This is a genomic window from Pseudomonas tohonis, assembly GCF_012767755.2.
GTDB classification, from domain to species: Bacteria; Pseudomonadota; Gammaproteobacteria; order Pseudomonadales; family Pseudomonadaceae; genus Metapseudomonas; species Metapseudomonas tohonis.
Genome location: NZ_AP023189.1, coordinates 1,919,865 through 1,975,568 on the forward strand (window position 1 = coordinate 1,919,865; position 55,704 = coordinate 1,975,568).

Here is a 55,704-nt window from a genome sequence, read left to right on the forward strand (position 1 = left end):
TCGACCCGGAGAAGGCCCAGGCCCGCCTGCTGGACGCCCTGGCGGCCATCCCGCAGGCGCTGGGGGTCGACCCGGCAAACGTCGTGGTCAAGCGTCGCGAGCGCCAGACCGGCACCCGCCAGTACGAGCGCCAGGGCGCACAGGGGCAGTTCCTCGAAGTGGCCGAGGGAGGCGTCAAGCTGCTGGTCAATCTCACCGACTACCTGGATACCGGCCTGTTCCTCGACCACCGTGCCATGCGCCTGCGCATCCAGCGCGAGGCCGCCGGCAAGCGCTTCCTCAACCTGTTCTGCTACACCGCCACCGCCAGCGTGCATGCCGCCAAGGGTGGTGCGCGCAGCACCACCAGCGTCGACCTGTCGAAGACCTACCTGGATTGGGCGCGGCGCAACCTGTCCCTCAACGGCTTCTCCGACAAGCAGAAGCTGGAGCAGGGCGACGTGATGGCGTGGCTGGCAGAGGGCCGCGGCGAGTACGAGCTGATCTTCATCGACCCGCCGACCTTCTCCAACTCCAAGCGCATGGAAGGCGTGTTCGATGTGCAGCGCGACCACGTGCAGCTGCTGGACCTGGCCATGGCCCGCCTGGCGCCGGGCGGGGTGCTGTATTTCTCCAACAACTTCCGCAAGTTCCAACTGGACGAGAGCCTGTCCCAGCGTTACCAGGTGAGCGAGATCAGTGCCGAGACCCTCGACCCGGATTTCGCCCGTAACCCGAAGATCCACCGCGCCTGGAAATTCGCCGCCCGCTGACGCGCAGACCCGGCATTGGAGGGCGGCGCAAGCCGTCCGTCAGGCGGAAAGGGGGTTGCGGGGCGCCGCATCGGCAAAGTGCCAGCATCTTGGCTAGGTTGTGATCACAGGGATCGTCCCTCATCACCACCTCCGAGGTGAGCATGCAGTCGCTCGTCCAGGGACCGTCCTCCCTGTTTTCCCGCCTGCCCTCCGGTCGTGGCCTGCTCCTGCTGGCCTGCGCCCTGGTGCTGGTCGGCGGCCTCGCCACGACCCTGCTGCTGGCCGCCACCATGTACAGCTCCGAGCGCGTGCAGCTTCGCGAGCGCTTCGTGCAGGTCGCCACCGAACGCCTCAGCCGGGTGCAGGAGCGCCTGGGCGACCAGCTCAAGCAACTGGACGCCCTGCGGCGCTTCTTCAACAACTCCAGCAGCGTCAGCCGCAGCGAATTCCATGGTTTCGTCGAGCCGCTGCTGAGCGACACCCTGGCCTACAGCTGGGTGCCGCGGGTCGCCGGAAGCGAGCGCGGCGCGTATGAAGCCGAGGCCCGTGCCGATGGCCTGGAGCACTTTCGCTTCCACGAGCTGGATGGCAAGGGCGAGACCATCGCCAGCCCGCCTCGCGACTACTACCTGCCGGTGTACTACAGCGTCTCCAACCAGGCCGGACGCATTCCCCTTGGGCTCGACCTCGCCTCCTTGCCGACGCGCCTGGCACTGCTGGAAAAGGCCCGCGCCGGGCGCCGGACAGTGGTTTCCGGGCAGCTGAAACTGCTCGGCCTGGCTGCGGGCGACGGCAAGGGCATCCTCGTGGTGGCCCCGGTGTTCGGCAGGGCCGGCGACCCGGCCGACGTGTTGCGCGGCTTCGTGATCAGTGTCATCGACCTGCGCCAGGAACTGGAGGCCGGCATCCCTGGGGAGGTGCTGGACAACGTGGCCATGCGGGTGACCGACACCACCGATGCGGCCCATCCGCAGACGCTCTACCAGAGCGAGGCCGTCGCCGCCGATGGCGAGCTGACCCTGGCGCGCGACATCGTCTTCGCCGACCGCACCTACCGCCTCGAACTGAGCGCCAGCGACCACTTCATCCACACCAACCGGACCGGCGTCTGGTACCTGGTGGTCGCCACCGGCGGGCTGATCACCCTGCTCCTGGCGGCGTACCTGATGCTGCTGATCAACCAGCGCCAGCGCGCCTTGCGCCTGGTGGCCGAACGCACCCGTGAATTGCGCGAGCGGGAGCTCGAACTGAAGCTCAGCGAGGAACGCTGGGGCTTCGCCCTGGACAGCGCGGGCCATGGCGTCTGGGACTGGCAGCTGGAGGCGGGGACGGTGTTCTACTCGCCGGCGTGGAAGCACATGCTCGGCTATGGCGCGGATGAGGTGGCGGACGAGCTGGACCTGTGCCTGCGCCTCCAGCACCCGGAAGACGCCCCGGCGGTCGATGCGGCCCTGCAGCGTCATCTGCGCGGCGAGGTGCCGATCTACCAGAGCGAGCACCGCATGCGGCGCAAGGACGGTTCCTGGGTGTGGATACTCGACCGCGGCAAGGTGGTGGAGTGGAATCCCGATGGCTCGCCCCGGCGCATGATCGGCACCCAGACCGACATCAGCGCCAGCAAGGCGGCCGAGCTGCAGCTGGCGCTGGCCCACGGTCAGCTGCGCGGGGTGCTGGACGCCGCCACCCAGGTGTCGATCATCGCCACCGACGTCGATGGCTTCGTCCTCCAGTTCAACGTCGGTGCCGAACGCATGCTCGGCTACAGCGCCGACGAAATGCTCGGCAAGCGACCCCGCATGCTGCACCTGGAATCGGAGATCCAGGCGCGCTGCGAAGCCCTGTCGAAGCGGCTGTCACGGCCCATCCGCGACTTCCATCACTACGTGGTCGAGGTGACCGCCGGCGACTGCTACGACGAACACGAGTGGACCTACGTGCGCAAGGACGGCAGCCACCTCACCGGCAACCTGATCCTCACCGAGGTGCGCGACCAGAACGACGCGCTCATCGGCTACCTGGGCATTGCCGTCGACGTCACCGATCGCAAGCGCGTGCAGGCGGCGCTGGAAGACCGTGATCGCCTGCTGCAGAAGCTCAGTGCGCAGGTGCCCGGTGCCATCTACCAGTACCAGCTGTACCCCGATGGCCGGCACCTCTTCCCCTACGTCAGCGCCGGTGTGCGCGACATCCTCGAAGTGGAGCCGGAGCAGGTGAACACCGATGCCTCGCTGGCCTTCACCCGCCTGCACCCCGAGGACCTGGAGCGGATCTACGCCAGCATCCTGCATTCGGCCAAGGCCATGCAGACCTGGCGCGAGGACTTCCGCGTGCTGCTGCCGCGCCAGGGCCTGCGCTGGTTGCGTGGCGAGTCCGAACCCGAGCGCATGGCGGATGGCAGCGTGCTCTGGCACGGCTACATCACCGACGTCACCGGGCACAAGCTGGTGGAACAGGAGCTGCGCGCGCTGTCGATCACCGATGCCCTGACGGGGGTCTACAACCGGCGGCATTTCCAGGAGCGACTGGAGAACGAGATCGCCCGTGCCCAGCGTCGCGAGGGGCCGCTGGCCGTGGTGATGCTGGATGTCGACCATTTCAAGCAGGTCAACGACCTGCATGGCCATGAGGCAGGTGACCGTGTGTTGCGACAGTTGTGCCAGCGTCTCGGCGCCCGCCTGCGGCGTATCGATGTCCTCTGCCGGTTGGGCGGGGAGGAGTTCATCGTGCTCTGCCCGGACACCAACCTGGAGCAGGCGCACACGCTGGCCGAGGCGTTGTGGCAATCCCTGCTGCGCGAGGAGATGCCCGGCGTCGGCGTGGTCACCGCCAGCTTCGGTTGCGCCAGCTGGCGCGAGGGCGAGACGGCCGATGCCTTGCTGCGGCGCGTGGATTCGGCGGTCTATGCCGCCAAGCAGGGCGGGCGTAACCAGGTGCGGGACGCGGAATGACCCACCGCCCTTTCCGGAGGCGCTCCGGAAAGGGCGGGGTGGTACTCAGCGCCTGGACTGGCCGTAGAGATCGAGCAGCACCTGGTCGAGGATCGAGGACGCTCCCCAGGGGCGCTGGTCATTGAGGATGGCCACCACCGCCCAGGTGTTGCCGCTGTTGTCGCGGCTGAAACCGGCGATGGCGCGCACCGTGTTCAGGGTGCCGGTCTTGATGTGCGCTTCACCCGCCATGGGCGTGCGGCGCAGGCGCTTGCGCATGGTCCCGTCCATCGCCACCAGCGGCAGCGAGGCGATGTACTCAGCGGCATAGGGGCTCTGCCAGGCGGCGTGGAGGATGGTCGCCATCTCCCGCGCGCTGACCCGCTCCTGGCGCGACAGGCCGGAGCCGTTCTCCATCACCAGGTGCGGCGCGGTGATGCCCTTCTTCGCCAGCCAGGCGCGGATCACCCGTTGCGCGGCCTTGGCGTCGTCGCCGTCCGCGTCGTTGCGGAACTGCGCGCCGATGCTGAGGAACAGCTGCTGCGCCATGGTGTTGTTGCTGTACTTGTTGATGTCGCGAATGATCTCCACCAGGTCCGGGGAGAACGCGCGCGCCAGCAGCTTGGCGTCCTTGGGCACGCCGGCCAGGCGGTCCTTGCCGAGGATGCTGCCGCCCAGTTCCTTCCAGATCGCCCGCACCGCGCCGGCGGCGTAGGCGGGGTGGTCGAGCAGCGACAGGTAGGTCTGCGCGCTGCAGCCGTCTGGCAGGCTGCCGCTGGCGATCACCGTGGTGCCGTCGAACTGGGTCACCGGGTTGTAGCGCACGTCCGGCCAGGCGGGACAGGGCGCCGCCTTGGTCACCTTGATCTGGTTGTCGATGCGGATGCTCTCGATGGGCGGTTCGGCGGCGACGCTGGCGCGGCCACCGTCGGCGCGGGCAATGAAACGCAGCGCCTTGAGGTTGACCAGCAGCGAGTCGGGGCCGACCAGGAAGGGCTTGTTCTCGTCGCCGCCGTCATCGTTGAAGGCCGGCAGCTGCGGGTGCACGAAGCGGCTGCGGTCGAGCACCAGGTCGCCGGTGATCTTCAGCACGCCGTTGGCGCGCAGGTCGCGCATCAGCAGCCAGAGCTTCTCCATGTTCAGCTTCGGGTCGCCACCACCCTTGAGGTAGAGGTTGCCGTTGAGCACGCCGTCCTTGAGGGTGCCGTCGGTGTAGAACTCGGTCTTCCACTGGTAGGTGGGGCCGAGCAGCTCCAGGGCGGCATAGGTGGTGATCAGCTTCATGGTGGAAGCCGGGTTCACCGAGACGTCGGCGTTGAAGATGGTCTGCGCGCCGGGGCCGGTCAGGGGCAGGGTGACCAGCGACAGGGAGTTCTGCGGGATCTTGTTCTTCTTCAGGGCCTGCTGGACCTTGGCCGGCAGGGTGGAGTTGACCTGGATGGCGAGGACCGGCTGGGCGAAAGGAAGAAGGAGGCCGGTCAGGGCAAGGATACGAATGGACTTGAACATCAACGAAGGCCCTCCGCACGAGGGCGAGTAACGCAGTTATGCATGGCAGGTTCCCACAACGTGTTCGGGAAATTGCGCGCATTATGCCGTAAGCATTCCCCGGGCGCTCGTGCTGCTGACCGCTCGCACCTGGCCGCTGTGGCCCGCCGTTGCGCCGTTCCGCCACGCGGGCGGGCAAGGTGGCGATGAAACTGCTAGAGTGCCGCGCTTGAACACATGAAGAGGATTGCCTGATGGCCACAAATCGTTCCCGCCGCCTGCGAAAGAAGCTCTGCGTCGATGAATTCCAGGAGCTGGGTTGCGAGCTGAGCCTGACCTACAAGGACGGGCTGGCCGAAGCGGAGCTGGAAAGCTTCCTCGATCAGTTCATCGACGACGCGATCCAGGGCAACGGCCTGGGTTATGTCGGCGGTGACGACTACGGTTTCGTCTGCCTGTCCAAGCGCGGCTCGGTCAGCGAGGAGCAGCGCGGCAAGCTGGAAGCCTGGCTCAAGGGCCGCAGCGAGCTGGCCAGCTTCACCCTGAGTCCGCTGGTGGATGTCTGGTACCCGGAAAACCCGATCAACCAGTGATCCCGGCGGTATTGAAGAGGGGCGCTTGATGCGCCCCTTTTTCATGCCTGCGATTGACCACCGGTGTGGCGCGACCTGGCAGGTCGGCTGCAACCCGACACCGTGGCGCCGGAAGGGTTAGTTGCCCGGCCCCGCGCGCTCCAGGATCGCGCCCTCGTCCACCGCGTCGATCTGCTCGGGCCGCAGGAAGCGCTCCGCGTAGTCGCGGTACACGCCGGAGCGGATGAACAGGCCGAACAGTTCCGGATCGATGTGCGCGCCCTTGCACATGCCGACCATGATCCCCAGCGCCTCGGACAGCGTCTTGCCCTTCTTGTAGGGGCGGTCCACAGCCGTCAGCGCCTCGAAGATATCGGCGATGGCCATCATCCGTGCCGGCAGGCTCATCTGCTCGCGACTCAGGCGTTTCGGGTAGCCGCTGCCGTCCATCTTCTCGTGGTGGCCGCCGGCGATCTCGGCCACGCCCTTGAGGTGCGGCGGGAAGGGCAGGCGATCGAGCATGAGGATGGTCTGCACGATGTGGTGGTTGATGATGTAGCGCTCTTCCGCCGTCAGCGTGCCGCGAGCGATGGAGAGGTTGTGCAGCTCGCCACGGTTGAATTTGTGCGTGGGCACGTCGAGCTTGAATCCCCAGGGATTGTCGGGCGCCATGCGCTCGCTTTCCGGCCGCTCCAGGAGGTGTTCGGGGCGGTCGGCCAGCAGCGGCTCGTCCACCGGTAGCGGGCGCGGCGGGGTGCGGGCCATGCGCTGGCCTTCCTCCCAGGACACGCCGAGTCGGTCGTCCAGGGTCCGGCTCCAGGTGCGCGCGGCGATTCCCCGCAGGCGCTGCTGGTCTTCCTCGGCCATGAATTCACCGCCCAGGTTGCTGCGGGCGATGAAGGCGAACTCCTCGTCCAGCGTCGCCAGCAATGCGTCGCGCAGGCCGGCCTGGGTGGATGCGTCGGCGCCTTCGGCCACGGCCTTCCAGTAGGTGATCCAGGCATCGCGCTTGAGCACCTCGAAGCGCATGCGCACCTCATGGATGCGGTCGTAGAGGGTTTCCAGCTTGGTCGCCTTGTCCACCACGTACTCGGGGGTGGTGACCTTGCCGCAGTCGTGCAGCCAGGCGGCGATGTGCAGGGCCTCCCAGTCTTCGTCGCTGGGGGTGTAGTCGCGGAAGGGCGGCTCGTCGCTGGCCGCGGCGGCGCGGGCCAGCGCCAGGGTGATCTCCGGCACGCGCTGGCAATGGCCACCGGTGTAGGGGCTCTTGGCGTCGATGGCGCCGGCGATGAGCTGGATGAAGGCGTCGAGCAACTGCTTCTGTTTCTCCAGCAGGCGCTGGCTCTCGATGCACAGCGCGGCAACCCCGGAGATGGCTTCGACGAAGGCGATGCGTTCGGGCCTGAGCATGGCCGGCTCCCCGCTGTCGCCGGTGTCGCGGTGCAGGAGCGCGAGCACACCGACGGTTTCGCCCTGGCGGTTGTGCAGGCCGGTGCTGACCATGTGCACCCGTGGGCTCTCCAGGGTCTGCAGCACCTGGCGCAGGTCGCCGGCCTGGTCGAAGCCGAACGAGCGCACCTGGCTGACGCCCCCGCTCGCCGGCAGGCGCAGCCAGTCGGGCAACCCCGCTTCGTCGAGGGCGTGGCTGCGCAGGCCGTGGTCTTCGAGGTTGTGCTCGCTGCCGCCGAGGAACAGGCCGCTGGGCTCCAGGCGGCCGCTGGCACCGTCCAGCAGGTAGATGAAGCCCCCGGAGGCTTCGCTGATGGTCACGGTCTCCTCCAGCACGCGACGCAGGAGGGCGTCGAAGCGGTTCTCGGCCGAGAGGCTCGCGGTGATCTCCAGGAAGCTGGCCAGGGTGTCCTTCATCTTCGCCATCGCCACGGCCAGCTGGTCCACCTCGAGCACCGGCGAGCGGCCCATCGTCGGGATATTGAAGTTGAAGCTGCGAATGGCCTCCGCTTCGGCCACCAGCGCTCTCAGCGGCTTGACCAGCACCCGCGACAGCAGCCAGCCGATGGGGATGCAGAGCAGGAGAATGCCAAGGGTCAGCACCGCGCCCTGCCAGCGGATGCGATAGGCGTCCGCCAGCAGCTCGTCCTCCGGCGCCAGCAACGCCAGGTAGAGGCCTTCGGGGCCGCCCGCCAGCAGGCGGTTCTGCGATACCACCCAGCGGCGCTTGGTCAACTCCAGGGTGGTGCGCTGGTCCTGGGTCAGGCCCATGTCGATCAGTGCGGCGACGGCGGGGTCGAGGTCGCGCGCCATGGCCAGCTGCGGCTTGTCGTCGATGCGCACGATCAGCCGGGAGATGTCCGGGTAGGCCACCGCGTGGCCGTCCGGCGAGAACAGCAGCACCTGGGTGGAGGGGGTGACCCGGTGCTGCGCAAGGGTGGCGGAAAGGTCGTTCAGGGTCAGGTCGGCGGCGATCACCGCATCGTCGCCGGCGGGCTGGGCGAGGGTGGTGCCGACCGCGCCGGTGGAGAAGAACACATAGGGCCGGGTGGTGATCAGGCTGCCCTGTTCCAGCGCGCGCGAGTACCAGGGGCGGTTGCGCGGGTCGTAGCGCTCGTTGAGCTCCTGGCGACGGCTGATGAGCTCCAGGTTCGCGTCGAAGTAGAGCGACTCGGAGCGGGCCCGGTTGAGGTTGTCGCGCTCGATGCTCCACAGCTGGTAGGCGGCACCTTCGGGGGCGTCGAAGCGCTGCTTGAGTTCGGCGGTGCGCAGCGGGCGCACCATGAAGAAGTCGCCGTCGTCGTAGCCGACATACAGCGACGCCAGCTTGGGGTTGTCGCGCAGCGCCTGGGCGAAGCCGCGCAACAGCAGCTCCTGGCGCTGGTAGCCGGCGTACCGCTGGGTGCCGGGGTTGAGGGCCAGCAGGTTGAGCAGGTGGTGGATGGGGCGGTAGGTGTTTTCCAGGTCGGTCTCGACGTCCTGGCTGATGCGCTCGAAGAGCGTGTCGCTGCTGGAGAGGATGATCTGGCTGGTCTGCCTGTAGTTGAAGATTCCCAGCACGATGCCGGTCATCAGCAACAGGAGGGTGAACAGCAGGCTGATATGGACATGCAACGGAAAACGGCGTTCGACCGGCTTGTACGGCATTGCCCGAAGCTCCTCGATCCCTGTCTAGGAAAAGACCCGCATGGAGAATAGATGAGCGTTTGGACGGCTGTGCCAGCGCGGCGAAATAAATAGCGCCCCGGTCGGATGGTCACGCGCCGCTGGCATCTATCGTCCTGGCGACCGTGGCGCACGCCCTGGCGTCCGACGCTGTGCGAAGTCTTCCGGCAGGGGTGAGGGCAATGCGTCCGATCATCGCTCCGCACGACCATTCGACGCGCCGTGCCGTTGTTTTCTCTAGGACTTCGTAGGAGTTGTCTCAAGTTTCTGAGCGGCAGGTCTGGAAGCACCTCCAGCGCCTCCGGCGTGCTCGACAGGCTCGGATGCCCCTCTATCTTGGCAGCTCCGAATCACCGTAGATGGAGACGCAAGGTGAGCAAACTCGTAGACCTGGATGCATTCATTCGCGCAGGCGGTGAGTCGCCGCGCAAGGTTCTGATCGTCGACGACCACCCCGTCATCCGGCTGGCTGTCCGCCTGGTGTTGACGCGGGAAGGGTATGAGGTGGTCGCCGAGACGGACAATGGCGTCGATGCCATCGCCCTGGCTCGCGACCACCTGCCCGACCTGGTGATCCTCGACATCGGCATTCCCAAGCTCGGTGGCCTCGATGTGATCGCCCGCATCAGCTCGCTGGACCTGCCCTTGCGGGTGTTGGTACTGACCGGGCAGAACCCCAGCCACTACGCCGCCCGTTGCATGCAGGCCGGCGCCGCGGGCTTCGTCTGCAAGGAAGGCGACCTGGGCGAGCTGACCGCCTCGGTGCGCGCCGTGCTGTCCGGCTACAGCTATTTTCCCAGCGAGGTCATCCGTACCGGCAAGCGCCAGGGCGGCATGCCCGACGACAGCGAGATGATCGAACGCCTCTCGGATCGCGAACTGGTGGTGCTCAAGTACCTGGCCAACGGCTACACCAACAAGCAGATCGCCAGCGAGATGTTCATCAGCAACAAGACGGTGAGCACCTACAAGTCGCGCCTGCTGCTCAAGCTCAACTCGCGCTCGCTGATCGAGCTGGTCGAATTCGCCAATCGCAACGAACTGGTGTGAAGCGCAGGATGGCCGCGCACCCTGGCCGGTGCGTCGCCATCGATCCCCCCACAATCCCTTTTCTCGCGCTGCGGACCCGGGCGCCGGCGGCTGGCCTATTCCTGGACGGGTCGTGGTGCCTGGTTGGTGACGGGCGAGATCGGGGCTTCGACCTTGCGCTCGCCCCAGCGCAGGCGCGCCCGGTGCGCGGCGTAGGCCATCAGCAGTGCCAGGGCGCAGCCCAGCAGGCTGTTGTAGAGGCGCACCTCGGGCAGGTGCCAGTCGCGGGCGAGGCTTTCGGATAGCAGCACGAAGCAGACGGTGGTCTGTACCACGAACAGGCCGTAGTGCTGGGCGATGAAGGCGCGGCTGAGCACGATCAGCGGCAGCATGCAGGCCACCAGCAGCGCCGGGCTCTGCAGCCAGTGGCCGAAGAGGATCAGCAGCAGGGCGCCGATCAGGGTGCCGAGGCCGCGCTGCATGCCGCGCACCAGGCTGCTGTCGAGTTCCATCTGCAGGGTGGTCACCACCGTCAGCGTCAGCCAGTAGCCGCGCGGCATGCCGGTGAGGTTGGCGGCCAGGCCGGCCAGGGCGATGGCCAGCGTGCAGGCCAGCGCGTGGATCCACCACAGCCGCCGGGGCAGCCGCGCGGCGTGGCGGCGCAGTACACGGCTGAAGCCGAGCAGGCGTGGGAGCAGGGGCCACAGGCGCAGCCCGTGCATGCCACGCAGGAAGAACGCCAGCAGCATCACCCAGAGCCCGCCGATGGCGAACAGCGCCCCCACCGCCAGGCCATTGTTGAGGCTGCCGCTGCCGGCCTGACCCTGGCCTAGGCAGAGGCATACCGCCAGGCCGACGCCGAGCTTGCCCAGTTCGGTGCCGTAGCGCTGCAGCAGTGCCAGGAGGAAGCCCCACAGGGCGAAGCTGGCGAGGCTCAGCAGGGGATGGCTGGCGGCCCAGAAGCCGACCCCCGCGCTGAGGGCGCCGAGCAGGGTGAGCAGCAGCATGCGCAACATGCCGAAGCGGTGCATGGGGTTGGCCAGGGCGGCCTGGAAGGCGCCGGTGGCGGCCCAGAGGAAGCCGGTATGGGCGGTGAACAGACCCAGCATCAGCGGCAGGCCGCAGCCCAGGCCGGCGATGGCGGCCGGCCCCCAGGCTGCTGGGCCGGCATGCCAGTGCATGCTTTGTCTGAGCGCCTTGCGCATCTGTCGTGACTCCTTGCAGCGGCCGCCCGGCTGCGGGCGGCCTGGTAACCCTAGACCGGGCTGGAACGCCCGGTCATCTCGCGGGCCATTTCCGTGGCGTAGCTGTCGGTCATCCCGGCGATGAAGTCGATGACCCGCAGGAACGAGCGGTACAGCGGCCACGCCGGGTCGGGGGCATTGTTGCCGAGCAGGTCGAGGATGCGCCGGTTCTTGAACGAGGGGGTGCGCCCGCCGTGCTGCTCCAGCGCCGCGCCGCAGAAGGCGTTGAGGAGGATCTCCAGGGTGGTGTAGGCACCGATCTCGTGGAGCGTCTTGCGCTTGTCCTGGAAGATGCGTTCCCGCGCGATGGCCTTGGCGCGCAGCACGCAGTGCTTGGCCGGGCCGTGCATGTGCTCCACCAGGTCGCCCTGCAGGGTGCCGGCGAGCAGCGCGTCCTGCTGGTCGACGAAGGCATGTGCGGCGGCATTGGTCAGGTGCTCGATGGCCTTGCCGCGGAGGATCGCCAGCTTGCGCCGCCGCGAGTCGCGCGGGCCCAGTTGCCGGTAGGTTTCCGGCAGGTCGTCGCCCACCAGGCCGAGCAGCACCGCCTCGACCTCCTCGTAGTCGAGCAACTCCATTTCGAGGCCGTCCTCGAGGTCGATCAGTGCGTAGCAGATGTCGTCCGCCGCCTCCATCAGGTAGACCAGCGGATGGCGCGCCCAGCGCTGTTCCTCCAGCTGCGGCAGGCCCAGCTTCTGGGCGATCTGCTCCAGCAGCGGCAGTTCGCTCTGGTAGCAGCCGAACTTGTGTTTCTTGTAGCCCAGGGCCTCGGCATGGCGGGCCGTCCAGGGGTACTTGAGGTAGGTGCCGAGGGTGGCGTAGGTCAGTCGCGTCCCGCCGTCGAACTGGTGGTATTCCAGCTGGGTGAGGACGCGAAAGCCCTGCGCGTTGCCTTCGAAGCTGAGGAAGTCGGCACGCTCGGTGTCGCTCATGGCGTCCAGCCAGCCGCGTGCGGACGCCTGCTGGAACCAGTGGCGGATGGCGTCTTCGCCGGAGTGGCCGAAGGGTGGGTTGCCGATGTCGTGGGCCAGGCAGGCGGACTGCACGATCACCCCGAGATCGGCCGGGTCGCACCAGTCCGGCATCGCATCGCGCAGCACTTCGCCCACGCGCATGCCCAGCGAACGGCCCACGCAACCGACCTCCAGGGAGTGGGTCAGGCGCGTGTGGATGTGGTCGTTGCTGGAGACGGGGTGGACCTGGGTCTTGCGCCCCAGGCGCCGGAACGCCCCGGAAAAGATGATGCGGTCATGGTCCTTGTGGAACGAACTGCGGCCCAGTTCCTCGGTGCTGTGCACCGGTTTGCCGAGCCGTTCACGGGTGAGCAGTGTCTGCCAGTCCAACGCCAGTCCTCGCCGTTCAGTGGCTGAAGGGGGCTAGCTTCCCGGTTAACGCGCAGCGCCGCAAGGGGACCCCGGGGCGCGTGTCGGAGTTCCCGCGGGCGCCGGGGGTCACAGGCCGGCGGCGTCGATGTCCACCAGCAGCAAGCGGCCGCCGTTGTCGATGAACTGGCCGGCGGTCAGGCAGTACTGGTTGGTGGTGGCGTCGCGGTAGGTGCTGGAGAGGGTCAGCCGGCGCTCTTCCCAGCCCTCGGCGAGCAGGTGATAGAAGTACGGCCGCCAGGACCAGTTGTGGCCCTGGTAGCGGGCATCTTCGTGCCAGGCCTGGCCATTCCATTCCAGGTTCGGGGTGAGCTGCGTGCCGTTGCGGTCGCACTGGTAGATGCGCAGCAGCCAGGGGTAGTGCTCGGGCGAGGGCAGGGAGGAGAGCGGCGCGTTGCCCTCGGCCCAGGTGCGCAGCTGGTTCATCAGCAGGGTGAGCTGCTGGCGCATGGTCATCAGCCGCGCGCGCTCGGCCAGCTTGCGCTGTACGTATTGGTCGCGCAGCTGGGCGAAGCGGTCGACGAAGGCGTCGGCGGCGAAGAACTCCAGCTCCGGCTTGGCGAACAGGTAGCCCTGCACGTAGCGGGCACCGCATTCCAGGGCGAAGTCCAGCTCGGCCTCGGTCTCCACGCCTTCGGCGATGATCCAGCAACCGGTCTTCTCGGCCATCTGCGCCAGGGCCTTGACCACCTCGCCGCTGGGGCCGCCACGCGCGGCGGCCTGGAACAGCTGCATGTCGAGCTTGAGGATGTCCGGCTGCAGGGCGAGCACGCGGTCGAGCTGGGAGTAGCCGGCGCCGAAGTCGTCGATGGCGATGCGCGCGCCGGCCTGGCGGTAGCGTGCGACCACGTCCGGCAGGCGCTGGCTGGCGCCACCCAGTTCGGTGATCTCGAAGACGATGCGCTCGGGGGCCACGCCGTTGCGTTCCAGTTGCTTGAGGCTGGGCAGCGCCTGGCCGGGGTGCAGGCGGCTGATCCAGCGCGGCGAGATGTTGATGCTCAGGAACCAGTCCGCTGGGGCCTGGTGCAGGCGTGCGAGGGCGTCTTCGCGGATCTCCCGGTCGAGGCGGCGCAGGGCTGCTGGTGGCACCTTGGAATCGGCGAACAGCGGGCCGACCGACAGGAGCCGGCCGTCATCCTGGCGCAGGCGTCCCAGGGCTTCGACCCCGGCGATGCGTCCTGTCGCGGTGTCGATGAACGGCTGGAAGCAGGCAAGCGGTTGCCCGTCTATCACGGTGACTCCTTAGGGCTGGCCCGAAATGCACGCGCTCGCCGAAACGACGCGGAGGGAGCCGGCTGCGACCGGCTCCCTCCCAAAGCAAGAATGTGGCCAGCTTGTCCTACGATCAGACCTTGGTGGTAGACGGCGGTTTGACGTCAGAACGGCGCCAGGCTCCGCCCAGCAAGGGCAGCAGCGTGGTACCCAGGCGCAGCAATCGAGTCAAATTGCCACTACGGGCGGCGAAGAAGCCCAGCGCGGCGACGCCGGCGATGCCCCAAAGGGGTGCATGGGGCAGGGTGCCCAGTTGCTGCTGCCAGCCGCTGGCGATGCCCTTGGCACGGCGCAGCGGCTGGGTGAGGACCAGGGTTTCGTGGCGGATCTCCTGGCGATGCATCTCCAGGCGCAGGCGCACCAGCGCCTTGCGCAGTTCGCGGCGGGAGGTGGTGCGGTGCGTTTCGGGCAGGCTCATGGCAGCAGGCGCTCGCGGTCCTGGGCCAGCTCTTCGAGCGTGGCGGAGAAGGGGGAGGACTCATCGTCCACGGCCTGTTTCAGGCGCCAGGCGCAGTAGAGGGTGAGCACGAAGTAGAAGAGGCACAGGCCGCCCATGGTCTCGAGCCGCGCGGTGTCCCAGAAGATCACCAGCAGCAGCGTGGAGAGCGCCACCAGCAGCAGCAGGGCGAATATCAGCGACAGGCCGGCGAACAGCAGCAGGCGCAGGGTGTTGGCCTTCTGCTCCTGCAACTCGATGCCGAACAGCTCGACGTGACTGTGCAGCAGGCCGAGGAAAGCGGCGCCGAGGCGCCGCGGGGAGGGGCCTTGGCCCGCGCTCTGCGGGCCGGATTCCATTCCCGGCTCCATGCTCAGCGACGCGAGGCGAGCAGGCCGAGGAGGAAGCCGATGCCGGCGGAGAGGCCGATGGTCTGCCAGGGATGTTCCTGTACGTAGTCCTCGGTGGCGGCGACGGCGGCCTTGCCCTTGTCGACGATCTTCTCTTCGGTCAGGTGCAGGGTCTCGCGGGCGCGCTTGAGGGATTCGTGGATCTGCAGGCGCAACTCTTCGGCCTGGTCGCCAGCGAGGCTGGCGGTGTGCTGCAGCAGTTTCTCGGTGTCGCCGACGAGGGCCTGGAATTCGGTCAACAGGTCGTCCTGAGCGCGGCTTGCAGTCTTGCGTGGCATGGCGTGAATCTCCTTGAGGGCTGGGAAGGCTTGGTAGTTGTGAGTCGCCGCGCAGGCTTTAGGTTCCGGCGATATTTGCGCCCGGGCGCTGGTATGGCGCTTGCAATGCCCTGGTGCGCCAGAGCGTCGCCATGCCCCGTTATCGGGCGTCACGCGGGGCTTCGACAGGGCCGTCGAATCCTGGCAAGCACATGAAAAACAAAGAGAAAGCCTGAAAATTCAAACTGCCGTCTCCACCGCGTCGCCCCGTTATGGCCACCAGCCTCGACCCGTTCGGGGGCGTAATGGCTTCAGCGTGGTGCGCGTCCGGCGCGATTTGACCCGTATTGGTGCTTTTTCCCTGCCGGAGCCTTCCTGCCAATGGAAAACCTCAACAGTGCCGTGCAAACCCTGATCCACGGCTCCAATACCCTGTTCATCCTTATGGGCGCCGTGATGGTGCTCGCCATGCACGCCGGCTTCGCGTTCCTGGAAGTGGGCACCGTGCGCCAGAAGAACCAGGTCAACGCCCTGTCGAAGATCCTCTCGGACTTCGCCATCTCCACCCTGGCCTACTTCTTCATCGGCTACTGGGTGGCCTACGGCGTGACCTTCCTGCAGCCGGCCGGCGAGCTGGCGGCGGACCACGGCTACGCGCTGGTGAAGTTCTTCTTCCTGCTGACCTTCGCCGCCGCCATCCCGGCGATCATCTCCGGCGGCATCGCCGAGCGCGCCCGCTTCGGCCCGCAACTGTGCGCCACGGCACTGATCGTGGCCTTCGTCTACCCCTTCTTCGAGGGGCTGATCTGGAATGGCAACTTCGGCCTGCAGGACTGGCTGAAGGCGAGCTTCGGCGCGGGCTTCCACGACTTCGCCGGCTCCGTGGTGGTGCATGCGGTGGGAGGCTGGCTGGCGTTCGGCGCGGTGGTGCTGCTGGGGCGCCGTGACGGCCGCTACCGCGATGGCCGCCTGGTGGCCTTCGCGCCGTCGAATATCCCCTTCCTGGCGCTGGGCTCGTGGATCCTCATCGTCGGCTGGTTCGGCTTCAACGTGATGAGCGCGCAGACCCTGCAAGGCGTCAGCGGCCTGGTGGCGGTCAATTCCTTGATGGCGATGGTCGGTGGCACGGTCGCCGCGCTGCTGGTGGGGCGCAACGACCCGGGCTTCCTGCACAACGGCCCGCTGGCCGGGCTGGTGGCGATCTGCGCAGGCTCCGACCTGATGCACCCGGTGGGGGCCCTGGCCACCGGCGCCATCGCGGGCGGCCTGTTCGTCTGGGCCTTCACCGCGACCCAGGTGAAATGGAAGCTGGACGACGTGCTGGGTGTCTGGCCGCTGCACGGCCTGTGCGGCGTCTGGGGCGGCATCGCCTGCGGCATCTTCGGGCAGGAAGCGCTCGGCGGCCTGGGGGGCGTCAGCCTGGTGAGCCAGTTGATCGGCACCGGCCTCGGCGTGCTGGTGGCGCTGGTGGGCGGCTTCCTGGTCTACGGCCTGCTGAAGAAGACCCTGGGCATCCGCCTGTCCCAGGAGCAGGAGTACTACGGCGCGGACCTGTCGATCCACAAGATCGGCGCGACCAGCCAGGATTGATGCGCTTCCGTCATCCGGACGGGATCGCAGGATGAAGAAAGCCCGCCATATGGCGGGCTTTTTCATTGCACGGCGGGTGACTACCAGAGCGGCACCACGTAGCTGACGATCAGGCGGTTCTCGTCGATGTCGTTGCCGAAGTTGGTCGAGCGCACCGTCGCGTTGCGCCATTTCACGCCGAGGTTCTTCAGCGGGCCGTCCTGGAAGACGTAGGCGATGTCGGTGTTGCGTTCCCATTCCTTGCCTTCGGGGCGGCCGGCGCCCAGGTCGACGTTGTCGCCGGACAGGTAGCGGGTCATGAAGGTCAGGCCGGGGATGCCCATGGCGGCGAAGTTGTAGTCGTAGCGCGCCTGCCAGGACTTCTCGTCCTTGGCGGCGAAGTCGCCGATCTGCACGTAGTTGACCAGGAAGGGATCGGTGCCGTTGATGTAGGCGTAGCCGGTATCCCCGCTCATGCTCTGGTAGCCGAGGCCGAAGGCGTGGCCGCCCAGGGCGTAGGTGAACATGGCGCCGAAGGCCTTGTTGTCGACGTTGCTGCTGCCTTCGTCGGTGGAGCGGGCGTAGCGGATGTCGCTCTTCAGCGACTGCTTGTCACCCAGCGGCAGGGTGTGCAGGACGGTGAAGATGTGCTGTTTGTAGAACTCGTCCAGGTTGCCGTAGTTGTAGCCGGTGGCGAGGTTGTCGTTCCACTTGTAGGTGGCACCGGCGAAGTTGAACTCGTCGCTGGTCTGGCCACCGCGGAAGGTGATGCCCCGGGCGCCGCCGGCACCGGTGGCGGCGACGCGGCTGTTGGTGATGGTCATGTCCTCGTAGTCCGAGGAGTCGCGCTGGTTCACCTGCTTGAGCTGGCCGGCGTCGAGGGTCAGGCCGTCGATTTCCATCGAGTTGATGTGGCCGCCCTGGAAGGTCTGCGGCAGCAGGCGCGAGTCGTTGTATTGCACCGTCGGCAGCTTGGGCAGCAGGGTTCCGACCTTGAGCACGCTCTTGGAGGCACGCAGCTTGGCGGTCAGGCCCACTTCGCCGTATTCGTCCTGGGCGCGGTTGGGCGCTTCGCGATCGCGCTTGAGCAGGCCGGTGCCGGTGCGGTCCGGGCTGGAGTCGAGCTTGATGCCCAGGGCGCCGATGGCATCGACACCGACGCCGATGGTGCCTTCGGTGAAGCCTGACTCGTAGCGCAGCAGGAAGCCCTGGGCCCACTCCTCGGCCTTGGACTGGGCGGCACCGTCCTGGCGGAAGTCACGGTTGAAGTAGAAGTTGCGCAGTTCGACGCTGGCCTTGCTGTCTTTCAGGAATTCGGCCTGGGCGAGGCCGGGCAGGGTGAGGCCGGTGCTGAGCGCAGCCAGGGCGATGGCGTGCGCGAGCGAGGTCTTGCTCATTGTTATTGTCTCCTCGTTGGGGTTGCGGGGCGGTTGGGCCGCCCCGTTACAACGAGTGGAATTAAGCATCCGGTAACACAATCGTCATTTAGACATTGGTCGCCCTCACTGCACCCACTGCGGGTAGTAGCCGAGGCGGTCCTGCACGGCGGCATCGTGGGCCGGCACCACGGTCAGCTCCGGCTCGGCCTGCAGCAGGTCGTGAACGCGCCGGAGCTGGGCGAGGGTGCCGTCGCGGTCGTTGTCCACCATCCGGCGGCTGACCCAGAACTTCTCGTGGGGCCCGGTGAAGCCTTCCAGGCGCCAGCTGGTGTCGCCGGTGAAGAAGAAGCGGCGACCGTCGTCGAGGGTGAGGAACAGCCCCACCGAGCCCGGCGTGTGACCGGTGAGCGGCACCAGGACCAGGCTGCCGTCGCCGAACAGGTCGAGGCTCTCGTCGAACCCCATGTAAGGCTCGGGCTGGAAGTCGAAGGGCCGCCAGAGGATCTCGTGGGTGAACTGGCTGGGCAGCACCGCCGGCGGCGCGGCGATGTGGCTGAACTCGATCTCCGCCCAGGGCGCCCAGACCGGCACCTCGGGAAAGTCCGCCAGGCCCGAGGCGTGGTCCCAGTGCGCGTGGGTGAGGAGGATGCGGTCGACGCGGATGCCGTCGCGGTCCAGTTGCTCGCGCGCGGGGACGACGTCCTCGTACTTGAACAGCGGCTTGTCCCACCAGGGCATGTCGCCCTGGAACTGGGCATCCACCTGGCGCCCCAGGCCGGTGTCCAGCAGCAGCGTGGCGGCGTGGTGCTGGATGAGCACGGCGGTGTGGTTGACCGCGACGGTCCTGGTCCACTGGCCGCCCTCCATGGTGAAGGCGTCGAGCGTCTCGGCGTGGGAAGTCTTCACCAGGGCGAAGCGCAGGCCCTGGGCGCTGGCGAAGGGGCTGGCGGCCAGCAGCAGGCCGGTGAGGAGGAGGCGGAGCAGGCGCATGGGGGCTTCCTTGCAGTGGCGGAGGTGTTCAGAGGCGGGGCAGTTCGACGTAGCCGGGCAGGGCGCGGATGCGGTTGCACCACTGGCGGATGTGCGGGTAGGGCGCGAGTTCCACGCCGCCTTCCTCGGCCAGCGCCAGGTAGGGGTACAGCGCGACGTCGGCGATGCTGGGGGCCGCGCCCTCGGCCAGCCAGGCGTGGCTGCCCAGTTGCAGCTCGACCACGGCCAGCACCTGGCGCGCCTTGGCCTGGGTGGCCTCGAGGTCGCCCGGGCGGCGGAACAGCTTGATCACCCGTGCGCTGGCCGGGCCGTGATGCAGTTCGTTGGCGGCGAAGCTCAGCCAACTGGCGATGCGTCCCTGTTGCAGCGCGTCATCGGGCAGCCAGTCGGGCGCATGGCGGCGTGCCAGGTAGACGAGGATGGCTTGGGAGTCCACCAGCGCCTGGCCATCTTCCACCAGCACGGGCACCTGGCCACGGGGATTGAGGGCGAGGAATGCCGGTTGCTTCTGTTCACCGGCGGCCAGGTTGACCGTGACGATCTCGGCGCGCTGGCCGATCAGGCCGAGGAACAGACGGACCTTGTAGCAGTTGCCGGAAAGCGGGAAGTCATGGAGCTGCATGGGGGAGACCCTGGTTGTGGTTGTGCGGCTGGATATTAGACAGACAGGTCTGTATATTTCAAGCGCCAACCGCGTCGCGTGCCTCGCAGGCCGATGCGATGCGGGTTTGAGCCGGTGCGGGCGGATACGCATAATGCGCCGGTCAGGAGGTTCCACATGGCTTCGAGCAAACGCGATCAGTTGATCGACACTGCCATCGCGCTGTTCTACCGCGACGGTTTCCACGCCACCGGCATTGATCGCATCCTCGCGGAATCCGGGGTGGCGAAGATGACGCTGTACAAGCACTTCAAGTCCAAGGAAGAGCTGATCGAGGCGGCGCTGCGCCAGCGGCTGGAGCCGAGCCGCCAACTGATGGCCTGGGCGCTGGAGAACCTGTCGCCGGCGGCGGCGATCCTTGCCGTCTTCGATGGCCTGCACCATTTGCTCCACGGCAGCGAGTTCTTCGGTTGCGCCTTTGTCAACGCCGCTGCCGAGTTCCATGACCGCGAGCACCCGATCCACCGCGTCGCCGCACTGCACAAGGCCAATGCCGAGCAGCACTTCCGCTCGGCGCTGGAGCGCCTGCAGGTCTCGGAGCCCGAGCGTCTCGCGCGGCAGCTTCAGTACCTGATGGAAGGGGCGATCACCATGGCCCACATGCAGGGGCCCGCGCAGCAGGCGCTGGAGGCCAGGGACGCGGCTGCCGTGCTGCTGCAGGCGGCGGGTGTCGCTGTATCGGGCACGCCGAACTCCTGACGTCAATATCGGTCGCTGCCGTCCATCGGCGGGTGATGGATTCGTTCTCAAGGTTTCCCGGGGGATGCCGTCAAATCGGTGTACATCCGATTTTCCGGGACTGCCGCTATGAAGACTCTCGATTCCCTGGCTTCCGCAACCACGCGCCCGAGTTATCTGAACAAGATCGACAGCGCGACCCGTAATGCCACCAACGCGCAGAACGTGCTGACCAACCGCGTCGCCCAGCGCCTGGGTGTCGAGCCCGGCAGCCTGGCCGGCAAGACCCAGGACGACTACACGCCCGACAAGGTGGCCGGGCGCATCCTCGACTTCGTCGGGGGCCGCATCCAGGCCGAGGCGGCCAAGGGCGCCGACCCCGAGAAGCTGCAGAAGATGCTCGACCAGGCCCGCGAAGGCGTGGAGAAGGGCTTCGCCGAGGCGAAGAAGATCCTCCAGGGCCTGGGTGTGCTGGGCGGCAAGATCGCCAGCGACATCGAGGACACCTTCGGCAAGATCCAGGACGGCCTCGACAACCTGGCCAGCTCCCTCGGCCTGGATGGCAAGACACCGAGCACCGGCACTTCCGGCAGCACGGGCGTCGGCAGCTCCAGCCAGAGCTTCTCCGCGCGTTCCTCGACCTTCGACATGGAGGTGACCACCAAGGAAGGCGACAAGGTGAAGATCTCCATCGCCCAGGCCTCGGCCGACTGGTCGAAGAGTTCCTCGACGAGCTCCGGCAAGGACGGCAACAGCGCCACCAGCGTCAAATCCGAATCTGGCAGCCTGCAGATCGGCGGCTGGAAGGTGCAGGTGGACGGCGACCTCAACGACGACGAGAAGGCCGCGCTCAACGACCTGCTCGACCAGGTGCAGGACATCTCCAGCAAGTTCTATTCGGGCGACCTCAACGGCGCCTTCGACCGCGCCCTGGCCCTGGACATGAACGGCGACCAGCTGGCCTCGATGTCGCTCAACCTGACCCAGACCACGGTCAAGGCCACCAGCACCTACGGCTCCGTGGCCCAGGAGGGTGGCCAGCCGGCCAGCGCGGTGAACACCTCGCTGCAGGACTATGCCAAGGGCATGCTCGAGGCGCTGAGGAACGCCGCCAAGCTCTCCGACGACCCGAAGGGCACGCTGCAGGACCTGCTCAACGGCGGCTTCTCGCTCAACGAGCGCCTCAGCGACAACCAGCTGGACAAGGCCCAGGCCTTCAACAGCAAGCTGCTGGACGGGCTGCAGAACCTGCTGCCGGCCACCGCCAGGGACGACTCGGCCCAGGCCTGAGGCGTGCTAGAATCCGCGCCTTTCCTGATTGGCGAGGCGCGTGGCGATGCTCCCCGAATGCAGCCTGTTCGGCACCCTGGGTTGCCATCTCTGTGAAGTGGCGGAGGGCGTGCTTATGCCCTTCGTCGAGCATGGCCTGATGGTCGAGCTGATGGACATCGCCGACCGCGAGGAATGGATGGACGACTACGCCCTGCGCATTCCCGTGCTGCGTCGCTGCGATACCGGTGCCGAGCTGGACTGGCCCTTCGACGCCGCCAAGGTCGCCGCCTTCCTCGAACACTGACCGCTGGTCGGTTGCCTCCCCCAAGCCTTTCCCGCTTCACGGGTCACCGCGCCCCGTGCTGACTGCTTTCCTGCCGATCAATCCCCCTTTCAGGGAACGGATTGTCGATCCAATGCAACAGTGAATGCCTTGCCAAATGTTTCATCGCTCGTATGATTGCCCAGTCAGTTACTGCCTAGGCAGATATTAGCCAATGAAGCACTACAGCCCCGCCGACTACCCCTTCACCGGCTCCATCGGCCAGTACATCGGGCGTTCCGCGCTGCTCAAGGACCGCCTGCTCGACCGTTACCTGGCGCCCCTGGACATCACTTCCGCCCAGTTCAAGGTGCTGATGTTCATCTACATGGACCGCGCCAACACCCCGGCCGACCTGTGCCGCGAGCTCTCGGTGGACAGCGGCTCCATGACCCGCATGCTCGATCGCCTGGAGAAGAAGGGCCTGCTGCTGCGCAAGCCCTGCCCGGAGGATCGCCGCAGCGTGCGCCTGGCCCTCAGCGAGGACGGCCTGCGCATCAGCCGGCAGATGCCGGAGATCGTCGCCGACGCCATGAACGAACTCACCAGCCCGCTGACCAGCGAGGAACTCCGCACCCTGGTGGGCCTGCTGGGCAAGATCCTGCAAGGGCGCGACCCGTGCGCGCCGCTCGGAGCGACCGACCATGAATGAATACCGCCGCACGGCCCGCCTGGGGCGTAGCGCCCTGGTGCTCGGCGCCGCCCTGGCGCTGGCCGCCTGCGCCAGCTCCAGCGGCCTGGAGCCCGAGGGCAGGACTCTCGATGCCGCCGCCCTGGAGGCCGGGCGCAGCCTGGCGGGCACGCCTCTCAGCGCCGCCGCCTGGCCGCGCCAGGACTGGTGGAAGCAACTGGGTGACGCCCAGCTCGACGCCATGATGGACGAAGCCCTTACCGGGTCACCGGACCTGCAGGTGGCCACCGCCCGTACCCGCAAGGCCCTGGCCGAGGCCCAGGCGCAGGACGCCGCGCGCATGCCCAGCGTCAATGCCAGCGCCAGCTATTCCGGTGCCCGCGCGCCGGAGAGCGTGGTGCCCGCGCCCATCGGCGGCAGCTATGCGGCCGTGAAGTACCTGTCCCTTGGGTTCAGCTACGACATCGACCTCTGGGGCGGCCAGCGCGCCGCCTGGGAAGCCGCGCTCGGCCAGGCCCGCGCCGCCGAGGTGGACCAGCAGGCCGCGCGCCTGAACCTATCCGCCAGCGTCGCCCGCGCCTACAGCCAGCTCGCCTACGCCTTCGTCGCCCGTGACCTGGCCGAGGAGGAGCTCAAGCGCTCCGAGCACCTCTACAACCTCAGCAAGCAGCGCCTGGCCGCCGGCCTGGACAGCAAGGTGCAGCTGCAGCAGAGCGAGGCCCAGCAGGCTGCCGCACGCCAGCAACTGCTGGCCGCCGAGCAGCAGATCGACAGCGATCGCATCACCCTCGCCGTGCTGCTGGGACAGGGCCCCGACCGTGGCCAGCGCATCCAGCGTCCCGCTGTCCTGCAGCCCGCCGCCCTGGCGCTGCCGTCGGACCTGCCGGCCGAGCTGCTCGGCCGCCGCCCGGATTTGATCGCCGCGCGCTGGCGCGTCGAGGCGGCGAGCAAGGGCATCGAATCGGCCAAGACCGGCTTCTATCCCAACCTCAACCTCAGCGCCATGGTCGGCCTCGCCGCCCTGAGCAGCGGCGACCTGTTCAAGGGTGACAGCCGCTTCTACCAGGTGGCGCCGGCCATCTCCCTGCCGGTGTTCGACGGCGGCCGCCTGCGCGCCAACCTGGCGGGCGTGGATGCCGACTACGACCTGGCCGTGGCCCAGTACAACAAGACCCTGGTGGCCGCCCTCGGCGAGGTCAGCGACGACCTCAGCCAGCTGCGCTCACTGGCGCAGCAGATCGAGGTGCAGCGCCAGGCCCGCGATATCGCCAAGTCGAACTACGACCTCGCCATGCGCCGCTACGGCGAAGGCATCGGCAACTACCTGGACGCCCTCAGCGTCGAGCAGCAGTTGCTGGTCACCGAACGCCAGCTGGCCAGCCTGGACGTCCAGCAGATCGACACCTCCGTGCGCCTGGTGCAGGCCCTCGGCGGTGGCTTCCAACCCGAACCGACTCCGCTCGCCCAGGGCGCCCGCCCGGCTGCCGCTGAATGAACGAGGCACAGACCATGACCACCCAGACTTCGGAAACCGCCGTCCAAGGCAACCCCAAGCGCAAGCGGATGCTCCTCATCCTGCTCGCCGTGATTCTCATCGTCGCCGCCCTTGCCTTCGCCTGGGAGCAGCTCTTCGGCCGCTGGAGCGAGCACACCGACGACGCCTACATCGGCGGCAACGTGGTGCAGATCACCCCGCAGACCGTGGGCACCGTCACCAGCATCGGCGCCGATGACGGCGACCTGGTGCACGAAGGCCAGGTGCTGGTGCAGTTCGATCCGAGCGACGCCGAGATCGGCCTGCAGCAGGCCGAGGCCAACCTCGCGCGCACCGTGCGCCAGGTGCGCGGGCTCTACAACAGCGTGGATGGCTACAAGGCCGAGGTGGCGGCGAAGAAGATCGCCCTGCAGAAGGCCCGGGCAGACTTCGACCGCCGTCGCAACCTGGCCAAGGATGGCGCGATCTCCCAGGAGGAACTGGCCCACGCCCGAGACGCCCTGGATTCCGCGCAGAGCGCCCTGACCAGCGCCGAGCAGCAGCTCAATACCAGCCGCGCGCTGGTGGACGACACTGTGATCGCCTCCCACCCTGACGTGAAGGCCGCTGCCGCCACCCTGCGCCAGGCTTACCTGGAAGACGCCCGCGCCACCCTGGTGGCACCGGTCACCGGCTACGTCGCCAAGCGCACCGTGCAGCTCGGCCAGCGCGTGCAGCCCGGCACCGCGCTGATGGCGGTCATCCCCCTGGACCAGGTGTGGATCGACGCCAACTTCAAGGAAACCCAGCTGAAGAACATGCGCATCGGCCAGCCGGTGGAGATCGAGTCCGACCTCTACGGCGGCGACGTTAAGTACAGCGGCACGGTGGACAGCCTGGGCGTCGGCACCGGCAGCGCCTTCTCCCTGCTGCCGGCGCAGAACGCCACCGGCAACTGGATCAAGATCGTCCAGCGCGTACCGGTGCGCATCCGCATCAACCCCGAGCAGCTCAAGGAGCACCCGCTGCGCATCGGCCTGTCGATGAACGTCAAGGTCGACCTGCACGACCAGAGCGGCCCGTCCCTGGCGCAGCAGGCACCGAAGAAGCCGCTGTTCGCCACCGACGTGTACCAGCGCCAGCTGGCGGAAGCCGACCAGTTGATCGAGCAGCTGATCCACGCCAACGGCCCGGATGCCACCCACAAGACCGCGCAGCGCTGAGACTGCGACCATGAGCGATAACGCAGCAGCCAGCTTCACCCCGCCGAACCTGGTGCTGGCCACCATCGGCCTGTCGCTGGCGACCTTCATGCAGGTGCTCGACACCACCATCGCCAACGTGGCGCTGCCGACCATCGCCGGCAACCTGGGGGTGAGTTCGGAGCAGGGCACCTGGGTGATAACCTCCTTCGCGGTGAGCAACGCCATCGCCCTGCCGCTGACCGGCTGGATGAGTCGTCGGGTGGGCGAGGTGCGCCTGTTCATCGGCGCCGCGCTGCTGTTCGTGCTGGCGTCGTTCCTCTGCGGCGTGGCCCAGTCGATGAACAGCCTGGTGGGCTTCCGCGCCCTCCAGGGCTTCGTCGCCGGGCCGCTGTACCCGATCACCCAGACCCTGCTGCTGTCGATCTATCCACCGGCGAAACGGGGCATGGCCCTGGCGCTGCTGGCGATGGTGACGGTGGTGGCGCCCATCGCCGGGCCCATTCTCGGCGGCTGGATCACCGACGACTTCAGCTGGCCGTGGATTTTCTTCATCAACCTGCCCATCGGCCTGTTCGCCGCCTTCGTGGTCTACCAGCAGTTGCGCAAGCGGCCGGTGGCGCTCAAGCGCGAGCCCATGGACTGGATGGGGCTGGCGACCCTGGTGATCGGTGTCGGGGCGCTGCAGATCGTGCTCGACAAGGGCAACGACCTGGACTGGTTCGAGTCGGACTTCATCGTCGGCGGCACGGTCATCGCCGTCATCGCCCTGGCGGTGTTCATCATCTGGGAGTTCACCGACCGCCACCCCATCGTCAACCTGCGGCTGTTCCGCCATCGCAACTTCAGCGCCGGCACCCTGGCGCTGGTGGGCGGCTACGCGGCCTTCTTCGGCATCAACCTGCTGTTGCCGCAGTGGTTGCAGACCCAGCTCGGCTACACCGCCACCTGGGCCGGCCTGGCGGCGGCGCCCATCGGTCTGCTGCCGGTGATCATGTCGCCGTTCGTGGGGCGCTATGCGCAGAACTTCGACCTGCGCGTGCTGGCCAGCCTGGCGTTCTTCGCCATCGGCGCCAGCTGCTTCATGCGGGCGTCCTTCACCACCGAGGTGGACTACCTGCACATCGCCCTGGTGCAGCTGTTCATGGGCTTCGGCGTAGCGCTGTTCTTCATGCCCATCCTCAGCATCCTGCTCTCGGACCTGCCGCAGAACGAGATCGCCGACGGCTCGGGCCTCGCCACCTTCCTGCGGACCCTGGGCGGCAGCTTCGCGGCCTCGCTCACCACCTGGATCTGGATACGCCGCGCCGACCAGCACCACGCCTACCTCACCGAGCACATCAGCACCTACGACCCGGGCACCCGGCAGGTGCTGGAGCAGATGGGCGGCATGAGCCAGCAGAACGCCGCGTCCCTGGACCACATCGTCACCGGGCAGGCGTACATGATGTCGACCATCGACTACTTCACCATGATCGGCTGGGTCTGCATGGGACTGATCCTGCTCATCTGGCTCGCCAGGCCGCCGTTCGGCGCCAAGCCCGGCGCCGCGGCCAACGCCCATTGATGGAGGAGGATCGAGCGTAGCGACGCCCTGTACGACAGAGCCCGATGCCTGTGCATCGGGCTTCTTTTTTGCGGAAGGAGAGGGGGGGCTTTTTCGCAGGCAATAAAAAACCCGCCTATCAAGGCGGGTTTTTCGGGATTTGGTCGGAGCGACTGGATTCGAACCAGCGACCTTCTCGTCCCGAACGAGACGCGCTACCAAGCTGCGCTACGCTCCGTGGAATGAGCGCGCATTCTACAGAAAACTTTTTGGTCGACAAGGGGTTAGCTGAAATTTTTTTAGCGGGCAGGGCTGCCGCGGTGTCCAGGGCGCTGCCCATGGCGGGGCGGAAAAAACGAAGCCCGCCGCAAGGTGGCTTGCGGCGGGCTTGGCCGGGCGACCGCGAAGGTCGCCGGGTGGGGCTCAGAGTTCCTTGATGGTGCGGACCTGGTCCTTGTTGACCTTGGCGCGCTTGCCGTCGAGTTGCTCGAACTCGTAGAAGCCGGAGTCATCGTCGTAATCGGGCTTGTCCACGGCCTGGATCTCGCGGCCGTCGTTCAGGGTGATCACGGTGGGGGACGAGCAGCCGGCCAGGGTGACCAGGCCGAGCGCGAGCACGAATGCGGGAATGATCCGCTGGTTCATCTTCCATCTCCTTGATGAATGAACGGGAGGTTCTCGGGCTCTGACGGAAAACCGGCCGGCAAAGTTCCGGAAGCCCGCTGCAATTCATGCCGACCCGCGCGGAGTCTCCAGCAGGTCCGGGGTGTTCAGGTTGGCCAGGCGTGGGTCGCCCACCGGGCATTCCACGGCGATCGGGTCGAGGGTGCGGAGGATGCGCTGGGGGCTGCGCTCGCCGGACTGCCAGGCGTGCTCGATCTGCGGCAGAAGCGTGCGCGGCAGCACGCTGAACAGCGGTTCCCAGAAGCCGCCCTGGTGCAGCATCACCGGGCGGTCGCCGGCCTCGCGCAGCAGCGCATCGAGCAGCGCGGCGTCCACCAGCGGCGCATCGCAGGGCAGTACCAGCAGGTGCGCGTGGCGTGCGGCGGCGAGGCCCGCGCGGATGCCCGCCAGCGGGCCGGGGTAGTCGGGGCTCTCGTCCGCCACCAACTGGTCCGCCCACTGCGCATAGCGCTCGGCGTTGCGGTTGCAGGAAATGATCAGGTCGTCGGTGAGCCCGCGCGTCGCGGCGTGCAGCCAGGCGATCAGCGGCCGCCCACGCCACTCCACCAGGCCCTTGTCACGGCCGCCCAGGCGCTGGCCACGGCCGCCGGCGAGCAGCAGGACAGAGCAGGGAAGGGGGGCGTTGCCGGGCATGGGCGGGCTCTCGGGACGGGGCGGCGCTGTGATATAACACCGGGCATTCTGTCCTACAACTGGAAGCCTGCCATGAACCACAAGGCCGAGGCGGTATTCGTGCCGCTCGATATCGCCGTCCTCACCGTCAGCGACACCCGCAGCCTGGAGACCGACACCTCCGGCCAGCTCTTCGTCGACCGCCTCACCGCCGCCGGCCACCGCCTCGCCGCCCGTGTGCTGCTCAAGGACGACCTGTACAAGATCCGCGCCCAGGTGGCGACCTGGATCGCCGAGGATCAGGTCCAGGTGGTGCTGATCACCGGCGGCACCGGTTTCACCGGCCGCGACAGCACCCCCGAGGCCATCGCCTGCCTGCTGGACAAGCAGGTGGACGGCTTCGGCGAGTACTTCCGGCAGATCTCGGTAGCCGACATCGGCACCTCCACCATGCAGTCCCGCGCCCTGGCCGGCCTCGCCAACCGCACCCTGGTGTGCAGCGTCCCGGGTTCCACCAACGCCTGCCGCACCGCCTGGGACGGCATCCTCGCCGAGCAGCTGGACAACCGTCACCGCCCTTGCAATTTCGTGCCGCACCTGACCCGCGTCGACGCCTGCGAGAGCCGCGGATGAGTGGCTGCGACCACCCCGGCCTGATGCCGGTGGAGGAGGCCCAGGCGCGGCTGCTGAAGCTGGCCGGGGAGGCCCCGATCCGCGAGCAGGAGGACGTCGCCCTGGCCGATGCCGATGGGCGCGTGCTGGCCGAGCCGCTGGTGGCCGGGCTCGACCTGCCGCCCTGGGACAACAGCGCGATGGATGGCTACGCGCTGCGCCTGGCCGACTGGACCGGCGAGCCGCTGGTGGTCAGCCAGCGCATCCAGGCGGGCAGTGCCCCCGGCCCGCTGCAGCCGGGAACCTGTGCGCGCATCTTCACCGGCGCGCCCTTGCCCGAGGGCGCCGACACGGTGGAGATGCAGGAGAACGCCGAGGTGCTCGACGATGGCCGCGTGCGTTTCCTCGAAACCCTCAAGGCGGGGCAGAACGTACGCCCCAAGGGCCAGGAGACCCGTACCGGCGAAACGGTGCTGGACGCCGGCACCCTGATGGGCCCCATCGAGATGGGCCTGGCCGCCACCCTGGGCGTCGCGCGCCTGCAGGTGCGCAGGCGGCCCCGCGTGGCCGTGCTCTCCACCGGCGACGAACTGGTGGCGCCGGGCCAGCCGCTCGGCCCGGGGCAGATCTACAACAGCAACCGCACCCTGCTGATCGCCTGGCTGCGTCGCCTGGGCTGCGAGGTGGTCGATGGCGGCATCCTCGCCGACGACCTGGAGCTGACCCGCAAGGCCCTGGGCGAGTTGACCGGCGTCGACCTGATCCTCTCCACCGGCGGGGTGTCCGTCGGCGAGGCGGATTTCCTCGGCGTGGTCCTGCGTGAAGCGGGCGAGCTGGCGCTGTGGAAACTGGCGATCAAGCCGGGCAAGCCGCTGACCTTCGGTCATTTCCAGGGCGTGCCGGTGATCGGCCTGCCGGGCAACCCGGCATCCACCCTGGTGACCTTCGGCCTCTTGACCCGGCCCTACCTGCTGCGCCGCCTCGGCGTGGACAAGGTCGCGCCCCTGGGCTTCCCGGTACCGGCCGGCTTCACCTGGAGCAAGCCGGGCAACCGCCGCGAATACCTGCGCGCCCGCCTCGAAAACGGTCGCGCGGTGATCTACCGCAACCAGAGCTCCGGCGTCCTGCGCAGCGCCGCCTGGGCCGAAGGCCTGGTGGAAGTGCTCGAAGGCACCACCCTGGCCGAAGGCGACGCCCTGCGCTTCATCCCCCTGAGCGAACTACACGCCTGAACCCTGCAGCCCGGACTTCGGCCCGGGTTGCAGGCGAGTACCCGGGCTGAAGCCCGGGTTACATCAGCAGGTGTGTTGTCGTGTGTTGCGCCAGGCATCGAACGTAGGTCGGTTGCAACCCGACAGCTCAACTCGACCCCTCTTGCGGATTTCACCCACCGTACATGCCGATCGCTGCACATGCCGGGTGCGGATTAACCCTGTCGCTTAGCCTCGCGGTATTCCCCCGGGGTCTGCCCGGTCCAGGTCTTGAAGCTGCGGTGGAAGGAGCGTGACTCGGTGAAGCCGAGGTAGCTGGCGATGTCCTGGATGGCCAGGTCGCTGCGCAGCAGGTAGTGCTCGGCGAGTTCCTGGCGCAGTTCGTCGAGGATCTGCTGGTAGCTGGTGCCGGCCTGCTGCAGGTGGCGCTGCAGGGTGCGCACCGTCATGTGGAATTTTTCCGCGACCCGCTCCTTGCGCGGCAGGCCGTCCTTGAGCAGCAAGCGCAGGGCGTTCTTCACCCGTTGCGGCAGCGGCTCGTCCTGGTCCAGCCCGGCCATCAGCGCCAGGGCGTGCTCTTCCAGGGTGCGCAGCAGGTTGGCGTCGGCCTGGCGCAGGGGCACGCCGAGGTATTCCAGGGGTACCAGCAGGGCGTTGCAGGTCTGGCCGAAGCGGACCGGGCAGCCGAAGACCTCCTCGTAGTCCTCCAGTCGGGTGCCGGCGGGCTGGGCGTGCTCGAACCAGACCTCGCGGGGCGAGCGCTCCATGTCGGCGATCCAGCGGGCGTAGAGCAGCCAGGAGGCGAGCACGTTTTCCACCATGTGGCGGCGGATCTCCGGGGCTTCGTGGCGGCAGTTCCAGATCAGGCGGATGTGCTCCTCGGCAGCCTCGATGCGGCTGGTGCCCATGTCGCCCACCAGTTTCTCGTAGGGGACGATGCGGCTCATCGCCTCGCCCAGGGTGGCGCAGTTCATGGTGATGTAGCCGAGCACGCTCCACGAGCCCGGCTGCACGAAGCGCGCGGAATGCAGGCCGAACAGCGGGTCGCCGGAGACCGCCATCAGGTGCTCCAGCAGGCGCTCGTGGGCCTCGCTGGGCATGCGCTTGCCGTTGTCGGCCAGCTCCTCGGCGCGGATGCCGGCGGCGTCGAGCGCAGCGGCCACGTCCAGGCCGAGGTGCTCGGCGTGGCGCAGGTACTTGAGCAGGGCGGGGACGGATGTGTAGCCGAGGGAATCCATGGTTTCTTCTTGTTCTGAAATGTCTTGATTGGCGATAGCCACTGTCCCGATCCGACAGTGACGCCCTTGCGCGGCTGGCTAGTATAGGCACCCATTGAAAACCTCCGAAACAACTCGAACAAGGAGATGGGCATGCGACGCTGGAACGGCTGGGGCGACGAGTCGACCGTGGTGGAACTGCCGGCCAATGGCACGGATTTTCTCGCTCAGCGCGTCGGCGCCGGCCAGCGCCTGGACGATGCCACCCTCGCGCAGGTGCTGGCCCAGGTGCCGCCCTCGCGGCTGCCGCCCCACGTGCTGGTCAGCCAGGACGCCGAGGAGCGCGTGCGTCATGCCCGTGGCCAGAGCCTGCCGGACTGGCTGGCGATGCGCGAAGGCCGCTTCGAGGTGTTCCCCGACGGCGTCGCCTACCCGGAGACCGCCGAGGACATCCGCCAACTGATGGCCTGGGCGAAGAAGCACGATGTGGTGCTCATCCCCTACGGTGGCGGCACCTCGGTGGCCGGCCACATCAACCCGCAGGCCGGCGAGCGCCCGGTGCTGACGCTTTCCCTGGAGCGCATGAGCCGCCTGCTGGACCTGGACGAGCAAAGCCTGATCGCCACCTTCGGCCCCGGTGCCAACGGCCCGCAGGTGGAAAGCCAGCTGCGCGCCAGGGGCTACACCCTCGGCCACTTCCCGCAGTCCTGGGAGCTCTCGACCATCGGCGGCTGGGTCGCCAGCCGTTCCAGCGGGCAGCAGTCCCTGCGCTACGGGCGCATCGAGCAGCTGTTCGCCGGCGGCACCCTGGAAACCTTCGACGGCCCGCTGGAGCTGCCGACCTTCCCGGCATCCGCCGCGGGGCCGGACCTGCGCGAGGTGGTGCTGGGCTCCGAGGGCCGTTTCGGGGTGATCTCCGAGGTGCGCGTGCGGGTCACCCGCCTGGCCGACCAGGAAAGCTTCTACGCCGTGTTCCTGCCGAGCTGGGAGCAGGCCCTGGCAGGCATCCGCGCGCTGGCCCAGGCCCGCGTGCCGTTGTCGATGCTGCGCCTGTCCAACGCCATCGAGACCGAGACCCAGCTGGCCCTGGCCGGCCACCCCGAGCAGATCGCCCTGCTGGAGAAGTACCTGGCCTTCCGCGGTGCGCGCACCGGCAAGTGCATGCTCACCTTCGGCGTCACCGGCAACCGCCAGCAGAACGCCGTGTCGCTGCGCCAGGCGAAGAAGCTGCTCAAGGGCTTCGGCGGCGTGTTCACCGGCACCCTGCTGGGCAAGAAGTGGGCGGAGAACCGCTTCCGCTTCCCCTACCTGCGCCACGGCCTGTGGGATGCCGGCTACGTGGTCGACACCCTGGAGACCGCCACCGACTGGATCAACGTCGACACCCTGCTGAACAAGGTGGAGGCCAGCCTGCGCGAGGGGCTGGCGGAGGAGGGCGAGCGCGTCCACGTCTTCACCCACCTGTCCCACGTCTATGGCGAGGGTTCCAGCATCTACACCACCTACGTGTTCCGCCCCGGTGCCAGCTACGAGCAGGCCCTGCAGCGCTGGAGCCGGCTCAAGCGCGCGGCCAGCGAGGTGATCGCGCACAACCGCGGCACCATCAGCCACCAGCACGGCGTGGGCCGTGACCACGCGCCCTGGCTGCCGGTGGAGAAGGGCGAGCGCGGCATGGCGGTGCTCAAGGCGCTGGCCGGGCATTTCGACCCCGAGGGCCGCCTGGCCCCCGGCGTGCTGATCCAGGATTGACCATGCAGCCCTGGAACGCGGCCTGGCGCGAGCGCGCGCTGCCGGAGCTGGCGGCGCGGGACTGGGACCTGATCGTCGTCGGCGGTGGCATCACTGGTGCCGGCATCCTCCGCGAGGCGGCCAGGCGGGGCTGGAAGTGCCTGCTGCTGGAGCAGCGCGATTTCGCCTGGGGCACCTCCAGCCGCTCTTCGAAGATGGTCCACGGCGGCCTGCGCTACATCGCCAAGGGCCAGTTCGGCCTGACCCGCGACTCGGTGCGCGAGCGCCAGCGCCTGCTGGCCGAGGCGCCGGGACTGGTCGATCCGCTGAGCTTCGTCATGCCCCACCGCGGCGGCTTTCCCGGCCCCCGCGTGTTCGGCAGCCTGCTGGCGGTCTACGACGCCCTGGCCGGCAAGCGCAACCACCTCTATCACTCGCTGCAGCAATTGCGCTTCCTCACTCCCGGGCTGGATGAGGCGAAGCTGCAGGGCGGCACGCAGTTCTTCGACGCGGTCACCGACGACGCGCGCCTGGTGATGCGCGTGCTGGCCGAGGCCCGCCGCGACGGCGGCGAGGCGCTCAACGGTGTACGCGTGGTGGAACTGACCCGCGAGCAAGGCCAGGTCACCGGCCTTGTGGCGGAAGACATCGAGAGCGGCCGGCGCTTTTCACTGCGCACCCGCGCCGTGGCCCAGGCCACCGGCGCCTGGGCCGATCGCCTGCGCCTTCGCGAGGGCAGCGAGCACATCCGCCCGTTGCGTGGCAGCCACCTGCTGCTGCCCGGCTGGCGCCTGCCGCTGGCCCACGCCATCAGCTTCATGCACCCGGACGATGGCCGGCCGGTGTTCGTCTTCCCCTGGGAAGGCGCGACCGTGGTCGGCACCACCGACCTGGACCACCGCGAAGAACTGGACCTGGATGCGCGCATCAGCCCCGGGGAAGTCGACTACCTGCTGGCCGCCTGCCGCGAGCAGTTCCCGGCCGCCGCCATCGGGCGCGCAGACGTGCTCTCCACCTGGGCCGGCGTGCGTCCGGTGGTGAGCGATGGCGAAGGCTCGCTGAAGCCTTCCGACGAGACGCGTGAACACGCGCTGTGGATCGAACCCGGCTGCGTGACCCTGGCCGGCGGCAAGCTGACCACCTTCCGCCTGCTGGCGCTGGAAGTGCTGCGTGCCTGTGCGGCCTTCACCGGCCGTGCCGTGGACGATCTCGGCGCGGCGGTGTTCACCCCGGCGCCGGGAACGAGCCTGGCAGGCCTGGGGCCCCTGGGTCATCGGCGCCTGGCGGGGCGGCACGGCCCCGAGCTCGCCGCCATCGCGCGGCTGGTCGAGGCGCTGGGCAGCGATCGCGTCGGCGCCACCGATACGCTCTGGGCGGAACTCGCCTGGGCGGCCGAGGGCGAAATGGTGCTGCACCTGGACGACCTGCTGCTGCGTCGGACCCGCCTGGGCCTGTTGCTGCCTGGCGGCGGCGCGGCGCTGATGCCGCGTATCCGGGCGCTGTGCCAAGCGCGCCTGGGCTGGAGCGACGCGCGCTGGGAAGACGAGGAACGGGCCTATGCTGCGCTCTGGCAGCGCAGCTACAGCCTGCCCGCAGAATAAGAACAAGGAATCCACCGTGAGCGAGAAGAGCTACCTGCTGGCGATAGACAACGGCACCCAGAGCGTGCGCGCGCTGCTGTTCGACCTGGACGGCAACCTGGTGGGCAAGGGCAAGGTGCCGCTGGAGGCCTATTACTCCCGGCAGCCCGGCTGGGCCGAGCAGGACCCGGAGTACTACTGGTCGAGCCTCGCCGAAGCCTGCCGCCTGCTGTGGGAGTCCGTGGACATCGACCGCAGCCTGATCCGTGGCGTCTCGGTCACCACCCAGCGCGGCACGGTGATCAACGTCGACGAGCAGGGCCAGCCGCTGCGCCCGGCGATCATCTGGCTGGACCAGCGCCGCGCCGAGGTCGAGGGGCGTATCAAGGGCCCCTGGGGCTGGCTGTTCCGCCTGCTGCGCATCGAAGGCACGGTGGACTATTTCCGCGCCCAGGCCGAGGTGAACTGGGTGTCGCAGCACCAGCCGGACATCTGGCAGCGGACGCACAAGGTGTTGCTGCTGTCGGGCTTCCTCACCCATCGCCTGTGTGGCCGCTACGTGGATTCGGTGGCCTGCCAGGTGGCCTACCTGCCGTTCGACTACAAGCGCCTGGACTGGGCCTCGCCCAAGGACTGGAAGTGGCAGGCGATGCCGGTGCGCCGCGAGCAGTTGCCGGACCTGTTCAAGCCCGGCGAGCGCCTGGGCAGCATCAGCGCCGAGGCCAGCCGCCTGACCGGTATCCCCGAGGGCCTGCCGCTGATCGCCGCCGGCGCCGACAAGGCCTGCGAGGTGATGGGCTCGGGCGGGGTGGAGCCGGACACGGCGTGCCTGTCCTACGGCACCACGGCGACCATCAACACCACCCGGCGCAGCTACCTGGAGACGATTCCCTTGATCCCGCCCTACCCGGCGGCGATCCCCGATCACTTCAACACCGAGGTGATGATCTACCGCGGTTTCTGGATGGTCAGCTGGTTCAAGCAGGAGTTCGGCCTGCGCGAGATGCAACGGGCCAAGGAGCTGGGCGTGGAGCCCGAGGCGCTGTTCGATGAACTGGTCGACAGCGTGCCGCCGGGCTCCATGGGGCTGATGCTGCAGCCCTACTGGACGCCGGGTATCCGCGAGCCGGGGCTGGAGGCCAAAGGCTCGATCATCGGTTTCGGTGACGTGCACACCCGCGCGCACATTTACCGCGCCATCCTCGAGGGCCTGGCGTATGCGCTGCGCCAGGGCAAGGAGCGCATCGAGAAGCGCTCGGGCACGCCGATCAGGCGCCTGCGTGTCTCCGGTGGCGGCTCGCAAAGCGATGCGGCCATGCAGTTGACGGCGGATATCTTCGGCCTGCCGGCCGAGCGTCCGCATGTCTACGAAACCTCGGGGCTGGGCGCGGCCATCGATTGCGCGGTGGGGCTGGGGCTGCACCCGGACTTTCCCACGGCGATCCGCGCCATGACCCGTGTCGGCCAGGTGTTCCACCCGGACCCGCAGGCGCAGCGCACCTACGAGCGGCTCTACCAGGGCGTTTACCAGCGCATGTACCGGCAGCTGAAGCCGCTGTACCATAAGATCCGCGAGATCACCGGGTATCCGGCGTGATGGCGCCGCCCGGCGTCGCGGTGGTGGGCTTATCGCGAAGGAATTCGCTCCCACAGATGCGAAGGCGGTCTAGCGCGGAATGAAAAACGCCCCCGGAGCGGAACCCCGGGGGCGTTTTCGTTGCGGGCCTGATCAGGCGACGTCGACCAGCACGATCTCGGTGTCTTCGCTGGCGGTGAAGCTCAGCACCTCGACATCGCGTATCGCCACGCCATCGCGCGCCTCGGCGGCCACTCCGTTGACTTCATAACGGCCCTGGGCAGCCACCAGGTAGGCCTTGCGGCCGCTCTCCAGGCGGTATTCCGCCTGCTGGCCAGCCTTCAGGGTGGCGGCTACCAGGCGGGCGCTGGCGCGGATGGGCAGGGCATCGCTGCCCTCGTCTATGCCGCTGGCCAGGGTCACGAAGCTGCCGGCGCGCTCACCTTTCGGGAAGGGCTTGGCACCCCAGGACGGCGCGGCGCCGAACTCGGTGGGCATGATCCAGATCTGGAAGATCTTGGTCGTCTCGCCTTCCAGGTTGTACTCGCTGTGGGCGATGCCGGTGCCCGCGCTCATCACCTGCACGTCGCCGGCTTCGGTGCGGCCCTTGTTGCCCAGGTTGTCCTGGTGGGTGATCGCGCCTTCGCGGACGTAGGTGATGATTTCCATGTCCCGATGCGGGTGCGGCGGGAAGCCACTGTTGGCGGCGATCTCGTCATCGTTCCAGACGCGCAGCTGGCCCCAGTTCATCCGCGCCGGGTCGTGGTACTCGGCGAAGGAGAAGTGGTGACGGGCGTTGAGCCAGCCGTGATGGGCACCGCCGAGCTGGTTGAAGGGGCGTACTTCGATCATGGGAATCTCCTCGTTGCTCGCAGGTGGTTGGGCTCTGCGGCGTGTTGGAGGCCATTTTTCATCAAGTTCGTATCGACAAAAAGCGTAAATAATTCAACAAACAGATCGACATATTAGATATTTGTGTAATCCGTCTCTGACGCTTGTCTGAAGTTGTTCCTACGGTGCGAGGCATATACTCGACCGATTCCCCGGTGAATGGAGTGGTTCATGAGCGAGCGCAAGGCGTTGCTGATCCTGCATGGAAAACAGGCACTGAACGAGGAGGTGCGCGCAGCCGTGCAGGCGCGTCGCGATGCGGGATGGGAACTGGCGGTGCGCGTCACCTGGGAGGGCGGCGACGCCCGGCGCATCGTCGGCGAGGCGCTGGACGCCGGTTACCGGACCCTGATCGCCGGCGGTGGCGACGGCACCTTGCGCGATGTCGCCGAGGCCATGGCCCTGGCCGGGGAGGACGCGAGCCTGGCGTTGCTGCCCCTGGGCACCGCCAACGACTTCGCCCGTGCAGCCGGCGTGCCGTTGCTGCCTGGCGAGGCGCTGGCGCTGCTGGACGTGGCACCCCGGTCGATCGACCTGGGTGAGGCGGATGGGCGGCTGTTCCTCAACATGGCCACCGGCGGCTTCGGTTCGAAGATCACGGCCAACACGTCCGAGGACCTGAAGAAGGTGCTGGGCGGCGCGGCCTACTTCCTCACCGGGCTGACGCGCTTTTCCGAGGTGCATTCGGCCTTTGGGCGCTTCAAGGGGCCTGACTTCGAATGGGAGGGCGAATTCCTCGCCGTGGGCATCGGCAATGGCTGCCAGGCCGGCGGTGGCCACGTGCTGTGTCCCAATGCGCGGGTGGACGACGGGTTGCTGGAGTTGTGCATCGTGCCGGCCCCGCAGGACGTGGTGGGCACGCTCGGCACCCTGCTTTCAGGCGGCATCGGCGGGGTGGACGCGGTGTCGGTGAGTGCGCGCCTGCCCTGGGTCGAGGTGGAGGCGCCCGAGGGGCTGGACATGAATCTCGACGGAGAACCCATGGAATGCAGGCAGGTTCGCTTCAATGCGCGCCGCGACGCACTACGCTTACATCTGCCGGACGGTTCTCCGTTGTTGCAGGACGGACGGCAGTAAGCGGCTTCTGGTGCCGTCGACCCGCCTGGTGCATGATGGCGCCAGGCCATGATCGCTACAGTTATACGGCCCTTTGCCGATAACGCAGGTGCAGCCGCAGTCTGGCTCGAACATTCAACAGGAGCACGCAATGGCCGGTATTCTCGACACAGTCGATCAACGCACCCAGCTGGTTGGCGAGAACCGCCTGGAAATCCTCATGTTCCGCCTGGCCGGCCGCCAGCTGTTCGCCATCAACGTGTTCAAGGTGCAGGAAGTCCTGCAACTGCCGAAGCTGACCCTGATCCCCCAGCGCCACCCCTTCGTCTGCGGAGTGGTCAACCTGCGCGGCCAGACCCTTCCGGTGATCGACCTGTCCCGCGCCATCGGCATGCGCGCGCTGGTGCCGGATGAGCGCAGCACCATCATCGTCACCGAGTACAACCGCTCCGTGCAGGCCTTCCTGGTGGGGGGCGTGGATCGCATCCTCAACCTCAACTGGGAGTCCATCCAGCCGCCGCCCGGTGGCGCTGGTCGCCAGCACTACCTGACGGCGATCACCAAGGTGGAGGACCAGATCGTCGAGATCATCGACGTGGAGAAGGTCCTGGCCGAGATCGTGCCCATGAGCACCCGGGTGTCCGAGGAGCGCCTGAGTAATCCGCTGCTGGACAAGGCCCGTGGCCGCGAAGTGCTGCTGGTGGACGATTCCAACGTCGCCCTGACCCAGCTGCGCGAGACCCTGTCGCAGCTGGGTATCCGCACCCATTCGGCCAGCGACGGCCTCAAGGCGCTGAACCTGCTGAAGAAGTGGGCCGATTCCGGCGAGGTGATGACCGACAAGCTGCTGATGATCTTCACTGATGCCGAGATGCCGGAGATGGACGGCTACCGCCTGACCACCGAGATCCGCAACGACCCGCGCCTGCGCGACCTCTACGTGGTGATGCACACCTCGCTATCCGGCAGTTTCAACGACGCCATGGTGAAGAAGGTCGGCTGCGACAACTTCCTCTCCAAGTTCCAGCCGGACAAGCTGGTGGACGTGGTGGCTGACCGCCTGAAGAAGGATGAGTGACCTTTTTGCGAGCCGGGGTTGAGGCCCCGGCCCGCGATTCCGTATAACGGGGCCTTCGCTGACCGCCCAAGGATGCCGGCCCCATGTTGCGTCTCTCCGCCCTCTATCGTTTTCCCATGAAATCCGCCATCGGCGAACGCCTGGAGCGTGCCGAGCTCGATGGCCTCGGGCTGGCCGGCGATCGACGCTGGATGCTGGTGGATGCGAGTAATGGCCGCTTCCTCACCCAGCGCGCGCTGCCACAGATGTCGCAGCTGAGCGCGTTGTGGAACGCCGAGGGCGGCCTGACCCTGGCCACCGCCGGCCGGCCGTCGCTCGACGTGAAGCTGCCCGATCCCGACAGCGACCTGCGCGGGACCTTCATCTGGAAGGATTCCATGCGTGTACCCGATGCCGGCGATGAGGCCGCCGACTGGCTCAGCGCCTTCATCGGCAAGCCCACCCGCCTCGTGCATGTGCCCGAAAAACGCGCCCGGGATATTCCCGGGAGCCTGCTGCCGGAGGAGAAGGTCGGTTTCGCCGATGGCTTCCCGCTGCTGCTGATCGGCCAGGCCTCGCTGGATGATCTTTCCAGCCGCGTTGGCCGTCCGCTGGAGATGCTGCGCTTCCGTCCCAACCTGGTGGTGGAAGGCGGCGCGCCCTTCGCCGAGGACGAGTGGAAGCGCATCCGCATCGGCGGCGTCGAGTTCAGCGTCGCCAAGGGCTGCACCCGTTGCATCCTCACCACCATCGACCCCGCCACTGGTGAACGCAGCCCCGACCGCGAGCCCCTCACCACCCTCAAGACCTACCGTGAGCGCGAGGGCGAGGTCTATTTCGGCCAGAACCTGATCAACCGTTCCAACGGCACGCTGGAGGTGGGAATGGACGTCGAGGTGCTGGAGTAACCCCGCAGCGGATTTCATCCAGGAAACGAAACGGGCGCCACTTGGGCGTCCGTTTGCATTCCAGCGAGGGATCACTGGTCGTCGAAGAAACGCTCGTGCCAGTCCACCAGGGGCTGCGGGGCGTTGAGCTTCTGGCCGTAGATCACCGAGTAGGACAGTACGTTCTGCACGTACTGGCGGGTTTCGTCGAAGGGGATGCTTTCCACCCAGACGTCGAAGGCCAGGTGGTTGGCCCCCTTGAGCCACTGGCGCACGCGACCGGGGCCGGCGTTGTAGGCGGCGGAGGCGAGTACGCGGTTGCCGTTGAACTGCCCGTGCACCTGGCTGAGGTAGGCGGCACCGAGCTGGATGTTGACGTCCGGGTTCAGCGCCTGTTGCGGCGAGGCCAGGGGGATGCCGAACTTGCGTGCGGTCTCCTTGGCGGTGCCGGGCATCAGCTGCATCAGGCCCATGGCGCCGACGCCCGAGCGCGCATCGGCCATGAAGGCGCTTTCCTGGCGGGTGATGGCGAAGACCCAGCTGGAGTGCAGGCCACGCAAGCGCGCCTGCTGGGTGAGGGAGGTGCGGTGGGCCATGGGGAAGCGGATGTCCAGGTCGTCCCAGTACTGGGCCTGGCTGATGGTGCGGATGGCCGGGAAATACCACTGCATGTCATAGGCGAGCTTGGCCTGGGCGACCAGTTCGTCGCGGCTGAACAGGCGGCTTACGTAGTACCACTCGCGGCGACCATCGACGATCTGGCCGCGATCGTGGAACTCCAGTGCGCGGCGGATGCCGGCGGTGTTGCGCACCTTCTGCACCAGGCGCGGGTCGAGGGCCAGCGGCTTGTTGTTGAGCTGGTAGGGCGCCTGGATGCGGTCGGCGGCGAGGAAGCCGTAGAAGTCGCGCTCCTTGGCCAGGGGCTGGTAGAGGCGGGCGGCTTCGGCGCTCTGCGGCTGCGCCAGCTGCAGGCTGCGGGCCTGCCAGTAACGCCAGCGGTTGGTGTTGGCCAGCTCGGCGGGCATCTGCTTGGTCAGCTTGTAGGCGTCGTCCCACTGGCCCAGGCGCAGCAGCAGGCGCGCGCGCCACTCGCTGACGGTGTTGTCGCGCAGCTTGGGGTCGTACTGGGTCATGACCTTGAGGGCGCGCGAGTCGTAGCTCTTGGCCAGGGTCAGGCCGATCTCGCGGGCGATGGCGACCTTCTCGCTGCTGGAGAATTTCATCCGTGCGGCGTAGCCATCGAGGAGGGACATGGCTTTTTCCGGGTCCTGGCGGGCCAGGCGGCGCAGGCCCAGGCCGACTACATCGGCCATGGCCTTGTCGGCCGGCGCGAAGCGGGCGGTCTGGCTCAGCATCTGCGGGTTCTGTGCGACATCCACCAGCAACTTGCCCTGGGCCTGCAGGGTCGGCAGGCCCTTGACCAGGAAGCTGGCCAGGCCGTAGTTGCGCGCCTCGGCGGCGAGCTTGGCGCGGCGCCAGCGCATCTGCTCGGTCATCTGGCCTTCGGCGCGCCAGAGGTCGAAGAGCACGTCGCAGGCTTCCGGCTGGGACTTGCCCACCAGCCAGAGCTTTTCGGCGCTCTTGTAGCCCTCGGCCTTGAGGCCGTTCTTGATCTGGTACTGGCCATAGAGGCAGTCCAGTTCGGTGAAATTCATCTTTGGGTCGTAGTAGTTGACGAAGGTCTTCCACTCGCCGCGTTCGGCCAGCCAGCGCAACCAGCGCAGCTTCATCCAGTTGGCCTGGGGCAGGTCGCCATGCTCGGCGAGGAACTTCTCGATCTCGTCGTTGCTGGCCCATTTCAGGCGCGCGGTCAGCTCGTCATAGGCGAGATAGGGCTCCAGCGGGTAGTCGGCCAGGGCCGTGGCATAGCGCTTGTAGGGGCCGCTGTCGCCCTTGGCGAGGGCACGCTTGGCCTCGTCGTACATCTGACGTTGCTGGGCAAGAGGGACCGCGTGGGCTGCATCGAGTGTGACGGTGGTGAGAAGCAGGCAGGAGAACAGGCTGAGCAGACGACCGCGCATGACACTTCCGGGTAGAGAAATCGTATGGGGCAACGGCCTGGCCGCCACCGGACCTGCGTAGCTTAGCCTGTTGCCCGGCCCGGGTGAAATCCGATCCGGCGGAGGAAACATGATGAAAAAATGGCGGATATGCCGGGGCGCAAACCGGGTAGAATGCGCCCCCTGTTTTCGGAGGCGCCCATGACCCTGCTCAAGTTCAGCGATGTATCCCTTGCCTACGGCGCCATGCCGCTGCTGGACAAGGTGTCATGGCAGATAGCCCGTGGCGAGCGGGTGTGCATCATCGGCCGCAACGGCACCGGCAAGTCGAGCATGCTGCGCCTGGTCAAGGGCGACCAGCATGGCGATGACGGCGAGATCTGGCGCGCCCCGGGCCTGAAGATCGGCGAGTTGCCGCAGGAGTTGCCGCGCGCCGACGACCGCACGGTGTTCGACGTGGTGGCCGAGGGGCTGGCCGGCGTCGGCGCGCTGCTGGCCGAGTATCACCACCTCAGCCAGAACATCCACGGCGACGAAGACCTGAACAAGCTGATGCATGTGCAGCAGGAGCTCGAGGCGAAGGATGGCTGGCGCCTGCAGCAGCTGGTGGACAGCACCCTGAGCCGCCTGCAACTGCCGGCGGACAAGACCCTGGCCGAGCTTTCCGGCGGCTGGCGTCGCCGCGTGCTGCTGGCCCAGGCGCTGGTTTCCGAGCCGGACCTGCTGCTGCTGGACGAGCCCACCAACCACCTGGACATCGGCGCCATCGCCTGGCTGGAAGAAGCGCTCATGGGCTTCGGCGGCGCCGTGCTGTTCATCACCCACGACCGCTCGTTCCTGCAGAACCTGGCGACGCGCATCCTCGAACTGGACCGTGGCCACCTGATCGACTGGAACGGCGACTACGCCAGTTTCCTGGTGCACAAGGAGCAGCAACTGGCGGCGGAAGAGACCGCCAACGCGCTGTTCGACAAGCGCCTGGCCCAGGAGGAGGTGTGGATCCGCCAGGGCATCAAGGCCCGCCGTACCCGTAACGAGGGGCGCGTGCGCGCGCTGAAGGCCATGCGTGCCGAGCGTGCCGATCGCCGTGAGCGCCAGGGCAAGGCCACCATCCAGCTGGAGTCCGCGGAGAAGTCGGGCAAGCAGGTGATGGTCGCCGAGGGCGTGAGCTTCGCCCATCCGGGCGGCGCGCCGCTGATCCGCGATTTCTCCCTGGTGCTGCAACGCTCCGACCGCATCGGCCTGCTGGGCGCCAACGGCACCGGCAAGACCACGCTGCTCAAGCTGCTGCTGGGCGACCTGGAGCCGACCAGCGGCAAGATCGAGGTCGGCACCAAGCTGGAGGTGGCCTATTTCGACCAGCTGCGTCACCAGCTCGAGCCCGAGAAGACGGTGATCGACAATATTTCCGAGGGCCGCGACTTCATCTCCATCGATGGCCAGAACCGCCATGTGCTGAGCTACCTGGGCGACTTCCTGTTCAGCCCGCAGCGTGCCCGCACGCCGGTCAAGGCGCTGTCGGGCGGTGAGCGCGCGCGCCTGTTGCTGGCCAAGCTGTTCAGCAAGCCGGCCAACCTGCTGGTGCTGGACGAACCGACCAACGACCTGGACGTGGAAACCCTGGAGCTGCTGGAGGAAGTGCTGCTGAATTTCCCGGGCACCGTGCTGATGGTCAGCCACGACCGGGCCTTCCTCGACAACGTGGTGACCAGCACCCTGGTGTTCGAGGGGGAAGGGCGCGTGCGCGAGTACGTCGGTGGCTACCAGGACTGGCTGCGCCAGGGCGGTTCGCCGCGCCTGCTGGGCGTGGGCGAGACCAAGTCCGGCAAGGCCGAGCCCACCGCTACGGTCGCTCCGGCCCCCGTCCAGCCCGCACCGTTGGCGACCGCCAGCGAGGCGCCGAAGAAGAAACTCAGCTACAAATTGCAGCGTGAGCTGGAAGCGCTTCCCGGCCAGATCGAGACCCTGGAAGCGGAGATGGCGGCGGTACAGCAGGAAATTTCCGACCCGGCGTTCTACCAGCGGCCCGCGGAGCAGACCCGTGCCGTGCTGGAGCGTTTCGAGCAGCAACAGCAGGAGCTGGATCGCCTGCTGGAACGCTGGGCCGAACTGGACGACTGAAGAATCACCGAGCTGGAGAGCCCATGGCTGTCGAGTACCGCATCACCCTGGATGACGAACACGAGTTCAGCTACCGCATCGAGCTGGATCGTCAATACGATCAGGAGCGCGCGCTGGCCGCGCCGAAATGGACGCGCCTGGAGTTCCAGCAGTGCAGCAACTGCCCGCTCTCCAGGGACAAGTTCAGCCATTGCCCGGCGGCGGTCGACCTGCACCGGGTGATCGAGGACTTCCACGGGCTGCCTGCATTCAAGAAGGCGGTGTTCCTGGTGCGCACCCCGGAGCGGGAGTACACCAAGCAGGTGGGCCTGGAAGAAGGGCTGCGGGCGTTGCTCGGGGTGATCATGGCGACCAGTGCCTGCCCGGTGCTGGGCCGCCTCAAGCCGATGGCCCAGCAACACCTGCCGTTCGCCAGCAACCAGGAGTTCATCCTGCGCGCCGTATCGCTTTATCTCGCGCGGCAGTACTTCAATTTCCGCGAAGGGCGGCATGCGGACTGGGAGCTGAAGGGGCTGGTGCGTCTGTTCCAGCAATTGCAGCTGGTCAACCAGGCGTTCTGGCAGCGCATCCATGATGTGTGCGATGGCGATTCGAACCTGAAGGCCTTCCTGACCTTCTTCTCGATGGCATCGAGCATGACCTACTCGCTGGAAACCCAGCTGCAGAAGATCCGCCCGCTGGTCATGAGCGCCGACGAAGGCTTCTTCTGAGGCCTCCGCCGGCGGGTGGGTCAGTCGTTCTTCTTGAGGCGGACGGCGATCACGTCGCAGGGCGCACCATGCAGGACGTCATTGGCGGTGGAGCCCAGCAACAGGGCGAGACCGTGGCGGCCGTGGCTGCCGACGACGATGAGGTCGCAGCCCTGTTCCTCGGCGAGTCGGTGGATTTCCTGGCGCGGCTGGCCGTAGGCCAGGTGGCGCTGTTCGGTGAGCAGTTCCGGGTAGAGGCCGGCGAAGCCATCGAGGCGTTCCCGGGCCTGTTCGAACTGCTGCTGCTGGAGCATCGAGAGGTCCATGGGTACGTCACCGCCGAAGGCCATGGCCATGGGTTCGACGATATGCACCAGCGACAGCTTGGCCTGGGTCGCCAGGGCGAGAGCCTGGGCGCGGCGCACCACCGGGTGGCACTCGTCGGTGAGGTCGACGGCGACCAGAATGTGCTTGTAGGGCATGGGTGACTCCTCCTTAAGGTTTGCGCTTGGACTCAGTATGGCCGCCACGGGTGCCCGGCGGCATGATTTTCATCATGGGATGACGTTATGACCCTCTGGTTGGTGCTATTTCTCCTGCTCGCCGTGCTCAGCCCGCTGGTCTGGCTGGTGCCTTCCAAGGGGCAGCGAGGGCGCATGGAGTTGCGCATGCAGGCGAGGCGGATGGGGCTGGCCATGCAGCTCTCGCGCCAGGAGTGGCCCCATTGGTTGCCGGTCGAGCCTCCTGCCTCCTGTGCTCAATATCACCGCCCGCGCCCTCGCGGGGCCCCCGGTGCCTGGTGTTACTGGCAGGTTGCGCCCGGGCAGTGGCAGAACCAGTGGCGCGAGCCGCTGGAGGACCCGGCGATGCTGGCGCGCTTTGCGGGTCTGCCAGCGGATGTCTACAAGATCGAGGCCAATTCCCAGATGATCGCTCTCTGCTGGGGCGAGCGGGGCACGCCCGAGGACCTGCAGCGCATCGCCGACGTGCTGCGCGCGGTGGTTTGATGCAGGCGTCGCCCGGGCCGCGCAATGGGCCCGGGAGGGGGCGGGGTATTTCAGAGTTGCGTCGCGGCGTACTGGGCGGAAACGCCTTCGAGCCCGTCGATGATGCTGTCGGAATACTTGTTGATCAGGAACGGCACGCTGTTTTCGTTGTAGTTCTGCAGCGATTTCTCGATGTATCGCCACTTCGTGCCGATGCTGGTGAGTGCCTGCTTGATCTGCGGGGTGTTCTTCGGCTGCTGCTCAAGGGCTGCCAGCTGGCCGGCGAAGTCGCGCGCCAGTTCGTCGATGGGCTTGCCTTCGCCACCGCCGAAGAAGGACGCGCCGACCGAGGCGCTGCGAGAGGCGTAGTCGACGGCGATGGTCTGCATCAGCAGGCTCTGCTCGCGGCTTTGCTGGGTCAGCGGGGGGACGTTGACGCCGCTTTCCTGCTGGATCTTCCCGTAGAGCTCCTTGGCCATGGCCAGCAGCTTCTGGTTGCGGGCGGTCATGTCGGCGATGGGTTGCAGGTCGGTGAAACCCTTGGTCTTGAGCGCGACGACCAGGTTGGTCAGCTCACCGGAGTAGTCCTTCCATTGCTCGCCCAGTTGCACGCGCAGGGCCTTGGACCCGTCGCCCGGCATTTCGGTCAGCTCCTTCAGGCGTGCATCCGCTTCCTGGACGGACTCGTCGATCATCCGCGCGTAGCGCTGGTCGCCCTCCATGCCGTTGTACATATAGAAGTCGCCCAGGCTCTTCTGCGCGGCGAGGCGCATCTGGTGCAGCTTGAGCAGGCTGGTGGCGGGGTCGGCGGCTTGAGCGGGGATGGATAGGGTGGAAAGGGTGAGCAGGGTGCCCAGCAGAATGGCAAGCGTACGGCTCGTCATGTCGCTACTCCGTGTGCCTCTAGGGCGTCATCTAGTTGTTTTTGTTATTCGGCCTGTCCCGGCCGTAACGCGCGACTCTACCCGCCGCGCTGGCGTTTGGCTAGCGTGCGGCACGTCACGTTATCGAGCCTTCCGTCGCCTGCCTGATGGCTTGTCATAACCATGCCGCATGTTGCTTTCCAGAGGGCTGCCGGGCCTGCGCAAAGGCTGGTGGCAGAGCGGGTTGAGCGTGGCTGTACGGTCACGAAGCACAATTGACAACAGCGGACTTTTCCGTGAATGTGTGCGCACCCAAATCAAACGGGCGTATGAATTGAGCGTTTGTCTTACAGAAACGTCCAATAACTACCCGATATCGCGTCGGTGGGTGTGCCGGACCGAATCGGACTAAGCTCGACGGCAATGCCTCGAGCCGGTTCGCCGGTTGGCTCCGATGTGTACTGTTCAGCTTCCATACCGTGGAGATCAGTTGATGATTTACGAAGGTAAAGCCATCACGGTTAAGGCTCTTGAGGGCGGCATCGTCGAACTGAAGTTCGACCTCAAGGGTGAGTCCGTCAACAAGTTCAACCGTCTTACCCTCAATGAGCTGCGTCAGGCGGTTGACGCCATCAAGGCCGATGCGTCGGTCAAGGGCGTTATCGTCAGCAGTGGCAAGGACGTGTTCATCGTCGGTGCGGACATCACCGAATTCGTCGACAACTTCAAGTTGCCCGACGAGGAGCTGGTGGCAGGCAACCTCGAAGCCAACAAGATCTTCAGCGATTTCGAAGACCTGCAGGTTCCGACCGTGGTTGCGATCAATGGCATCGCCCTCGGCGGCGGCCTGGAAATGTGCCTGGCCGGTGACTACCGCGTCATGAGCGAGACCGCCAAGATCGGCCTGCCTGAAGTCAAGCTGGGCATCTACCCGGGCTTCGGCGGCACCGTGCGCCTGCCGCGCGTGATCGGTACCGACAACGCCATAGAGTGGATCGCTTCCGGCAAGGAAAACAAGGCCGCCGACGCCCTGAAAGTGGGTGCCGTCGACGCCGTCGTCGCTCCTGCGAAACTCCAGGAAGCCGCTCTGGACCTTGTCAAGCGCGCCATCTCCGGCGAACTGGACTTCAAGGCCAAGCGCCAGCCCAAGCTGGAGAAGATCAAGCTCAACGCCATCGAGCAGATGATGGCCTTCGAAACCGCCAAGGGTTTCGTGGCCGGCCAGGCCGGTCCGAACTACCCGGCTCCGGTCGAAGCCATCAAGACCATCCAGAAAGCCGCCAACTTCGGTCGTGACAAGGCGCTGGAAGTCGAGGCCGCCGGCTTCGTCAAGCTGGCCAAGACCCCGGTCGCTGCCAGCCTGATCGGCCTGTTCCTGAATGACCAGGAACTGAAGAAGAAAGCCAAGCAGCACGACGAGATCGCTCGCGACGTGAAACTGGCCGCCGTACTCGGCGCCGGCATCATGGGCGGCGGCATCGCCTACCAGTCGGCTTCCAAAGGCACTCCGATCCTGATGAAGGATATCCGCGAAGAGGGTATCCAGATGGGGCTGTCCGAGGCTTCCAAGCTGCTCGGCAAGCGCGTCGAGAAAGGCCGCATGACCCCGGCCAAGATGGCCGAGGCCCTGACCGCCATTCGCCCGACCATGTCCTACGGCGACTTCGGTGCCGTCGACATCGTCGTCGAAGCCGTGGTCGAGAACCCGAAGGTCAAGCAGATCGTGCTGGCCGAAGTGGAAGGCGTGGTTCGCGAGGATGCCATCCTGGCTTCCAACACCTCCACCATCTCCATCAGCCTGCTGGCCAAGGCGCTGAAGCGTCCTGAGAACTTCGTCGGCATGCACTTCTTCAACCCGGTGCACATGATGCCCCTGGTCGAAGTCATCCGTGGCGAGAAGTCCAGCGAAGTGGCCGTGGCCACCACCGTTGCCTACGCCAAGAAGATGGGCAAGAACCCGATCGTGGTCAACGACTGCCCCGGCTTCCTGGTCAACCGCGTGCTGTTCCCGTACTTCGGCGGCTTCTCCAAGCTGCTGGGCTTCGGCGTCGACTTCGTGCGCATCGACAAGGTCATGGAGAAGTTCGGCTGGCCCATGGGCCCGGCCTACCTCTCCGACGTAGTCGGCATCGACACCGGCCACCACGGCCGTGACGTGATGGCCGAAGGCTTCCCGGACCGCATGGCCGTGGAAGGCAAGACCGCCGTCGACGTGATGTACGAGGCCAACCGCCTGGGCCAGAAGAATGGCAAGGGCTTCTACGCCTATGAAACCGACAAGCGCGGCAAGCCGAAGAAGGTCTCCGATCCGGAAGCCTACGAGCTGCTGAAGTCCATCGTCGTTGAGCAGCGTGAGCTGACCGACGAAGACATCATCAACTTCATGATGATCCCGCTGTGCCTGGAAACCGTTCGTTGCCTGGAAGACGGCATCGTCGACACCGCAGCCGAGGCCGACATGGGCCTGATCTACGGTATCGGCTTCCCGCCCTTCCGTGGTGGTGCACTGCGTTACATCGACTCCATCGGTGTAGCCGAATTCGTTGCCCTGGCCGACAAGTACGCCGAACTGGGCGCGCTGTACCACCCGACCGCCAAGCTTCGTGAAATGGCCGCCAAGGGCCAGAAGTTTTTCGGTTAATCGCGGAACGAACAGAGCGAGAGTAGAAATATGAGCCTGAATCCTAGAGATGCAGTCATTGTCGACTTCGGCCGTACCCCGATGGGTCGTTCCAAAGGCGGCATGCACCGCAATACCCGTGCCGAGACCATGTCGGCACAACTGATCAGCGGCGTCCTGGCCCGCAACACCAAGCTGGACCCGGCTGAAGTCGAAGACGTGATCTGGGGCTGCGTGAACCAGACCCTGGAACAAGGCTGGAACATCGCACGCATGGCGTCGCTGATGACCCAGATCCCGCACACCAGCGCCGGCCAGACCGTCAGCCGCCTGTGCGGCTCCTCCATGAGCGCCCTGCACACCGCCGTGCAGGCCATCCAGACCGGCAACGGCGACGTGTTCGTCGTCGGTGGTGTGGAGCACATGGGCCACGTCGGCATGATGCATGGCGTCGATCCGAACCCGCACCTGTCCCTGTACGCCGCCAAGGCCTCGGGCATGATGGGTCTGACCGCCGAGATGCTGGGCAAGATGCACGGTATCAGCCGCGAGCAGCAGGACGCCTTCGGTGAGCGTTCCCACCGCCTGGCACACAAGGCTACCGTCGAAGGCAAGTTCAAGGATGAAATCATCCCGATGCAAGGCTACGACGAGAATGGCTTCCTGAAGGTGTTCGACTTCGACGAGACCATCCGTCCGGAGACCACCATCGAAAGCCTGGCCGCCCTGAAGCCTGCGTTCAACCCGAAAGGCGGCACCGTGACTGCAGGTACGTCCTCGCAGATCACCGACGGCGCCTCCTGCATGATCGTGATGAGCGCCCAGCGCGCCCAGGATCTCGGCATCCAGCCGATGGCCGTGGTGCGTGCCATGGCGGTCGCGGGTGTCGACCCGGCGATCATGGGCTACGGCCCGGTGCCGTCCACCCAGAAGGCGCTCAAGCGCGCCGGCCTGAGCATGGACGACATCGACTTCGTCGAACTCAACGAAGCCTTCGCCGCTCAGGCCCTGCCCGTGCTGAAGGACCTGAAACTCCTCGATAAGATGGAGCAGAAGGTCAACCTGCACGGCGGCGCCATCGCTCTGGGTCACCCCTTCGGCTGCTCCGGTGCACGTATCTCCGGCACCCTGCTGAACGTGATGAAGCAGAACGGCGGTACTCTGGGCGTGTCCACCATGTGCGTGGGTCTCGGCCAGGGCATCACCACCGTCTTCGAACGCGTCTAAGCGTCCGCTGATGGAAAAGACCGGGGCCTGGGTGCCCCGGTTTTTTGCTTTCATGGGGCTTATTTCGTCAACGGGGCTGGCCAGCGGGCACGGGAGTGGGCACCATGCGCACCCTTCGCGAACCGGACCATAGATGGACACGAGGGGAACATGAGCCTGCAACCTGGACTCTATCGTCACTACAAAGGGCAGCAGTACCGTGTGATCGGTACGGCGCGCCATTCCGAGACCGAAGAAGAGCTGGTGGTCTACCAGGCTCTCTACGGCGAGCACGGCCTCTGGGTCCGCCCGCTGAGCATGTTCACCGAGACGGTCGAGGTGGATGGCGAGCAGATCGCCCGCTTCGCTTTGGTGACTGCCGAGTCAGATCTCTTTCCGCGTCGCTGAGGTATCCCGGGGCGGCGGGCAAGCTTGACCTCGTCTCGTTCGCCACTATATATAGCGGTGCCGCGTCAGGCGGTCCCGCCTTTCATTTATCGAATTCAGGAAATTTCCGATCCATGGGCAAATCGCTGGTCATCGTGGAATCCCCGGCCAAGGCCAAGACCATCAACAAGTACCTGGGCAACCAGTACGTGGTGAAGTCGAGCATCGGCCATATCCGTGACCTGCCTACCAGCGGTTCGGCCAGTGCCAGCAAGGAACCGGTGAAGCGCGGCAAGGCGGCCGCGTCCGAGGCTCCGGCGCTATCGCCCAAGGAAAAGGCCAAGCGCCAATTGTTCACCCGCATGGGCGTCGACCCCGAGCACGGCTGGAAGGCGAAGTACGAGATCCTTCCCGGCAAGGAGAAGGTGATCGAGGAACTGCGCCGACTGGCCAAGGATGCCGACACCATCTATCTCGCAACCGACTTGGACCGCGAAGGGGAGGCCATCGCCTGGCACCTGCGGGAATCCATCGGCGGTGACGACAGCCGCTACAAGCGCGTGGTGTTCAACGAAATCACCAAGAAGGCCATCCAGGAGGCCTTCTCCCAGCCCGGCGAGCTGGATATCAACCGCGTCAACGCCCAGCAGGCGCGCCGCTTCCTCGACCGCGTGGTGGGCTACATGGTCTCGCCGCTGCTGTGGCAGAAGATCGCCCGCGGCCTGTCCGCCGGTCGCGTGCAGTCGGTGGCGGTGAAGCTGGTGGTCGAGCGTGAGCGTGAGATCCGTGCCTTCGTGCCCGAGGAGTACTGGGAAGTCCACGCCGATCTGGGCACTGCCAAGGGGGCCAACGTACGCTTCGAGGTGGCCAAGGAGAACGGTGCGGCCTTCAAGCCGCTGAACGAAGCCCAGGCCATGGCCGCGCTGGAGCAGCTCAAGTCCTCCAGCTACAGCGTGCAGAAGCGCGAAGACAAGCCGACCTCCAGCCGTCCGTCAGCGCCTTTCATCACCTCCACACTGCAACAGGCGGCGAGCAATCGCCTGGGCTTCGGGGTGAAGAAAACCATGATGATGGCCCAACGTCTCTACGAGGCGGGCTACATCACCTATATGCGTACCGACTCGACCAACCTCTCTGCCGACGCCATCACCATGGTGCGTGGCTTCATCGAGGGCGAGTTCGGTGAGAAGTACCTGCCCGCCAAGCCGAATTTCTATTCGAGCAAGGAAGGCGCCCAGGAGGCCCACGAGGCCATCCGCCCCTCGGACGTCAATCTCAAGCCGACCCAGCTGTCGGGCATGGAGCGCGACGCCGAGCGCCTGTACGACCTGATCTGGCGCCAGTTCGTGGCCTGCCAGATGCCGCCGGCCGAGTACCTGTCCACCAGCGTCAGTGTGGCTGCCGGCAACTTCGAGCTGCGCGCCAAGGGTCGCATCCTCAAGTTCGACGGCTACACCCGCGTGTTGCCGCAGCAGAGCAAGCCGGGTGAAGACGATGTGCTGCCCGACATGAAGGAAGGCGAGGCACTCAAGCTGATCAAGCTCGATCCCAGTCAGCACTTCACCAAGCCGCCGGCACGTTTCTCCGAGGCCAGCCTGGTCAAAGAGCTGGAAAAGCGGGGCATTGGCCGCCCATCCACCTATGCCGCGATCATTTCCACCATTCAGGAGCGGGGCTATGTGACGGTGCATAACCGTCGCTTCTACTCCGAGAAGATGGGTGACATCGTCACCGAGCGTCTGAACGAGAGCTTCTCGAACCTTATGGACTATGGCTTCACCGCCGGCATGGAAGAGAACCTGGACGACGTGGCCCAGGGAGAGCGCGACTGGAAGAACCTGCTTGACGAGTTCTACGGCGACTTCAAGAAGAAGCTGGAAGTGGCCGAAGTCGCTGACAGCGGCATGCGCGTCAACCAGCCGACCCCGACCGACATCGCCTGCCGTGAGTGCGGCCGGCCGATGATGATCCGTACCGCTTCCACCGGCGTGTTCCTGGGTTGCTCGGGCTACAGCCTCCCGCCGAAGGAGCGTTGCAAGGCCACCATCAACCTGGTTCCGGGTGACGAGATCGCCGCGGACGACGAAGGTGAGTCCGAGTCCCGCGTGCTGCGTGGCAAGCATCGCTGCCCGATCTGCAGCACCGCTATGGATGCCTACCTGCTGGACGAGACCCGCAAGCTGCATATCTGCGGCAACAACCCGGATTGCGCGGGCTACGAGATCGAGCAGGGCCAGTACCGCATCAAGGGCTATGAAGGCCCGAGCCTCGAGTGCGACAAGTGCGGCAGCGAGATGCAGCTGAAGACCGGCCGTTTCGGCAAGTTCTTCGGGTGCACCAACCCCAGCTGCAAGAACACCCGCAAGCTGCTCAAGAATGGCGAGGCTGCGCCGCCGAAGATCGACCCGATCAAGATGCCCGAGCTCAAGTGCGAGAAGGTGGATGACACCTACGTGCTGCGCGATGGCGCTTCGGGTCTGTTCCTGGCCGCCAGCCAGTTCCCGAAGAACCGCGAGACTCGAGCGCCACTGGTGCTGGAACTGATTCCGCACAAGGACGAGCTCGATCCCAAGTACCACTTCCTGCTCAGTGCGCCGGCCAAGGATCCTGACGGTCGCCCGGCCGTCATTCGTTTCAGTCGCAAGACCAAGGAGCAGTACGTGCAGTCCGAAGTGGACGGCAAGCCGACCGGCTGGCGTGCCTTCTTCGACGGCGGCAAGTGGAAGGTCGAAGACAAGCGTTGATTGGCGGTTGCGCGCCTGCCCGGGTGGGCGCGCATACTACCGATCTGATCCAGCAGGAGTGGCCGCCATGGCGCATGAGCTCTACACCCGCACGAACCAGAAACTCTACTTCGCCGGCCTGGCGCTGGAATCCTTGCGCAAGGCTGAGGAAGGGCGGGCGATGAATGCCCAGGCGCTGGTTCAGGCAGAGCGCGAAGCGGCCTTGTTCCATCTCCATGGCGCGTTGCTCGGTCTCTGCCACGAGATCGCCGGGTTCTACCGGTTGCCTCAGGCTGCCGCGCCGCGCCCGGAATTGCTGTTGACCGCTGACGTGCTCGCCGCCGCGCCGAGCCCCGAGTTGTCCGAACTGGTCGAACTGGCCCAGCAGCCTGAAACCTGGCTGGCCGAACTACTGGCTGCGCACGCTGCACTGTTCCTGCCGCCCCAGGCGCCAAAGAAGGCGAAGGTCGACCGGGCAATGCCGCTGATCCAGGCTGTAAGTGTGGATGACGAGCCGACGCCTCTGTCCGGGGTGACCTTGGAAGAGTGGCGGCAGAACTTGAAGGCACTGGCGTTGCGCTTCCGTGAGGGGCTGTCGGAGTGCTGAGTAGATCGATGGGCTAGGGCGGCCCGTCAGCCGGCTGGTACAATGCCCGCCTTTAGTGGAGAGATGACCCCATGCCAACGTCCTTTCTGGAAATAGTCGAGCTGCCCGACGGCCGCATCATCCTGCGCCGCGCGGAAGACGAGGAGGCGTTGGTTACGCTGGACTTCTCTTCCGACGCCAAGGCGTTCCTGCAAGGGCATCACCTGGAAGTCGCCAAGGCCATGCTCAACGTGGGCGTACAGATGGCCGGTCGTCTTGCTGAAGGTGAAGTGGATCACGACGAAGGCCCGCGCGTCCTGCATTGATGGACGCTTGGTCGGCTCCTTCGTAACCGATTATTCCCCTCGACTGTTACCAATCCATTGCGGCCTTGTTCCGGTCGTGGGCTCGATTCCTATCCCAGCCGGATGTTTAGGCTTTGTGCGCCACCCTGGCGTGCTGCCTGGGCGAGTGCCTGTTTCTCCGTCCGGTTCAAACGCAGCCAACTGACTACGGTGTGGCTACGGCCTAGTCGAAGGGCTTCGCATGTCAATTCCAGCGCACTGCGCTCTCCCCGGGGCTCGAGGAGCAGGATACGCTCGCGATTCAGCCCGGCATCCCGCAACCAGCCCTGGGTAAGGCTGGCGGGCGCGCCGATCAATGTCAGCCAGCGGGCATCCTGCTCCTGGCTGAGTTCGCGAAGGATGGGGGCTAGCAGGTGGCGGCAATGCCCGGCAGCGCCGCTCAGCGACAGCTCGCTGAAGGCTTCGGGTTCCTCTTCCCATTGCTCGTCGAGTTCCAGCGCAAGTGGCACCGGGCTGGCGACTATGGCGTCATGGAAAAGCGGTAGTTGGGTTCGGCCAAACGATTGCGGGAACTGCATGACGCCTCCTGTTAGCGGCGGATGACGCCGACGCTCAAGCCTTCGATGACCAGATCCCGCTCCTGAAGGTCCACCTCGATCGGTGCGAAATCCGGGTTCTCGGCGATCAGCCAGACCTTGTTGCCCTCGCGTTTGAAGCGTTTGACGGTGACCTCGTCATCCAGGCGGGCTACGACGATCTGGCCGTTGCGGGCCTCGCGGGTGGTATGGACGGCGAGCAGGTCCCCATCGTGGATGCCGACATCCTTCATGCTCATGCCGCTCACGCGCAGCAGGTAGTCGGCGCGGGGATGGAAGAACTCCGGGTTGATCCGGCAGGATTCTTCGATGTTCTGCTGGGCGAGTATGGGAGCGCCGGCAGCAACGCGACCGATGATCGGCAGGCCGTCTTCCTCGGTGCTGGGCTCGAAGCCGGGGATGCGGATGCCGCGGGAGGCGCCGGGAGTCATCTCGATCGCCCCCTTTCGGGCCAGCGCCTTGAGGTGCTCTTCGGCAGCATTGGGCGACTTGAAGCCCAGTTCCTGGGCGATCTCCGCACGGGTGGGCGGATAGCCGTTGTCTTCGATGCAGCGCTTGATGAACGCGAGGATCTCGGCTTGGCGGGGCGTGAGTTTCAGCATGTCGGCGCTCTGTCTTTTTATACAGTGACTGGAATTATATACAGTGATCATCGCTTGGCAACAAGTCTTCTCTGCATCCTTTCGCCGTGTGGCTTGTGGCTCTAGTGACTTGCCTGTCGTCTTGCGTGAATATGGCGCTTGCGAGCCGTGACCGGGGCGTCAGAAGGTGGTGTGCGCGACTTGACAAGGCAGCGGCTTGAAACGTATGTTTCAAACAAGTGTTTGTCAGGCGGAGGAGCCATGGCCCAGTCGGAAACCGTCGAACGCATTCTTGATGCTGCGGAACAGCTGTTCGCGGAGAAGGGCTTCGCCGAGACTTC

Annotated in this window: 50 protein-coding genes and 1 tRNA gene (2 of these 51 running past the window's edge); 30 read left to right on the forward strand and 21 right to left on the reverse strand. The window is 66.6% G+C overall.

Features of this window, described 5'->3' with window-relative positions:
- Both rlmKL and HSX14_RS08890 read left to right on the forward strand, forming a co-directional pair.
- Positions 1-752, forward strand: the end of a protein-coding gene (gene rlmKL / locus HSX14_RS08885) for a bifunctional 23S rRNA (guanine(2069)-N(7))-methyltransferase RlmK/23S rRNA (guanine(2445)-N(2))-methyltransferase RlmL (protein WP_173173677.1). The gene continues 1,435 nt to the left of window position 1, outside the view; only the last 752 of its 2,187 coding nucleotides appear in the window; its start codon lies off the left edge, out of view; its stop codon occupies positions 750-752.
- Positions 753-895: 143 nt separating this feature from the next.
- The gene (locus HSX14_RS08890) at positions 896-3,682 is read left to right on the forward strand and encodes a sensor domain-containing diguanylate cyclase (RefSeq protein WP_173173679.1); all 2,787 of its coding nucleotides are present in this window, start codon (positions 896-898) and stop codon (positions 3,680-3,682) included.
- 45 nt (positions 3,683-3,727) lie between these two features.
- Here the strand turns inward: HSX14_RS08890 and dacB are convergent, their stop codons facing one another.
- Positions 3,728-5,170, reverse strand: a complete 1,443-nt coding sequence (dacB, locus tag HSX14_RS08895; protein WP_173173681.1) for a D-alanyl-D-alanine carboxypeptidase/D-alanyl-D-alanine endopeptidase — start codon at positions 5,168-5,170, stop codon at positions 3,728-3,730.
- Between the two features lie 233 nt (positions 5,171-5,403).
- On the opposite strand from dacB, the gene HSX14_RS08900 reads away from it, so the two are divergent.
- Positions 5,404-5,742, forward strand: a complete 339-nt coding sequence (locus HSX14_RS08900) for a YggL 50S ribosome-binding family protein (protein WP_111263992.1) — start codon at positions 5,404-5,406, stop codon at positions 5,740-5,742.
- A gap of 117 nt (positions 5,743-5,859) precedes the next feature.
- Here the strand turns inward: HSX14_RS08900 and HSX14_RS08905 are convergent, their stop codons facing one another.
- Positions 5,860-8,817: an HD domain-containing phosphohydrolase gene (locus HSX14_RS08905; RefSeq protein ID WP_173173683.1), complete on the reverse strand. Its 2,958-nt coding sequence runs from the start codon at positions 8,815-8,817 to the stop codon at positions 5,860-5,862.
- A gap of 420 nt (positions 8,818-9,237) precedes the next feature.
- Here HSX14_RS08905 and HSX14_RS08910 point away from each other — a divergent pair, with 420 nt between their 5' ends.
- A complete protein-coding gene (locus HSX14_RS08910) occupies positions 9,238-9,885 on the forward strand; it encodes a response regulator (RefSeq protein ID WP_445009248.1) in 648 nt (215 codons plus the stop codon).
- Between the two features lie 95 nt (positions 9,886-9,980).
- Here HSX14_RS08910 and HSX14_RS08915 read toward each other — a convergent pair whose 3' ends face one another.
- The 6 genes from HSX14_RS08915 to HSX14_RS08940 form a co-directional block, all read right to left on the reverse strand.
- Positions 9,981-11,069 carry an FUSC family protein gene (locus tag HSX14_RS08915; RefSeq protein WP_173173687.1) on the reverse strand — a complete coding sequence of 363 codons (1,089 nt, stop codon included), beginning with the start codon at positions 11,067-11,069 and terminating at the stop codon, positions 9,981-9,983.
- 50 nt (positions 11,070-11,119) lie between these two features.
- Complete coding sequence (locus HSX14_RS08920) at positions 11,120-12,451, reverse strand: deoxyguanosinetriphosphate triphosphohydrolase (RefSeq protein ID WP_173173689.1); 1,332 nt, start codon at positions 12,449-12,451, stop codon at positions 11,120-11,122.
- A 108-nt stretch (positions 12,452-12,559) separates the two neighbouring features.
- Positions 12,560-13,723 carry an EAL domain-containing protein gene (locus tag HSX14_RS08925; RefSeq protein WP_173173691.1) on the reverse strand — a complete coding sequence of 388 codons (1,164 nt, stop codon included), beginning with the start codon at positions 13,721-13,723 and terminating at the stop codon, positions 12,560-12,562.
- A gap of 112 nt (positions 13,724-13,835) precedes the next feature.
- On the reverse strand, positions 13,836-14,180 hold the full coding sequence (locus HSX14_RS08930; RefSeq protein ID WP_173173693.1) for a hypothetical protein: 345 nt from the start codon (positions 14,178-14,180) through the stop codon (positions 13,836-13,838).
- Complete coding sequence (locus HSX14_RS08935; RefSeq protein ID WP_228723563.1) at positions 14,177-14,557, reverse strand: phage holin family protein; 381 nt, start codon at positions 14,555-14,557, stop codon at positions 14,177-14,179. The genes HSX14_RS08930 and HSX14_RS08935 overlap by 4 nt, the downstream gene beginning before the upstream one ends.
- A 14-nt stretch (positions 14,558-14,571) precedes the next feature.
- Positions 14,572-14,886, reverse strand: coding sequence for an ElaB/YgaM/YqjD family protein (locus HSX14_RS08940; RefSeq protein ID WP_111263984.1), 315 nt, complete (start codon positions 14,884-14,886; stop codon positions 14,572-14,574).
- Between the two features lie 360 nt (positions 14,887-15,246).
- Between HSX14_RS08940 and HSX14_RS08945 the strand changes: the two genes are divergently transcribed.
- Positions 15,247-16,455 carry an ammonium transporter gene (locus HSX14_RS08945; protein ID WP_173173697.1) on the forward strand — a complete coding sequence of 403 codons (1,209 nt, stop codon included), beginning with the start codon at positions 15,247-15,249 and terminating at the stop codon, positions 16,453-16,455.
- An 80-nt stretch (positions 16,456-16,535) separates the two neighbouring features.
- On the opposite strand, the gene HSX14_RS08950 is transcribed toward HSX14_RS08945, so the two are convergent.
- The 3 genes from HSX14_RS08950 to HSX14_RS08960 all read right to left on the reverse strand — a co-directional run bounded on the left by HSX14_RS08950 (position 16,536) and on the right by HSX14_RS08960 (position 19,425).
- Entirely contained in the window at positions 16,536-17,831 is a 1,296-nt protein-coding gene (locus tag HSX14_RS08950; protein ID WP_173173699.1) for an OprD family porin, read from the reverse strand.
- Between the two features lie 105 nt (positions 17,832-17,936).
- Positions 17,937-18,803, reverse strand: a complete 867-nt coding sequence (locus HSX14_RS08955) for an MBL fold metallo-hydrolase (RefSeq protein WP_173173703.1) — start codon at positions 18,801-18,803, stop codon at positions 17,937-17,939.
- A 28-nt stretch (positions 18,804-18,831) separates the two neighbouring features.
- On the reverse strand, positions 18,832-19,425 hold the full coding sequence (locus tag HSX14_RS08960) for a glutathione S-transferase family protein (protein WP_173173704.1): 594 nt from the start codon (positions 19,423-19,425) through the stop codon (positions 18,832-18,834).
- Between the two features lie 156 nt (positions 19,426-19,581).
- Here HSX14_RS08960 and HSX14_RS08965 point away from each other — a divergent pair, with 156 nt between their 5' ends.
- The 7 genes from HSX14_RS08965 to HSX14_RS08995 all read left to right on the forward strand — a co-directional run bounded on the left by HSX14_RS08965 (position 19,582) and on the right by HSX14_RS08995 (position 26,610).
- Entirely contained in the window at positions 19,582-20,163 is a 582-nt protein-coding gene (locus HSX14_RS08965) for a TetR/AcrR family transcriptional regulator (RefSeq protein WP_173173707.1), read from the forward strand.
- A gap of 108 nt (positions 20,164-20,271) precedes the next feature.
- Complete coding sequence (locus HSX14_RS08970; RefSeq protein WP_173173709.1) at positions 20,272-21,432, forward strand: DUF5610 domain-containing protein; 1,161 nt, start codon at positions 20,272-20,274, stop codon at positions 21,430-21,432.
- A 46-nt stretch (positions 21,433-21,478) separates the two neighbouring features.
- Positions 21,479-21,718: a glutaredoxin family protein gene (locus HSX14_RS08975; RefSeq protein WP_173173711.1), complete on the forward strand. Its 240-nt coding sequence runs from the start codon at positions 21,479-21,481 to the stop codon at positions 21,716-21,718.
- 193 nt (positions 21,719-21,911) lie between these two features.
- Positions 21,912-22,388, forward strand: a complete 477-nt coding sequence (locus HSX14_RS08980; protein WP_173173713.1) for a MarR family winged helix-turn-helix transcriptional regulator — start codon at positions 21,912-21,914, stop codon at positions 22,386-22,388.
- Positions 22,381-23,862: an efflux transporter outer membrane subunit gene (locus HSX14_RS08985; protein WP_173173715.1), complete on the forward strand. Its 1,482-nt coding sequence runs from the start codon at positions 22,381-22,383 to the stop codon at positions 23,860-23,862. Before HSX14_RS08980 ends, HSX14_RS08985 begins: the two co-directional genes overlap by 8 nt.
- A 14-nt stretch (positions 23,863-23,876) precedes the next feature.
- Entirely contained in the window at positions 23,877-25,064 is a 1,188-nt protein-coding gene (locus HSX14_RS08990) for an HlyD/EmrA/EmrK family protein (protein ID WP_173173718.1), read from the forward strand.
- A gap of 10 nt (positions 25,065-25,074) precedes the next feature.
- Positions 25,075-26,610 carry a DHA2 family efflux MFS transporter permease subunit gene (locus tag HSX14_RS08995; RefSeq protein ID WP_230428044.1) on the forward strand — a complete coding sequence of 512 codons (1,536 nt, stop codon included), beginning with the start codon at positions 25,075-25,077 and terminating at the stop codon, positions 26,608-26,610.
- A gap of 140 nt (positions 26,611-26,750) precedes the next feature.
- Here HSX14_RS08995 and HSX14_RS09000 read toward each other — a convergent pair.
- The 3 genes from HSX14_RS09000 to mobA form a co-directional block, all read right to left on the reverse strand.
- Positions 26,751-26,827, reverse strand: a tRNA-Pro gene (locus tag HSX14_RS09000).
- Between the two features lie 185 nt (positions 26,828-27,012).
- Positions 27,013-27,234 carry a YgdI/YgdR family lipoprotein gene (locus tag HSX14_RS09005; protein WP_021219560.1) on the reverse strand — a complete coding sequence of 74 codons (222 nt, stop codon included), beginning with the start codon at positions 27,232-27,234 and terminating at the stop codon, positions 27,013-27,015.
- Between the two features lie 84 nt (positions 27,235-27,318).
- The gene (gene mobA, locus HSX14_RS09010; RefSeq protein ID WP_173173722.1) at positions 27,319-27,906 is read right to left on the reverse strand and encodes a molybdenum cofactor guanylyltransferase MobA; all 588 of its coding nucleotides are present in this window, start codon (positions 27,904-27,906) and stop codon (positions 27,319-27,321) included.
- 72 nt (positions 27,907-27,978) lie between these two features.
- On the opposite strand from mobA, the gene moaB reads away from it, so the two are divergent.
- Together moaB and HSX14_RS09020 are read left to right on the forward strand one after the other, a co-directional pair.
- Positions 27,979-28,518 (forward strand): molybdenum cofactor biosynthesis protein B, encoded by a 540-nt coding sequence (gene moaB / locus HSX14_RS09015; RefSeq protein ID WP_173173724.1) that lies wholly within the window; start codon positions 27,979-27,981, stop codon positions 28,516-28,518.
- Positions 28,515-29,729, forward strand: coding sequence for a molybdopterin molybdotransferase MoeA (locus tag HSX14_RS09020; protein WP_173173725.1), 1,215 nt, complete (start codon positions 28,515-28,517; stop codon positions 29,727-29,729). Before moaB ends, HSX14_RS09020 begins: the two co-directional genes overlap by 4 nt.
- Before the next feature lie 194 nt (positions 29,730-29,923).
- Here the strand turns inward: HSX14_RS09020 and gliR are convergent, their stop codons facing one another.
- Positions 29,924-30,946, reverse strand: coding sequence for an AraC family transcriptional regulator GliR (gene gliR / locus HSX14_RS09025; RefSeq protein WP_173173726.1), 1,023 nt, complete (start codon positions 30,944-30,946; stop codon positions 29,924-29,926).
- A 132-nt stretch (positions 30,947-31,078) separates the two neighbouring features.
- Between gliR and HSX14_RS09030 the strand changes: the two genes are divergently transcribed.
- Genes HSX14_RS09030 through HSX14_RS09040 form a run of 3 tightly spaced genes read left to right on the forward strand, consistent with a single transcriptional unit; the run spans position 31,079 to position 35,830 of the window.
- The gene (locus tag HSX14_RS09030; RefSeq protein WP_173173728.1) at positions 31,079-32,674 is read left to right on the forward strand and encodes an FAD-binding oxidoreductase; all 1,596 of its coding nucleotides are present in this window, start codon (positions 31,079-31,081) and stop codon (positions 32,672-32,674) included.
- A 2-nt stretch (positions 32,675-32,676) separates the two neighbouring features.
- Positions 32,677-34,254 (forward strand): glycerol-3-phosphate dehydrogenase/oxidase, encoded by a 1,578-nt coding sequence (locus tag HSX14_RS09035; protein WP_173173731.1) that lies wholly within the window; start codon positions 32,677-32,679, stop codon positions 34,252-34,254.
- Between the two features lie 16 nt (positions 34,255-34,270).
- Positions 34,271-35,830, forward strand: coding sequence for an FGGY-family carbohydrate kinase (locus HSX14_RS09040; RefSeq protein WP_173173733.1), 1,560 nt, complete (start codon positions 34,271-34,273; stop codon positions 35,828-35,830).
- 132 nt (positions 35,831-35,962) lie between these two features.
- On the opposite strand, the gene HSX14_RS09045 is transcribed toward HSX14_RS09040, so the two are convergent.
- Complete coding sequence (locus tag HSX14_RS09045) at positions 35,963-36,661, reverse strand: pirin family protein (RefSeq protein ID WP_173173735.1); 699 nt, start codon at positions 36,659-36,661, stop codon at positions 35,963-35,965.
- Positions 36,662-36,871: 210 nt separating this feature from the next.
- On the opposite strand from HSX14_RS09045, the gene yegS reads away from it, so the two are divergent.
- The 3 genes from yegS (at position 36,872) to HSX14_RS09060 (ending at position 39,721) form a co-directional block, all read left to right on the forward strand.
- Complete coding sequence (yegS, locus tag HSX14_RS09050) at positions 36,872-37,777, forward strand: lipid kinase YegS (protein WP_173173737.1); 906 nt, start codon at positions 36,872-36,874, stop codon at positions 37,775-37,777.
- 130 nt (positions 37,778-37,907) lie between these two features.
- A complete protein-coding gene (locus tag HSX14_RS09055) occupies positions 37,908-38,834 on the forward strand; it encodes a chemotaxis protein CheV (protein ID WP_173173739.1) in 927 nt (308 codons plus the stop codon).
- 83 nt (positions 38,835-38,917) lie between these two features.
- The gene (locus HSX14_RS09060; protein WP_173173740.1) at positions 38,918-39,721 is read left to right on the forward strand and encodes an MOSC domain-containing protein; all 804 of its coding nucleotides are present in this window, start codon (positions 38,918-38,920) and stop codon (positions 39,719-39,721) included.
- A 71-nt stretch (positions 39,722-39,792) separates the two neighbouring features.
- Here the strand turns inward: HSX14_RS09060 and HSX14_RS09065 are convergent, their stop codons facing one another.
- Positions 39,793-41,721: a transglycosylase SLT domain-containing protein gene (locus HSX14_RS09065; protein WP_173173743.1), complete on the reverse strand. Its 1,929-nt coding sequence runs from the start codon at positions 41,719-41,721 to the stop codon at positions 39,793-39,795.
- Between the two features lie 180 nt (positions 41,722-41,901).
- Between HSX14_RS09065 and HSX14_RS09070 the strand changes: the two genes are divergently transcribed.
- Both HSX14_RS09070 and HSX14_RS09075 read left to right on the forward strand, forming a co-directional pair.
- Positions 41,902-43,821 (forward strand): ATP-binding cassette domain-containing protein, encoded by a 1,920-nt coding sequence (locus tag HSX14_RS09070; protein WP_173173745.1) that lies wholly within the window; start codon positions 41,902-41,904, stop codon positions 43,819-43,821.
- Between the two features lie 23 nt (positions 43,822-43,844).
- Complete coding sequence (locus HSX14_RS09075) at positions 43,845-44,531, forward strand: DUF6901 family protein (RefSeq protein ID WP_173173747.1); 687 nt, start codon at positions 43,845-43,847, stop codon at positions 44,529-44,531.
- A gap of 20 nt (positions 44,532-44,551) precedes the next feature.
- Here HSX14_RS09075 and HSX14_RS09080 read toward each other — a convergent pair whose 3' ends face one another.
- Entirely contained in the window at positions 44,552-44,992 is a 441-nt protein-coding gene (locus HSX14_RS09080; protein ID WP_173173749.1) for a universal stress protein, read from the reverse strand.
- Between the two features lie 87 nt (positions 44,993-45,079).
- On the opposite strand from HSX14_RS09080, the gene HSX14_RS09085 reads away from it, so the two are divergent.
- Positions 45,080-45,517, forward strand: coding sequence for a hypothetical protein (locus tag HSX14_RS09085; RefSeq protein ID WP_173173753.1), 438 nt, complete (start codon positions 45,080-45,082; stop codon positions 45,515-45,517).
- A gap of 50 nt (positions 45,518-45,567) precedes the next feature.
- Here HSX14_RS09085 and HSX14_RS09090 read toward each other — a convergent pair whose 3' ends face one another.
- The gene (locus HSX14_RS09090) at positions 45,568-46,380 is read right to left on the reverse strand and encodes a hypothetical protein (protein ID WP_173173755.1); all 813 of its coding nucleotides are present in this window, start codon (positions 46,378-46,380) and stop codon (positions 45,568-45,570) included.
- A gap of 472 nt (positions 46,381-46,852) precedes the next feature.
- Here HSX14_RS09090 and fadB point away from each other — a divergent pair, with 472 nt between their 5' ends.
- From fadB to HSX14_RS09120, 6 genes are all read left to right on the forward strand, one after another.
- The gene (fadB, locus tag HSX14_RS09095) at positions 46,853-49,000 is read left to right on the forward strand and encodes a fatty acid oxidation complex subunit alpha FadB (protein ID WP_111262741.1); all 2,148 of its coding nucleotides are present in this window, start codon (positions 46,853-46,855) and stop codon (positions 48,998-49,000) included.
- A gap of 30 nt (positions 49,001-49,030) precedes the next feature.
- Entirely contained in the window at positions 49,031-50,206 is a 1,176-nt protein-coding gene (gene fadA, locus HSX14_RS09100) for an acetyl-CoA C-acyltransferase FadA (RefSeq protein WP_173173756.1), read from the forward strand.
- 150 nt (positions 50,207-50,356) lie between these two features.
- Entirely contained in the window at positions 50,357-50,593 is a 237-nt protein-coding gene (locus tag HSX14_RS09105; protein WP_111262743.1) for a DUF1653 domain-containing protein, read from the forward strand.
- A 113-nt stretch (positions 50,594-50,706) separates the two neighbouring features.
- A complete protein-coding gene (gene topA, locus HSX14_RS09110) occupies positions 50,707-53,316 on the forward strand; it encodes a type I DNA topoisomerase (RefSeq protein WP_173173758.1) in 2,610 nt (869 codons plus the stop codon).
- Between the two features lie 67 nt (positions 53,317-53,383).
- The gene (locus tag HSX14_RS09115; RefSeq protein WP_173173760.1) at positions 53,384-53,902 is read left to right on the forward strand and encodes a DUF6586 family protein; all 519 of its coding nucleotides are present in this window, start codon (positions 53,384-53,386) and stop codon (positions 53,900-53,902) included.
- A gap of 71 nt (positions 53,903-53,973) precedes the next feature.
- The gene (locus HSX14_RS09120; RefSeq protein WP_111262746.1) at positions 53,974-54,207 is read left to right on the forward strand and encodes a hypothetical protein; all 234 of its coding nucleotides are present in this window, start codon (positions 53,974-53,976) and stop codon (positions 54,205-54,207) included.
- An 89-nt stretch (positions 54,208-54,296) separates the two neighbouring features.
- Here HSX14_RS09120 and sulA read toward each other — a convergent pair whose 3' ends face one another.
- Complete coding sequence (gene sulA, locus HSX14_RS09125; protein WP_173173762.1) at positions 54,297-54,764, reverse strand: SOS-induced cell division inhibitor SulA; 468 nt, start codon at positions 54,762-54,764, stop codon at positions 54,297-54,299.
- Between the two features lie 11 nt (positions 54,765-54,775).
- Complete coding sequence (gene lexA, locus HSX14_RS09130) at positions 54,776-55,384, reverse strand: transcriptional repressor LexA (RefSeq protein ID WP_111262748.1); 609 nt, start codon at positions 55,382-55,384, stop codon at positions 54,776-54,778.
- 240 nt (positions 55,385-55,624) lie between these two features.
- Here lexA and HSX14_RS09135 point away from each other — a divergent pair, with 240 nt between their 5' ends.
- Positions 55,625-55,704: the start of a TetR/AcrR family transcriptional regulator gene (locus HSX14_RS09135; protein WP_111262749.1), read on the forward strand. The gene runs 628 nt beyond the window's last position; the window shows 80 of its 708 coding nt (coding positions 1-80); its start codon is at positions 55,625-55,627; its stop codon lies off the right edge, out of view.

Bases quoted from the DNA above. Each gene is read 5' to 3' on its own strand.
- HSX14_RS08890 (WP_173173679.1), top strand. From the start codon at position 896: ATGCAGTCGCTCGTCCAGGGACCGTCCTCCCTGTTTTCCCGCCTGCCC.
- dacB (WP_173173681.1), bottom strand. From the start codon at position 5,170: ATGTTCAAGTCCATTCGTATCCTTGCCCTGACCGGCCTCCTTCTTCCT.
- HSX14_RS08900 (WP_111263992.1), top strand. From the start codon at position 5,404: ATGGCCACAAATCGTTCCCGCCGCCTGCGAAAGAAGCTCTGCGTCGAT.
- HSX14_RS08905 (WP_173173683.1), bottom strand. From the start codon at position 8,817: ATGCCGTACAAGCCGGTCGAACGCCGTTTTCCGTTGCATGTCCATATC.
- HSX14_RS08915 (WP_173173687.1), bottom strand. From the start codon at position 11,069: ATGCGCAAGGCGCTCAGACAAAGCATGCACTGGCATGCCGGCCCAGCA.
- HSX14_RS08930 (WP_173173693.1), bottom strand. From the start codon at position 14,180: ATGAGCCTGCCCGAAACGCACCGCACCACCTCCCGCCGCGAACTGCGC.
- HSX14_RS08935 (WP_228723563.1), bottom strand. From the start codon at position 14,557: ATGGAATCCGGCCCGCAGAGCGCGGGCCAAGGCCCCTCCCCGCGGCGC.
- HSX14_RS08940 (WP_111263984.1), bottom strand. From the start codon at position 14,886: ATGCCACGCAAGACTGCAAGCCGCGCTCAGGACGACCTGTTGACCGAA.
- HSX14_RS08945 (WP_173173697.1), top strand. From the start codon at position 15,247: ATGGAAAACCTCAACAGTGCCGTGCAAACCCTGATCCACGGCTCCAAT.
- HSX14_RS08950 (WP_173173699.1), bottom strand. From the start codon at position 17,831: ATGAGCAAGACCTCGCTCGCGCACGCCATCGCCCTGGCTGCGCTCAGC.
- HSX14_RS08955 (WP_173173703.1), bottom strand. From the start codon at position 18,803: ATGCGCCTGCTCCGCCTCCTCCTCACCGGCCTGCTGCTGGCCGCCAGC.
- HSX14_RS08960 (WP_173173704.1), bottom strand. From the start codon at position 19,425: ATGCAGCTCCATGACTTCCCGCTTTCCGGCAACTGCTACAAGGTCCGT.
- HSX14_RS08965 (WP_173173707.1), top strand. From the start codon at position 19,582: ATGGCTTCGAGCAAACGCGATCAGTTGATCGACACTGCCATCGCGCTG.
- HSX14_RS08970 (WP_173173709.1), top strand. From the start codon at position 20,272: ATGAAGACTCTCGATTCCCTGGCTTCCGCAACCACGCGCCCGAGTTAT.
- HSX14_RS08975 (WP_173173711.1), top strand. From the start codon at position 21,479: ATGCTCCCCGAATGCAGCCTGTTCGGCACCCTGGGTTGCCATCTCTGT.
- HSX14_RS08980 (WP_173173713.1), top strand. From the start codon at position 21,912: ATGAAGCACTACAGCCCCGCCGACTACCCCTTCACCGGCTCCATCGGC.
- HSX14_RS08985 (WP_173173715.1), top strand. From the start codon at position 22,381: ATGAATGAATACCGCCGCACGGCCCGCCTGGGGCGTAGCGCCCTGGTG.
- HSX14_RS08990 (WP_173173718.1), top strand. From the start codon at position 23,877: ATGACCACCCAGACTTCGGAAACCGCCGTCCAAGGCAACCCCAAGCGC.
- HSX14_RS08995 (WP_230428044.1), top strand. From the start codon at position 25,075: ATGAGCGATAACGCAGCAGCCAGCTTCACCCCGCCGAACCTGGTGCTG.
- HSX14_RS09005 (WP_021219560.1), bottom strand. From the start codon at position 27,234: ATGAACCAGCGGATCATTCCCGCATTCGTGCTCGCGCTCGGCCTGGTC.
- mobA (WP_173173722.1), bottom strand. From the start codon at position 27,906: ATGCCCGGCAACGCCCCCCTTCCCTGCTCTGTCCTGCTGCTCGCCGGC.
- moaB (WP_173173724.1), top strand. From the start codon at position 27,979: ATGAACCACAAGGCCGAGGCGGTATTCGTGCCGCTCGATATCGCCGTC.
- HSX14_RS09020 (WP_173173725.1), top strand. From the start codon at position 28,515: ATGAGTGGCTGCGACCACCCCGGCCTGATGCCGGTGGAGGAGGCCCAG.
- gliR (WP_173173726.1), bottom strand. From the start codon at position 30,946: ATGGATTCCCTCGGCTACACATCCGTCCCCGCCCTGCTCAAGTACCTG.
- HSX14_RS09030 (WP_173173728.1), top strand. From the start codon at position 31,079: ATGCGACGCTGGAACGGCTGGGGCGACGAGTCGACCGTGGTGGAACTG.
- HSX14_RS09035 (WP_173173731.1), top strand. From the start codon at position 32,677: ATGCAGCCCTGGAACGCGGCCTGGCGCGAGCGCGCGCTGCCGGAGCTG.
- HSX14_RS09045 (WP_173173735.1), bottom strand. From the start codon at position 36,661: ATGATCGAAGTACGCCCCTTCAACCAGCTCGGCGGTGCCCATCACGGC.
- yegS (WP_173173737.1), top strand. From the start codon at position 36,872: ATGAGCGAGCGCAAGGCGTTGCTGATCCTGCATGGAAAACAGGCACTG.
- HSX14_RS09055 (WP_173173739.1), top strand. From the start codon at position 37,908: ATGGCCGGTATTCTCGACACAGTCGATCAACGCACCCAGCTGGTTGGC.
- HSX14_RS09060 (WP_173173740.1), top strand. From the start codon at position 38,918: ATGTTGCGTCTCTCCGCCCTCTATCGTTTTCCCATGAAATCCGCCATC.
- HSX14_RS09065 (WP_173173743.1), bottom strand. From the start codon at position 41,721: ATGCGCGGTCGTCTGCTCAGCCTGTTCTCCTGCCTGCTTCTCACCACC.
- HSX14_RS09070 (WP_173173745.1), top strand. From the start codon at position 41,902: ATGACCCTGCTCAAGTTCAGCGATGTATCCCTTGCCTACGGCGCCATG.
- HSX14_RS09075 (WP_173173747.1), top strand. From the start codon at position 43,845: ATGGCTGTCGAGTACCGCATCACCCTGGATGACGAACACGAGTTCAGC.
- HSX14_RS09080 (WP_173173749.1), bottom strand. From the start codon at position 44,992: ATGCCCTACAAGCACATTCTGGTCGCCGTCGACCTCACCGACGAGTGC.
- HSX14_RS09085 (WP_173173753.1), top strand. From the start codon at position 45,080: ATGACCCTCTGGTTGGTGCTATTTCTCCTGCTCGCCGTGCTCAGCCCG.
- HSX14_RS09090 (WP_173173755.1), bottom strand. From the start codon at position 46,380: ATGACGAGCCGTACGCTTGCCATTCTGCTGGGCACCCTGCTCACCCTT.
- fadB (WP_111262741.1), top strand. From the start codon at position 46,853: ATGATTTACGAAGGTAAAGCCATCACGGTTAAGGCTCTTGAGGGCGGC.
- fadA (WP_173173756.1), top strand. From the start codon at position 49,031: ATGAGCCTGAATCCTAGAGATGCAGTCATTGTCGACTTCGGCCGTACC.
- HSX14_RS09105 (WP_111262743.1), top strand. From the start codon at position 50,357: ATGAGCCTGCAACCTGGACTCTATCGTCACTACAAAGGGCAGCAGTAC.
- topA (WP_173173758.1), top strand. From the start codon at position 50,707: ATGGGCAAATCGCTGGTCATCGTGGAATCCCCGGCCAAGGCCAAGACC.
- HSX14_RS09115 (WP_173173760.1), top strand. From the start codon at position 53,384: ATGGCGCATGAGCTCTACACCCGCACGAACCAGAAACTCTACTTCGCC.
- HSX14_RS09120 (WP_111262746.1), top strand. From the start codon at position 53,974: ATGCCAACGTCCTTTCTGGAAATAGTCGAGCTGCCCGACGGCCGCATC.
- sulA (WP_173173762.1), bottom strand. From the start codon at position 54,764: ATGCAGTTCCCGCAATCGTTTGGCCGAACCCAACTACCGCTTTTCCAT.
- lexA (WP_111262748.1), bottom strand. From the start codon at position 55,384: ATGCTGAAACTCACGCCCCGCCAAGCCGAGATCCTCGCGTTCATCAAG.